This is a genomic window from Nocardioides sp. 616, assembly GCF_002930065.1.
In the GTDB taxonomy this organism is placed as follows: domain Bacteria; phylum Actinomycetota; class Actinomycetes; order Propionibacteriales; family Nocardioidaceae; genus Nocardioides; species Nocardioides houyundeii.
This window is the reverse complement of sequence record NZ_POAG01000019.1, coordinates 171,797-227,834: the sequence shown is the minus strand read 5'-3', so window position 1 is coordinate 227,834 and position 56,038 is coordinate 171,797. Positions and strand designations below refer to the sequence as shown.

Annotated in this window: 57 protein-coding genes (1 of these 57 only partly in view); 22 read left to right on the top strand and 35 right to left on the bottom strand. The window is 69.9% G+C overall.

All coding sequences use genetic code 11. The annotated features are described in order from the left end of the window. The 4 genes from C5H89_RS12335 to C5H89_RS12320 all read left to right on the top strand — a co-directional run. Positions 1–1,135, top strand: the 3' portion of a protein-coding gene (locus tag C5H89_RS12335) for a DEDD exonuclease domain-containing protein (protein ID WP_104107302.1). 647 nt of this gene lie to the left of the window's left edge; the window shows 1,135 of its 1,782 coding nt (coding positions 648–1,782); its start codon lies beyond the left edge, outside the window; its stop codon occupies positions 1,133–1,135. Positions 1,136–1,145: 10 nt separating this feature from the next. Continuing rightward, on the top strand, positions 1,146–1,424 hold the full coding sequence (locus tag C5H89_RS12330; protein ID WP_104107522.1) for an Lrp/AsnC ligand binding domain-containing protein: 279 nt from the start codon (positions 1,146–1,148) through the stop codon (positions 1,422–1,424). A gap of 82 nt (positions 1,425–1,506) precedes the next feature. After that, complete coding sequence (locus tag C5H89_RS12325) at positions 1,507–2,949, top strand: hypothetical protein (protein ID WP_162799355.1); 1,443 nt, start codon at positions 1,507–1,509, stop codon at positions 2,947–2,949. A 279-nt stretch (positions 2,950–3,228) separates the two neighbouring features. Then, a complete protein-coding gene (locus tag C5H89_RS12320) occupies positions 3,229–7,245 on the top strand; it encodes an Ig-like domain repeat protein (protein WP_162799354.1) in 4,017 nt (1,338 codons plus the stop codon). Between the two features lie 112 nt (positions 7,246–7,357). Here the strand turns inward: C5H89_RS12320 and trpD are convergent, their stop codons facing one another. Genes trpD through C5H89_RS12305 form a run of 3 tightly spaced genes read right to left on the bottom strand, consistent with a single transcriptional unit; the run spans position 7,358 to position 9,757 of the window. Continuing rightward, positions 7,358–8,389, bottom strand: a complete 1,032-nt coding sequence (gene trpD / locus C5H89_RS12315; RefSeq protein ID WP_104107299.1) for an anthranilate phosphoribosyltransferase — start codon at positions 8,387–8,389, stop codon at positions 7,358–7,360. Positions 8,390–8,397: 8 nt separating this feature from the next. Beyond that, on the bottom strand, positions 8,398–8,820 hold the full coding sequence (locus tag C5H89_RS12310; protein ID WP_101524114.1) for a response regulator transcription factor: 423 nt from the start codon (positions 8,818–8,820) through the stop codon (positions 8,398–8,400). 10 nt (positions 8,821–8,830) lie between these two features. Continuing rightward, positions 8,831–9,757, bottom strand: coding sequence for a cytochrome c oxidase assembly protein (locus tag C5H89_RS12305; RefSeq protein ID WP_104107298.1), 927 nt, complete (start codon positions 9,755–9,757; stop codon positions 8,831–8,833). A 123-nt stretch (positions 9,758–9,880) separates the two neighbouring features. Between C5H89_RS12305 and C5H89_RS12300 the strand changes: the two genes are divergently transcribed. From C5H89_RS12300 to C5H89_RS12285, 4 genes are all read left to right on the top strand, one after another. Beyond that, the gene (locus C5H89_RS12300; RefSeq protein ID WP_104107297.1) at positions 9,881–10,528 is read left to right on the top strand and encodes a heme-copper oxidase subunit III; all 648 of its coding nucleotides are present in this window, start codon (positions 9,881–9,883) and stop codon (positions 10,526–10,528) included. A gap of 106 nt (positions 10,529–10,634) precedes the next feature. Continuing rightward, positions 10,635–11,435 (top strand): c-type cytochrome, encoded by an 801-nt coding sequence (locus tag C5H89_RS12295; protein WP_104107296.1) that lies wholly within the window; start codon positions 10,635–10,637, stop codon positions 11,433–11,435. Beyond that, positions 11,432–12,499: a Rieske 2Fe-2S domain-containing protein gene (locus tag C5H89_RS12290; protein WP_104107295.1), complete on the top strand. Its 1,068-nt coding sequence runs from the start codon at positions 11,432–11,434 to the stop codon at positions 12,497–12,499. The genes C5H89_RS12295 and C5H89_RS12290 overlap by 4 nt, the downstream gene beginning before the upstream one ends. A gap of 68 nt (positions 12,500–12,567) precedes the next feature. After that, complete coding sequence (locus C5H89_RS12285) at positions 12,568–14,241, top strand: ubiquinol-cytochrome c reductase cytochrome b subunit (RefSeq protein WP_104107521.1); 1,674 nt, start codon at positions 12,568–12,570, stop codon at positions 14,239–14,241. 478 nt (positions 14,242–14,719) lie between these two features. On the opposite strand, the gene C5H89_RS12280 is transcribed toward C5H89_RS12285, so the two are convergent. The 6 genes from C5H89_RS12280 to coxB all read right to left on the bottom strand — a co-directional run bounded on the left by C5H89_RS12280 (position 14,720) and on the right by coxB (position 21,507). Next, positions 14,720–15,682 (bottom strand): glycosyltransferase family 87 protein, encoded by a 963-nt coding sequence (locus C5H89_RS12280; RefSeq protein ID WP_104107294.1) that lies wholly within the window; start codon positions 15,680–15,682, stop codon positions 14,720–14,722. A 119-nt stretch (positions 15,683–15,801) separates the two neighbouring features. Then, positions 15,802–16,869 carry a hypothetical protein gene (locus C5H89_RS12275; RefSeq protein ID WP_162799353.1) on the bottom strand — a complete coding sequence of 356 codons (1,068 nt, stop codon included), beginning with the start codon at positions 16,867–16,869 and terminating at the stop codon, positions 15,802–15,804. A gap of 722 nt (positions 16,870–17,591) precedes the next feature. Continuing rightward, the gene (locus C5H89_RS18945; RefSeq protein ID WP_162799352.1) at positions 17,592–17,945 is read right to left on the bottom strand and encodes a hypothetical protein; all 354 of its coding nucleotides are present in this window, start codon (positions 17,943–17,945) and stop codon (positions 17,592–17,594) included. 477 nt (positions 17,946–18,422) lie between these two features. Then, positions 18,423–18,821, bottom strand: coding sequence for a cytochrome c oxidase subunit 4 (locus C5H89_RS12265; RefSeq protein WP_101524110.1), 399 nt, complete (start codon positions 18,819–18,821; stop codon positions 18,423–18,425). Continuing rightward, the gene (ctaD, locus tag C5H89_RS12260; protein WP_104107520.1) at positions 18,818–20,515 is read right to left on the bottom strand and encodes a cytochrome c oxidase subunit I; all 1,698 of its coding nucleotides are present in this window, start codon (positions 20,513–20,515) and stop codon (positions 18,818–18,820) included. The genes C5H89_RS12265 and ctaD overlap by 4 nt, the downstream gene beginning before the upstream one ends. 74 nt (positions 20,516–20,589) lie before the next feature. Continuing rightward, positions 20,590–21,507 carry a cytochrome c oxidase subunit II gene (gene coxB, locus C5H89_RS12255; protein WP_240181833.1) on the bottom strand — a complete coding sequence of 306 codons (918 nt, stop codon included), beginning with the start codon at positions 21,505–21,507 and terminating at the stop codon, positions 20,590–20,592. A 118-nt stretch (positions 21,508–21,625) separates the two neighbouring features. Between coxB and C5H89_RS12250 the strand changes: the two genes are divergently transcribed. Both C5H89_RS12250 and C5H89_RS12245 read left to right on the top strand, forming a co-directional pair. Then, positions 21,626–22,759, top strand: coding sequence for an aminotransferase class V-fold PLP-dependent enzyme (locus C5H89_RS12250; RefSeq protein ID WP_205305001.1), 1,134 nt, complete (start codon positions 21,626–21,628; stop codon positions 22,757–22,759). Beyond that, a complete protein-coding gene (locus tag C5H89_RS12245; RefSeq protein WP_240181832.1) occupies positions 22,756–22,995 on the top strand; it encodes a sulfurtransferase TusA family protein in 240 nt (79 codons plus the stop codon). The genes C5H89_RS12250 and C5H89_RS12245 overlap by 4 nt, the downstream gene beginning before the upstream one ends. Before the next feature lie 22 nt (positions 22,996–23,017). On the opposite strand, the gene C5H89_RS12240 is transcribed toward C5H89_RS12245, so the two are convergent. Next, positions 23,018–24,004 carry a carbohydrate kinase family protein gene (locus tag C5H89_RS12240; protein ID WP_104107290.1) on the bottom strand — a complete coding sequence of 329 codons (987 nt, stop codon included), beginning with the start codon at positions 24,002–24,004 and terminating at the stop codon, positions 23,018–23,020. 63 nt (positions 24,005–24,067) lie between these two features. Between C5H89_RS12240 and C5H89_RS12235 the strand changes: the two genes are divergently transcribed. Continuing rightward, entirely contained in the window at positions 24,068–24,310 is a 243-nt protein-coding gene (locus tag C5H89_RS12235; RefSeq protein WP_104107289.1) for a hypothetical protein, read from the top strand. An 89-nt stretch (positions 24,311–24,399) separates the two neighbouring features. Here the strand turns inward: C5H89_RS12235 and erpA are convergent, their stop codons facing one another. Both erpA and C5H89_RS12225 read right to left on the bottom strand, forming a co-directional pair. Next, a complete protein-coding gene (erpA, locus tag C5H89_RS12230; RefSeq protein WP_101524106.1) occupies positions 24,400–24,762 on the bottom strand; it encodes an iron-sulfur cluster insertion protein ErpA in 363 nt (120 codons plus the stop codon). Between the two features lie 81 nt (positions 24,763–24,843). Beyond that, positions 24,844–25,929 carry a glycerate kinase gene (locus C5H89_RS12225; protein WP_104107288.1) on the bottom strand — a complete coding sequence of 362 codons (1,086 nt, stop codon included), beginning with the start codon at positions 25,927–25,929 and terminating at the stop codon, positions 24,844–24,846. Between the two features lie 49 nt (positions 25,930–25,978). Between C5H89_RS12225 and C5H89_RS12220 the strand changes: the two genes are divergently transcribed. Next, positions 25,979–26,887, top strand: a complete 909-nt coding sequence (locus tag C5H89_RS12220) for a GNAT family N-acetyltransferase (RefSeq protein ID WP_104107287.1) — start codon at positions 25,979–25,981, stop codon at positions 26,885–26,887. 52 nt (positions 26,888–26,939) lie between these two features. Beyond that, positions 26,940–27,539: a hypothetical protein gene (locus tag C5H89_RS12215; RefSeq protein WP_104107286.1), complete on the top strand. Its 600-nt coding sequence runs from the start codon at positions 26,940–26,942 to the stop codon at positions 27,537–27,539. Between the two features lie 38 nt (positions 27,540–27,577). Here the strand turns inward: C5H89_RS12215 and nadA are convergent, their stop codons facing one another. The 6 genes from nadA to C5H89_RS12185 are packed head-to-tail and all read right to left on the bottom strand — an operon-like array spanning position 27,578 to position 32,379. After that, the gene (gene nadA, locus C5H89_RS12210) at positions 27,578–28,762 is read right to left on the bottom strand and encodes a quinolinate synthase NadA (RefSeq protein WP_104107285.1); all 1,185 of its coding nucleotides are present in this window, start codon (positions 28,760–28,762) and stop codon (positions 27,578–27,580) included. A 9-nt stretch (positions 28,763–28,771) separates the two neighbouring features. Beyond that, complete coding sequence (locus tag C5H89_RS12205) at positions 28,772–29,848, bottom strand: HAMP domain-containing sensor histidine kinase (RefSeq protein ID WP_104107284.1); 1,077 nt, start codon at positions 29,846–29,848, stop codon at positions 28,772–28,774. Beyond that, positions 29,845–30,420, bottom strand: a complete 576-nt coding sequence (locus C5H89_RS12200; protein WP_104107283.1) for a hypothetical protein — start codon at positions 30,418–30,420, stop codon at positions 29,845–29,847. The genes C5H89_RS12205 and C5H89_RS12200 overlap by 4 nt, the downstream gene beginning before the upstream one ends. A gap of 3 nt (positions 30,421–30,423) precedes the next feature. Then, positions 30,424–31,329 carry a zinc metalloprotease HtpX gene (gene htpX, locus C5H89_RS12195; RefSeq protein ID WP_104107282.1) on the bottom strand — a complete coding sequence of 302 codons (906 nt, stop codon included), beginning with the start codon at positions 31,327–31,329 and terminating at the stop codon, positions 30,424–30,426. 1 nt (position 31,330) lies between these two features. Further along, positions 31,331–31,609 carry a hypothetical protein gene (locus C5H89_RS12190; protein WP_104107281.1) on the bottom strand — a complete coding sequence of 93 codons (279 nt, stop codon included), beginning with the start codon at positions 31,607–31,609 and terminating at the stop codon, positions 31,331–31,333. Further along, complete coding sequence (locus C5H89_RS12185; protein ID WP_205305000.1) at positions 31,609–32,379, bottom strand: PspA/IM30 family protein; 771 nt, start codon at positions 32,377–32,379, stop codon at positions 31,609–31,611. Before C5H89_RS12185 ends, C5H89_RS12190 begins: the two co-directional genes overlap by 1 nt. Positions 32,380–32,526: 147 nt before the next feature. On the opposite strand from C5H89_RS12185, the gene C5H89_RS12180 reads away from it, so the two are divergent. After that, positions 32,527–33,135, top strand: coding sequence for a DUF3043 domain-containing protein (locus C5H89_RS12180; protein ID WP_104107279.1), 609 nt, complete (start codon positions 32,527–32,529; stop codon positions 33,133–33,135). A 19-nt stretch (positions 33,136–33,154) separates the two neighbouring features. Next, positions 33,155–33,970: a hypothetical protein gene (locus tag C5H89_RS12175; protein ID WP_104107278.1), complete on the top strand. Its 816-nt coding sequence runs from the start codon at positions 33,155–33,157 to the stop codon at positions 33,968–33,970. Here C5H89_RS12175 and C5H89_RS12170 read toward each other — a convergent pair. From C5H89_RS12170 to paaA, 5 genes are read right to left on the bottom strand one after another with little or no spacing between them, the layout of a single operon-like run. After that, on the bottom strand, positions 33,926–35,005 hold the full coding sequence (locus C5H89_RS12170; protein WP_104107277.1) for a 2Fe-2S iron-sulfur cluster-binding protein: 1,080 nt from the start codon (positions 35,003–35,005) through the stop codon (positions 33,926–33,928). The two genes, C5H89_RS12175 and C5H89_RS12170, sit on opposite strands and share 45 nt — an antisense overlap. A 10-nt stretch (positions 35,006–35,015) precedes the next feature. Beyond that, on the bottom strand, positions 35,016–35,504 hold the full coding sequence (gene paaD / locus C5H89_RS12165) for a 1,2-phenylacetyl-CoA epoxidase subunit PaaD (protein WP_240181831.1): 489 nt from the start codon (positions 35,502–35,504) through the stop codon (positions 35,016–35,018). Continuing rightward, complete coding sequence (gene paaC / locus C5H89_RS12160) at positions 35,501–36,253, bottom strand: 1,2-phenylacetyl-CoA epoxidase subunit PaaC (protein ID WP_240181830.1); 753 nt, start codon at positions 36,251–36,253, stop codon at positions 35,501–35,503. Before paaC ends, paaD begins: the two co-directional genes overlap by 4 nt. Beyond that, entirely contained in the window at positions 36,250–36,537 is a 288-nt protein-coding gene (gene paaB, locus C5H89_RS12155; protein ID WP_101524093.1) for a 1,2-phenylacetyl-CoA epoxidase subunit PaaB, read from the bottom strand. The genes paaC and paaB overlap by 4 nt, the downstream gene beginning before the upstream one ends. Next, positions 36,534–37,493, bottom strand: coding sequence for a 1,2-phenylacetyl-CoA epoxidase subunit PaaA (paaA, locus tag C5H89_RS12150; protein ID WP_104107274.1), 960 nt, complete (start codon positions 37,491–37,493; stop codon positions 36,534–36,536). Before paaA ends, paaB begins: the two co-directional genes overlap by 4 nt. Before the next feature lie 82 nt (positions 37,494–37,575). Between paaA and C5H89_RS12145 the strand changes: the two genes are divergently transcribed. From C5H89_RS12145 to C5H89_RS12135, 3 genes are read left to right on the top strand one after another with little or no spacing between them, the layout of a single operon-like run. Continuing rightward, complete coding sequence (locus C5H89_RS12145; RefSeq protein WP_104107273.1) at positions 37,576–38,121, top strand: GNAT family N-acetyltransferase; 546 nt, start codon at positions 37,576–37,578, stop codon at positions 38,119–38,121. Then, a complete protein-coding gene (locus C5H89_RS12140; RefSeq protein WP_104107272.1) occupies positions 38,121–38,879 on the top strand; it encodes an AzlC family ABC transporter permease in 759 nt (252 codons plus the stop codon). The genes C5H89_RS12145 and C5H89_RS12140 overlap by 1 nt, the downstream gene beginning before the upstream one ends. Continuing rightward, positions 38,879–39,175 carry an AzlD domain-containing protein gene (locus C5H89_RS12135; RefSeq protein ID WP_104107271.1) on the top strand — a complete coding sequence of 99 codons (297 nt, stop codon included), beginning with the start codon at positions 38,879–38,881 and terminating at the stop codon, positions 39,173–39,175. Before C5H89_RS12140 ends, C5H89_RS12135 begins: the two co-directional genes overlap by 1 nt. Positions 39,176–39,184: 9 nt before the next feature. Here the strand turns inward: C5H89_RS12135 and dapB are convergent, their stop codons facing one another. Further along, entirely contained in the window at positions 39,185–39,955 is a 771-nt protein-coding gene (dapB, locus tag C5H89_RS12130) for a 4-hydroxy-tetrahydrodipicolinate reductase (protein WP_104107517.1), read from the bottom strand. An 82-nt stretch (positions 39,956–40,037) separates the two neighbouring features. On the opposite strand from dapB, the gene C5H89_RS12125 reads away from it, so the two are divergent. From C5H89_RS12125 to C5H89_RS12115, 3 genes are all read left to right on the top strand, one after another. Continuing rightward, positions 40,038–40,553, top strand: a complete 516-nt coding sequence (locus C5H89_RS12125) for a class I SAM-dependent methyltransferase (RefSeq protein WP_101524087.1) — start codon at positions 40,038–40,040, stop codon at positions 40,551–40,553. Positions 40,554–40,636: 83 nt separating this feature from the next. Further along, positions 40,637–41,233, top strand: a complete 597-nt coding sequence (locus tag C5H89_RS12120) for a transposase (protein ID WP_104107270.1) — start codon at positions 40,637–40,639, stop codon at positions 41,231–41,233. Continuing rightward, on the top strand, positions 41,230–41,763 hold the full coding sequence (locus C5H89_RS12115) for a hypothetical protein (protein ID WP_104107269.1): 534 nt from the start codon (positions 41,230–41,232) through the stop codon (positions 41,761–41,763). Before C5H89_RS12120 ends, C5H89_RS12115 begins: the two co-directional genes overlap by 4 nt. A gap of 5 nt (positions 41,764–41,768) precedes the next feature. Here the strand turns inward: C5H89_RS12115 and C5H89_RS12110 are convergent, their stop codons facing one another. The 4 genes from C5H89_RS12110 to C5H89_RS12095 all read right to left on the bottom strand — a co-directional run bounded on the left by C5H89_RS12110 (position 41,769) and on the right by C5H89_RS12095 (position 46,377). After that, positions 41,769–43,043, bottom strand: coding sequence for a pitrilysin family protein (locus tag C5H89_RS12110; protein ID WP_240181829.1), 1,275 nt, complete (start codon positions 43,041–43,043; stop codon positions 41,769–41,771). 98 nt (positions 43,044–43,141) lie between these two features. Next, positions 43,142–45,370: a polyribonucleotide nucleotidyltransferase gene (locus C5H89_RS12105; RefSeq protein ID WP_104107267.1), complete on the bottom strand. Its 2,229-nt coding sequence runs from the start codon at positions 45,368–45,370 to the stop codon at positions 43,142–43,144. Positions 45,371–45,643: 273 nt separating this feature from the next. After that, positions 45,644–45,919 carry a 30S ribosomal protein S15 gene (gene rpsO, locus C5H89_RS12100; protein WP_101524083.1) on the bottom strand — a complete coding sequence of 92 codons (276 nt, stop codon included), beginning with the start codon at positions 45,917–45,919 and terminating at the stop codon, positions 45,644–45,646. Positions 45,920–46,110: 191 nt separating this feature from the next. Next, positions 46,111–46,377 (bottom strand): DUF6458 family protein, encoded by a 267-nt coding sequence (locus C5H89_RS12095; protein ID WP_104107266.1) that lies wholly within the window; start codon positions 46,375–46,377, stop codon positions 46,111–46,113. A 145-nt stretch (positions 46,378–46,522) separates the two neighbouring features. Between C5H89_RS12095 and C5H89_RS12090 the strand changes: the two genes are divergently transcribed. Then, positions 46,523–48,643 carry a molybdopterin-dependent oxidoreductase gene (locus tag C5H89_RS12090; RefSeq protein WP_240181828.1) on the top strand — a complete coding sequence of 707 codons (2,121 nt, stop codon included), beginning with the start codon at positions 46,523–46,525 and terminating at the stop codon, positions 48,641–48,643. Positions 48,644–48,659: 16 nt separating this feature from the next. Here the strand turns inward: C5H89_RS12090 and C5H89_RS12085 are convergent, their stop codons facing one another. From C5H89_RS12085 to rimP, 7 genes are all read right to left on the bottom strand, one after another. Further along, positions 48,660–49,595 carry a bifunctional riboflavin kinase/FAD synthetase gene (locus C5H89_RS12085; RefSeq protein WP_104107264.1) on the bottom strand — a complete coding sequence of 312 codons (936 nt, stop codon included), beginning with the start codon at positions 49,593–49,595 and terminating at the stop codon, positions 48,660–48,662. A 25-nt stretch (positions 49,596–49,620) separates the two neighbouring features. Then, complete coding sequence (gene truB, locus C5H89_RS12080; RefSeq protein ID WP_205304999.1) at positions 49,621–50,487, bottom strand: tRNA pseudouridine(55) synthase TruB; 867 nt, start codon at positions 50,485–50,487, stop codon at positions 49,621–49,623. Then, positions 50,484–50,966: a 30S ribosome-binding factor RbfA gene (rbfA, locus tag C5H89_RS12075; protein ID WP_104107262.1), complete on the bottom strand. Its 483-nt coding sequence runs from the start codon at positions 50,964–50,966 to the stop codon at positions 50,484–50,486. Before rbfA ends, truB begins: the two co-directional genes overlap by 4 nt. Positions 50,967–51,036: 70 nt before the next feature. After that, entirely contained in the window at positions 51,037–53,907 is a 2,871-nt protein-coding gene (gene infB, locus C5H89_RS12070) for a translation initiation factor IF-2 (protein ID WP_104107261.1), read from the bottom strand. Between the two features lie 129 nt (positions 53,908–54,036). Continuing rightward, on the bottom strand, positions 54,037–54,297 hold the full coding sequence (locus C5H89_RS12065) for a YlxR family protein (RefSeq protein ID WP_275887117.1): 261 nt from the start codon (positions 54,295–54,297) through the stop codon (positions 54,037–54,039). 123 nt (positions 54,298–54,420) lie between these two features. Beyond that, positions 54,421–55,395 carry a transcription termination factor NusA gene (nusA, locus tag C5H89_RS12060; RefSeq protein WP_104107259.1) on the bottom strand — a complete coding sequence of 325 codons (975 nt, stop codon included), beginning with the start codon at positions 55,393–55,395 and terminating at the stop codon, positions 54,421–54,423. Continuing rightward, positions 55,395–55,949 (bottom strand): ribosome maturation factor RimP, encoded by a 555-nt coding sequence (gene rimP / locus C5H89_RS12055; RefSeq protein ID WP_104107258.1) that lies wholly within the window; start codon positions 55,947–55,949, stop codon positions 55,395–55,397. The genes nusA and rimP overlap by 1 nt, the downstream gene beginning before the upstream one ends. Between the last annotated feature and the right edge of the window lie 89 nt (positions 55,950–56,038).

Genomic DNA, 56,038 nt, shown 5'->3' with positions numbered 1-56,038 from the left:
CGCCCAACGCCGCAAACGACACCTCGCGGAGTCGCTGCCGCACGCGCCCGGTGTCTACCTGTTCGAGGACGACCGGTCCCGCGTCCTCTACATCGGCACCTCCCGAGACCTGCGGACCCGGGTCCGGACCTACTTCACCGCCTCCGAGACCCGCTCCAGGATGGGCGAGATGGTGGGTCTGGCCGCCTCGGTCACGGGCATCGAGTGCGCCACCTCCCTGGAGGCCGAGGTGCGGGAGCTTCGGTTGATCGCCGAGCACAAGCCCCGCTACAACCGGCGCAGCCGGTTTCCCGAGAAGGTGCACTTCATCAAGCTCACTCGCGAGATGTGGCCCAGGCTCTCCCTGGTCCGGCGGGTCCTGGACGACGACGCCGAGTACCTCGGCCCCTTCGGCTCCAGACGGGTCGCGGAGAAGTGCCTCGCGGCACTGCACGACACCTTCCCGGTGCGTCAGTGCTCCGGCCGGCTGCCCGCGGCGCCGTCCCGGTCGCCCTGCGTCCTGGCTGAGATGGGTCGCTGCCTCTCCCCCTGTGACGGATCGACCGACTCCTCCACGTACGCCGAGATGGTCGCCCGACTCGGGGACGCCCTGCGACGGCGCCCCGACGAGGTGGTGGACGCCGTGAACCGCCGGATGTCGGCGCTGGCGGCGGAGGAGCGGTTCGAGGAGGCAGGCGCCCATCGCGACCGGCTCTCGGCGTTCGTCCGCGCCGCCGCCCGTACCCAGCGCCTCTCCGCCCTCAGCGGCTGCCCCGAGGTGGTCGCCGGACGTCGTGAGGACGACGGCCGCTGGTCAGTCCACGTGGTGCGGTTCGGCCGCCTCGCGGCAGCCGGGGTGATCCCCGCGGGTGCCGATGCCCACCAGTTCGTCGCGGAGCTGCGCGCGACGGCCGAGACGGTGCTCCCCGCCCCGGGCCCGGTGCCCGCCGCCACGGCGGAGGAGAGCGAGAAGGTCCTGCGCTGGCTGGAGGCACCCGGGATCCGGCTGATCGACGTCGTGGGTCACTGGGTCTGTCCCGTGGCCGGCGCCGGCCGCCACTTGGCCCTGTACGACGCGGTCAGCCAGTCCCGGCTCAGCCTGGTGCCCTTCGACGAGCATCGTCTGCCCTCGCCCATCCACCAGCCGGCTCGATAGTGTGCCGACCATGATCACTGCCATCGTCTTCGTCAAGGCCGATGTGGCTCGTATCCCTGAGGTCGCGGAGTCGATCGCCGCCCTGGAGGGCATCAGCGAGGTCTACTCCGTCACGGGGCAGATCGACCTCATCGCCCTGGTCCGGGTGAGCAGGCACGAGGACATCGCCCGTGTCATCGCCGACCAGCTCAACAAGGTCCCCGGAGTCCTGGAGACCGAGACCCACATCGCCTTCCGCGCCTACTCGCGGCACGACCTCGAGGCCGCCTTCTCCCTGGGCCTGGACTGACCTCCGAGGGCCCCGACGCGATTCCGCCCCAACGTCGCGGAATCGCCTCGGCGACCCGGCGCACCATGGAAAAGTGTGCACCGTGAGCAACCAGCGCGCGGCCGCACGACGATCCCCCGTGCTGACGGCGGTCCCTCTGCTGATCGTGCTCGGCACCTTCCTGGCCATCGTGCGGCAGGTGGCCGCTCCGGTCACCAACACCGACACCTACTTCCACCTCCGCATGGGACGAGAGTTCCTGGACGGCTGGTCGGCCCGCTCCCCCGAGACGCTGTCCCGCTTCTCCACCGCAGATTGGGTCCCCACGCAGTGGCTCGGGCAGATCGGCTATGCCGCCTTCGAGCAGTGGTTCGGCCTCCCCGGTGTCGCCTGGCTCTCGGGGGCGCTGATCCTGGCGTTCGCCCTCACCGTGTTCCTGGTCGCGCATGCCCACAGCTCGCTACTGGTCGCCTCCCTGATCACGCCGCTGACCATCGGCAGCACCGCGCCGTTCCTCTCCTCACGACCTCAGGTCGCCAGCTACCTGTTCGTCGTGCTGACGGTGGGCGCCTGGCTGCGCTACCGCGAGACCGGGGCAGCGCCCTGGTGGCTGGTCCCCCTGACCTGGCTGTGGGCCATGGTCCACGGCATGTGGCCCGTGGGGCCGGCGCTGGGGGTGCTGTGCCTGCTGGGCCTGGCCCTGGACCGCGCACCGCAGGCCAGCACCCGGCGGACCTCGCGTCGCAAGGCGCTGCTGGTGCCCGTGCTGTCACTGCTCGCGGCAGGGCTGACGCCCGTCGGCCCGGCGCTGTACGGAGCCGTGCTCCGGGTCGGCAACATCTCTGAGTACTTCGCCGAGTGGGCGCCGACCGACTTCACCGAGCTTGCTCCCGCACTCACTGCCTCGACCCTGCTGCTGTGGCTCGTGCTGGCACTGCGTGCCGGGGGCGTGTCGTGGATCGAATTGGGGCTAGGTCTGACGGCTGCCGGGTGGCTCGTCTACTCCCACCGGACGGTGCCGCTGGGTGCAGCAATACTCGTCCCGCTGTTAGCCGGGAGGATGCAGGGCGTGCTCCCCCATCGCCCCAGCGCCGGCCGGCTTGAGGTGGGCGTGGCGACCGGGGGGTTTGTCGCGGCGCTCGCCGCCCTCGCCCTAGCGGTCCCGTTCACCAGCGACATGCCCGTGGAGATGCCCCACGCCCAGGACCGGCTCCTGCGGGCGCTGCCGCCTGAGACTGGTCTGCTGAACGAGTGGAATGAGGGCGGTCGCGACGTGTGGCGCTACCCGGAGCTGGAAGTGGTGATGCACGGCTACGGCGATATGTTCACTGAGGACGAGCTGGAGCGGAACGTCGGTCTGCTGGAGCTTGCTCCTGGCTGGGACGACAGCCTGCGCGAGCTAGAGGTGACTCACGCCCTGCTCTACACCGACGGCGCCCTCACCTACGCCCTGACCAACGACAAAGGCTGGCGAGTCATCGAGAAGGACAAGAAGATGTCCTATCTGGTGGCTCCCTCGGACTGGCTGGAGCGCTCAGGGAGCTGATGCTTCGGCGTAGCAGCGGGGCCCGGTCCCGCCTCCGAGTCGATCAACGAGCACGCTTTCGTCAAGACTCCACCGTTCGCCTGCGGAGGGCGGTAAGCACGACCTACGCTCACACGGTCAACAGTATTTCATGGGGGGACTGACCGAATGGGTCTGCAGCGCATCACGTACACGATGAATCGTGCTCGCCTGGGCGGCGCCACGGTCGCTACTGTCCTGGCCACGTCCTTGGCCCCGCTGGCACCGGTGTTCGCCGCGGTCCCTCCCGCCCCGGGAGGCTTGTCTACCGCACAGTCGAACTCCGTCACCACGGAGCTGAGCTGGTCGAAGATTCCCGGTGCAACTAAGTACGCCGTCATGGTGGACGACGACTCGTCCTTCGGGTCACCCGAGTTCAGCGAGACCACCACCAACACGAACAGTGTTCCCAAGTCGGTCCTGCGAGCCGGCCTGAACCACTGGCGCGTGCAGGCGATCTCCGCCTCGAACGAGGCCTCGGGCTGGAGCACTGCCACGTTCGAGAACGCGCAGGTCGGTGTTCCGGTTCTACGTTCACCCGCCGACAAGAGCACCCTGAACCAGCCGGCCGACCCGCCGCTGCTGCGGTGGTCCCCGGTGGACGGTGCGTCGAAGTACCTCATCGAGGTCGCCAACAACACAGCGTTCGTCGGCGCCTCCAACTATGAGACCGGGACGACGGGGCTCGTCGTACCAAACCCCCTCGGAGAGGGCGAGTGGTTCTGGCGGGTGAAGGCCTCCCGCGGTACCGGCTTGGTGTCCCTGCCTTCGGCCACCTACATGTTCCGGATCAAAGCGATCCCGGCGCCGGTTCTCACCTCGCCGGCGGACAACCCGGACCAGTCGGTTGAGGACGTCGTCCTCGACTGGGAGCCGGTGGACGGGGCAAGGTCCTACGAGGTGCAGGTCGCGAACAACGCCTCCTACACCACCCCGGTGGAAACCAAGACGGGGATCATGGGCACCCGCTACTCGCCGCCCGCAGGTTACAAGAACGACCAGTACTACTGGCGGGTGAGGGCCATCGACCTCGCCGGCACCCCTACGCCCTGGACCGAGTCACAGTTCAACTTCAAGCGTGAGTGGCCTGACCGCCCTTGGCCCGTTCACCCGGTCCAGGACGGGCTGCCGGCCGAGTCGGACAACCTCAGCCACAACCCGCTCGACCTGCCGTTGAAGACGATCACCGAGGCGGCACCGTACCTTCAGTGGACCCCGGTCCAGCACGCCACCTATTACCAGCTCGAACTCAGTGGCGACGCAAACTTCACCTCTGTGACCTCCTGCCGGGTTGCGGGCAACACGTACACGCCGTTCAACGGCGTCTTCCGTGACACCAGCTTCTCGCGTTCCCCGGACGAGAACTGCAGCTTCCAGGAGGGCATGCTCACGTACTGGCGGGTGCGCCCGATGGACGCGCCACACAACGGAGAAATTCAGGGCATCTACTCTCCGACCCAGCGATTCATCTGGGACCCGGAGATCTACACGAACCTGAGCCCGCGGGCCGGTGAGACCGTCGACATCCCGACTCTGCGCTGGACACCCGGGGTCGCCGCTGAGAAGTACGAGGTCGAGATCCTGGCCTCCGGGAGCTCGTCCCCCATGCACAAGGCTGCCACGGCCGGGACCTCTTACACACCGATTGGCACGGCGCTGCCCACCAGCGGAAACCCCTACCGTTGGCGCATCGTGGCCGTGGAGGCAGGCGGAAGACGTTCGGCGTTCTCGCCCTACCAGTCGTTCAACGTCTCCGGAAACGTCCCGGACACCGCGGCTCCTCCGTTGGCCGCCTTGACCGGCAAGGTGACCGACACCCCGACCGCCCGGGCGCCACAGCTGAGATGGGAGCCCATGCCGGGCGCCGACCACTACCGGGTCTACATGGGTGATGCGGGCACGCCGTTCTACTGGAACCCGGAAGCCGACGAGGCCCTGGTCAAGGACCTGTACTTCCCCGCGCTCACAGAGACCGGCAAGCGCATCCTGCGACCGGGGCAGTACGACTGGAGCGTAGAGGCCTTCGACGCGGACGGTGTCTTGCTCGGTAGATCGGCGGAGAACACGCTGCGGATCGCTGGCTTCGCAGAGGTGAAGAACCAGCGCATCGCGCTCGATGGCAAGACCCTTGCACTCGGTGGGGGCTGCCGCGACACCCTCGGCGACAACACCTGGTGCAAGGGCATGCCGGCGACGCCGGTGCTCGAGTGGGATGCCGTCCCAGACATCTCGTACTACGCGGTGTACCTCTCCGAGGACGCCAACTTCACCAACCTGACCGAGCTAAGCCGGATTCCTGCCACCTCCAACCGGCGCTACGCCTTCACGTATGCCAACCTCAACAAGGCTCTCCCGGACAACACCTCGGGAGTCCCGTACTACTGGCACATCCGTCCGTGCAAGGCGATCGGCGTGTGCGGCCCCGACCCGGTGTCCAACGCGACGAGCCTGGCCAAGAGCGCGTTCGAGAAGCTCTCGCCCGAGATCGTCCTCGAACAGCCCGGGCCGTCCCAGAAAGTCGACACCCATGAGGTGACCTTTGACTGGCAGGACTACTTCGAGACCAACCAGTCCGCCGGCGTCGACCTGGACAGTGACGGCGACCTTGACGAGATGTCACCGCAGGCCGCCAAGCAGTACAGGATCCAGGTGGACGACGAAGCGACCTTCACCGCACCTCACATCGACAACGTCGTGGTGGACCAGAGCACGTACACGGCCTTCTCCAAGCTCTACCCCGAGGGCCCTCTGTACTGGCGTGTGACTGCCATCGACGCCAACGACAACGAGCTGAACTGGTCGAAGGTCTCCGGGTTGACGACGTCCTCCGCGCCGAACGGCGCGTTCGAGAAGCGCAGCCGGCAGGTACTGACGACATCGCCGGTTGACGGCGAGGTGCACTCCGGCACCGTGCCCTTCCGCTGGGAGTCACAACCCTTCGCCAGCTCATACAGGCTCGAGGTCTACAAGAACGCCGACACGACCTACTCGCCTGCGAACCAGGTCTTCGTCCAGCCCACCCTGCGCACGGCGGCCTACGCGTGGAACTCGATACTCCCGGTCAGCGCCCAGGCCTACGTCTGGCGGGTCCGCCGCACCGATGCGTCTGGCAACCCCGGGCCGTGGTCGCAGCCCCAGACCTTCCGGGTGGAGGCCGGAGCTTCCGGCCTGCTCTCGCCCGGCGAAGGAAGCTCGCTGGCACCTGACGGCGCCGTCTTCCGTTGGGAGCCGGTGCAAGACGCCGTGCGCTACCAGGTCGACATCATCTCCAATTCCACCGGAAAGTCGGTCCACACCGCCCAGACCGTCGCCACGGCGTACGCAAGCACGCAGACGCTGACGACCGGTGGCTACACCTGGAAGGTGACGTCGTTCGACGGAGGCGGCAGCGTGCTGTCCTCCGGGCAGCGCACCTTCTCGGTGGACGGTGACCTGCGCGCACTGACGCAGCCGTGGATCTCGACTGTGGACGGCGCCAAGGTCGGCACCGAGTTGCTCCTCAACGCTCCGAGCTGGAGCCAGCCCAACGTGACCATGAGCTACAGCTGGCTGCGCAACGGCAAGGGCATCTCCGGCGCCACCTCCTCGTCGTACCTGGTCCAGGCGGCGGACTACGCGACGGAGATCACGGTCCAGGTGACAGGGTCCTTGCCCTCGTACGCCAGCGCCACCGTCACCTCGGCACCTGTGCTCGCAGCCGCCGGCGCCGCGCTCGTCGCGACCACCCCACCGGTGGTCACGGGAGCGCGCACCGTGGGCAGCATCCTTACGACCACGACCGGGACCTGGCCCAAGGGGACCACCCACTCCTTCCAGTGGCTGCGCGACGGGGCCACGATCACGGACGCCACGCGCTCCACGTACACGCTGACCCCCGCCGACGCGGCGCGACCGCTGTCGGTCGTGGTGACGGGCGTGCTCAAGGGCAACTCCGACGGCAGTGCCGTATCCGCACCCGTGCAGGTGGAGAAGATGAAGTCCACCTCCTTCGCGAAGCTCTCGGCCAAAAAGGTGAAGAGGCAGGGCAGGAAGACTGCAAAGGTCACGATGTCTATCACCGTGAGCGTGGACGGGATAGCCGGTCCGACGGGCACGGTCCTGGTCAAGGACCGCCGGAAGAAGGTCAAGAAGATCACCCTCAAGCCCAACCAGAAGGGCACCATCACCGTCCGCTTACCCCTCTTCAAGAAGGGCAAGCACCTGCTTACGGCCTACTACAGCGGAACCCTTGTCATCAAGGGCTCCAAGTCTCGCTCCGCCAAGCTGGTCGTCAAGTGACCAGCGCGGACTAGGGCCCCTCCCCGTGGCCTGACTCGGCCAACCGGGCTGTCCATCCCGGCTGTGGCGGCAGGCGACACTTGGGCACCAGTGCTGGAGCTCCAAGGGCACCTCAGCCGGCTGAGGCGGCGACCCAGCGCTCCAGGGTCGCCTGCGCGCTGCCCGAGTCGATCGCCTCGCTGGCCTTCGCCACGCCCGCGGCCAGCTGGTCCAGGCGCTCCGACCCGGTCGCGTCGTACACGGCCAGGGCCGCTCCCGCGTTCAGCAGCACGGCGTCCCGCACCGCGCCCGGCTCACCGGCGAGGGTGCGCCGCACGACCTCGGCGTTGTAGGCCACGTCTCCCCCCCTCAACGCCTCCACGGGGTTGACTGCGAGCCCCACGTCCTCGGGTCCGACGCTCCACTGCTCCACCTGGCCGTCGTTGACGCTCCACACCGACGACGTACCCGTCACCGTCAGCTCGTCCAAGCCGTCGTCGCCGCGGAAGACCCACGCGTCGACTCCGCGCCGCGCGAACACCTCCGCCATCACCGGTGCCATCCGGAGGTCGGCACAGCCGATCGCCTGGGCGTGCGGCCGTGCCGGGTTCGACAGCGGGCCGAGGAAGTTGAAGGTGGTCGCGATCCCCAGCTCGCGACGGGGCACGGCGGCGTGACGCATCGCGGGGTGGAAGGCCGCGGCGAAGCAGAACGTGATGCCCACCTCCGCGGCGAGCGCGGCCACCCTCGGCACGGGCAGATCGAGCCGGATCCCGAGGGCCTCCAGCACGTCGGCGGAGCCGGACTGCGACGAGGCCGACCTGCTGCCGTGCTTCACGACCCTGGCCCCGGCCCCGGCGGCCACGATCGCGGCCATGGTGGAGATGTTCACCGACATGGAGCGGTCACCGCCGGTACCCACGATGTCGAGGAGACGACCCGGCACGCTCAGGGTGTTGCCCGCCGCGAGCATGGCGTCGGAGAGACCGAGCACCTCCTCCACCGTCTCGCCCTTGGAGCGCAGCGCGACGGCGAAGCCGGCGATCTGGGCCGGGCTGGCGTCACCGGCGAGCACCTGAGCCATGACCCACCCGGCCTGGTCCGAGCTGAGGTCCGTGCCCTGGACCAGTGTGGAGAGGACCTCGGGCCAGGTGGTCGAACTCATCGGCGACGTCAGGCCGTGGCAGGCACGCGCGACCTGAGCAGCGTCACCGCGGACTCAGCCAGCTGGATGGGGTCGAGGGGGTGAGGCACCGCGGCCTCGGCCCGCGACCACGTCGCCAGCCACGCGTCCTGCGGACGACCGGTCAGCACCATCACCGGGGGGCACTCGAAGATCTCGTCCTTGAGCTGCTTGGCGATCCCCATCCCTCCCGCGGGCACTGCCTCGCCGTCGAGGATGGCCAGGGCGATGCCGCCCGCGTCCATGTTCTGCAGCACGACGGGCAGGGTGGCCACCTCCACGTACTCCACTTCCGGGAGATCGGGGTGCGGCCGACGCCCGAGCGCGAGGATGACCTGCTGGCGGGTGTCGATGTCGTCGGAGTAGACGAGCACCTTCAGCGGAGCGGGCTTCGAAGCAGTCGTGTCGGTCACGTCCGCGATGCTACCCGTCCCGCTGCGCCACCCGTTCGCGTGCCTCGATCCGGTCCAGCCTTCGGTCCTCGCGCACCGCCTCGCGCATCGAGGAGCGGACCCACTGGGCGAACAGGACGCCGAAGAACACCAGGCCGATCAGGTCACCGGTCGCCCACAGGATCCCGCCAGCGCGGTGCTGGTCCTCCATCGCGTCCGGCAGCCACGACCCCATGGGCCCCTCGCGTAGCGCCAGGTACCAGTCCCCGGCGATCAGGGTGGACTGACCCATGATCGTGACTCCCAGGAACGCGTGGAACGGCAGCGTCATCACGGTCAGCAGGAGCCTGAAGGGCCAGGACACCCGTCCAGGGACCGGGTCGACCCCCATCAGGGGCCAGAAGAAGAGCGCCCCGATCAGCACCAGGTGGATGTGCATCATCTCGTGCACGTACGCCGACCGGAGGCTGGCGTCGTACCAGTCGGTGAAGTACAGCGCCCAGGGCGAGAGCACGTACAGAGCGAAGGCCAGAGGGGCGAACGAGAGCACCTTCGCCACCCGCGAGTGCAGGACCGCCAGCAGCACGCGACGCAGCGAGGCGGGGAGGGTGCGCAGGGCCAGGGTTACCGGGGCGCCCAGCGCCAGCGAGAGCGGGACGACCATCGACAGGATCATGTGCTGGACCATGTGCGCCGAGAGCAGCGTCGTGTCGTAGCGGGCGAGTCCCGAGGCCGTGGCGAAGAGGAACGACCCCATGCCGAGACCGACGAAGGCGAGCGTCCGACCCAGCGGCCAGGAGTCGCCGCGGCGCCGCAGCGCGTGCACACCCCACAGGTAGAGGCCGGCGATCCACACCGTCAGCACGAAGGGGATCGGGTCCAGCCCCCAGTCTGTGAAGACGCGTCCGAGAGTGAACTCGGGCAGCTGCGGAACGCTCTGCAGAAGGACCGGATGCACGCACCCAGCGTAGATGCCGCCCGTAGCCCGGAGCCTTGCGGCCCTCACCCGACGCGGGGGCCACGAGCCGGAACGTTCATTGTCGGGGGGCCCGGGGTGCTTCCCCGGTGGACTAGAGCCATAATGGCTCTCGTGGCGACAGCAACGACGATTCCAGCATCTCGACTTCACGGGCACCACGACCGACCGAGCATGGTCAGCGTGGGCACGATCATCTGGCTCGCAAGCGAGCTGATGTTCTTCGCGGCACTGTTCGCGGCCTACTTCACCATCCGGGCGGTGAGCCCGGACCTGTGGGCCCAGGAGACGGAGCTGCTCAACGTCCCCTTCGCCACCGGGAACACGCTCATCCTCGTGCTCTCCTCGTTCGCCTGCCAGCTCGGCGTGTTCGCGGCCGAGCGCGGGCAGGTGGGACGCACCGGGTCCCTCCTCGCCGTCAAGGCGTGGGGCCTGCGCGAGTGGTTCATCCTGACCTACGTCATGGGTGCGATCTTCATCGGCGGACAGGCACTGGAGTACGCCGAGCTGATCCACGAGGGGATGACGATCCAGGACTCTGCCTACGGCACGATGTTCTACCTGACCACCGGCTTCCACGGGCTCCACGTCGCCGGCGGCCTGCTCGCCTTCCTGCTCGTCCTCGGGCGCACCTACCTCGCCCGACGCTTCACCCACGAGCAGGCGGTCAGCGCCATCGTCGTGTCCTACTACTGGCACTTCGTCGACGTCGTGTGGATCGCCCTGTTCGCCACGATCTACCTCATCCAGTAAGTCCCGGATCCGGATCTGAAGAGGATTTAGTCAATTGCGTTTCCTGAATCGAACAGCCGGACGGCTCTCGCGTCATCGTCGAGGACCGCTCGCGGGACTCGTCGTGATGCTCCTAGGGCTGCTGATGACCGGCGGGGTCTACGCCGTGCTCGCGCCCGCGACCGCCCAAGAGACCAAGGCCGACCAGGAGTTGATCGACCAGGGTCGTGAGCTCTTCCTGGTGGGCTGCTCCTCGTGCCACGGCACGAACGGCGAGGGCGTCGCCACCAACCGCACGGGCTACCAGTTCGGGCCTCCCCTGGTGGGTGTCGGTGCTGCCGCCGTGGACTTCCAGGTCGGCACCGGCCGGATGCCGATGGCCCGGCCCGCCCAGCAGGCTCCCCGCAAGGACAGGGTCTACAACGACCAGGAGACCGAGGCCCTCGCCGCGTTCGTCGCGGACCTGGGCCCCGGCCCGGCCATCCCCGACGCCGCCGACTACAGCCTGGACGGGCTGAGCGAGGCTGAGCGCGAGGAGGCCATCGTCCGCGGTGGCCAGATCTTCCTGACCAACTGCACCGCCTGCCACAACTACAACGGCTCCGGCGGAGCCATGCCCCGCGGTGGCTACGCCCCCTCCCTCAAGGGCGTGGACGAGAAGCACATCTACGAGGCGATGCTGACCGGGCCGCAGGCCATGGACGTCTTCTCCAACGGCAACCTCTCGCCCGAGGAGAAGCGCGACGTCATCGCCTACATCAAGTCCATCGAGAACACTCCCGAATACGGCGGCTTCGGCCTCGGCGGGCTCGGTCCGGTCTCCGAGGGCCTGTTCGCCTGGCTCGTCGGCCTGGGCAGCCTGGTGGGCTTCGCGATCTGGATCGCAGCCCACACGACTCGCTCGCAGAAGAACAAGGTGGAAGCGTGAGCCACAACGACGACAACCTGCCCGCTGAGGTCCAGCCGGACCCCATCGCGGACCCGGGCCTGCACCCGCACACGTGGCGTCCCACCGACGTCGACGAGCGCAAGGCCAAGCGGGCCGAGCGACAGGTCGCGACGCTCTTCGGCCTGTCGGTGGTCTGCGCGATCCTCTTCGTGGTCGCGTACTTCACGCTGCAGATCGGTGACAACTTCGACACCTTCCTCGGCTTCGGTGCCTCCACGGTCGCGCTGGGGGTCACCCTCGGTGGCGCCCTGCTGCTGATCGGCGTGGGCATCATCCAGTGGGCTCGCAAGCTCATGGCCGACCAGGAGCTCGTCGAGTACCGCCACCCGGCGGCCTCCACCGAGGAGGACCGGGAGGCCGCAGTGGCCGCCCTCAACCTCGGGGTCGCCGAGTCCGGCATCGGACGTCGGCCCCTGGTCCGCAACTCCCTCCTGGGCGCGGTCGCCGCCCTGGGGCTGCCCGCGGTCGTGCTGCTGCGCGACCTCGGACCCACTCCGTCGCAGACAGTCGACGAGGAGAACGGCGGCGGCCTGGAGCACACGCTGTGGAAGAAGGGCATGCGCGTGGTCCGCGACGTGGTCGGCACTCCGATCAAGGTCTCCGACCTGGAGGTCGGCGACCTGGTGAACTGCCAGCCCGCGGCGATCTTCGAGGTGGACGAACAGGGACACCACGTGATCGAGGGTGTGGAGCTGCAGGTCGCAAAGTCCAAGGCATCGGTGATCATGCTCCGGATGGAGCCCGACGACATCATCCCGGGACGCGGTCGCGAGAACTGGTCCGTCGAGGGCATCGTGGCCTACTCCAAGATCTGCACGCACGTGGGTTGCCCGATCTCGCTGAACGAGCGCACCACGCACCACCTGCTCTGCCCGTGCCACCAGTCCACGTTCGACATGGCTGACAGCGCCCGCGTGATCTTCGGTCCTGCTGCCCGTCCACTCCCCCAGCTTCCGCTGGCCGTGGACAGCGAGGGCTACCTCGTCGCCCAGCGCGACTTCACTGAACCTGTCGGAGCTAGCTACTGGGAGCGTGACTCGTGAGCATCGACACCAGCAAGGTGGCCGCGAGCAACCGCACCACTGCCGCCGTCGCACAGAAGCCGTCCAAGATGGGCGGTGTCGCCACCTGGGCCGACGAGCGTCTCGGCATCGCCGGGGCGATGAAGAAGAACCTTCGCAAGGTCTTCCCCGACCACTGGTCCTTCATGCTGGGCGAGATCGCCCTGTGGAGCTTCGTGGTGCTGCTGCTCACGGGGGTCTTCCTGACCCTCTGGTTCACCCCGAGCATGTCCGAGATCCAGTACCAGGGCTCCTACGACCAGCTCCGCGGCATCTACATGTCCGAGGCCATGGCCTCCACGCTGGACATCTCGTTCGACGTGCGCGGTGGACTGCTCATGCGGCAGATGCACCACTGGGCCGCGATGATCTTCATCGGCTCGATGATGATCCACCTGATGCGCGTCTACTTCACCGGTGCGTTCCGCAAGCCGCGTGAGCTCAACTGGGTCATCGGCATGCTGCTGCTCCTGCTGGGCACGCTCGAGGGCTTCACCGGCTACTCCCTCCCCGACGACCTGCTGTCGGGCACCGGCGTGAGGGCGGCGGACGGATTCATGAAGTCCGCGCCGGTCATCGGCACCTACATGTCGTTCTTCCTCTTCGGCGGCGAGTTCCCCGGGGACTCCATCATCCCGCGGCTCTACATCATCCACGTGCTGCTGATCCCGGGGCTGCTCCTGGCCCTGATCGCCGCCCACATGATGCTGCTCGTGTACCACAAGCACACGCAGTGGCCCGGCCCCGGACGCACCGAGGAGAACGTCGTCGGCTACCCGATGCTCCCGGTGTACGCCGCCAAGGCCGGCGGGTTCTTCTTCATCGTCTTCGGTGTCATCGCCCTGATGGGTGGCCTGATGACGATCAACCCGGTCTGGAAGTACGGGCCGTACGACCCGTCCAAGGTCACCGCCGGGTCCCAGCCGGACTGGTACATGGGCTGGCCGGACGGGGCGCTGCGCATCATGCCGGGCCTGGAGTCCCACATCGGGGGCTTCACGCTCGCCTGGAGCGTGTTCCTGCCCATCCTGGTGCTGCCGCTGCTCCTCTTCGGCGTGGTCCTGGCCCTGCCGTTCCTGGAAGCCTGGATCACCGGCGACAAGCGGGAGCACCACCTGCTGCAGCGTCCGCGCAACGCTCCCACGCGCACCGCGCTGATGGTCGCCCTGATGACCTTCTACGGTCTGATGTGGGCAGCCGGCGGCAACGACCTGATCGCCATCAAGCTCGACCTCAGCATCAACCAGATCACCTACTTCATGCGGGTGGCTGTATTCGTCGGGCCGGTGATCGCGTTCTGGATCGCCCGTCGCTGGTGCATCTCGTTGCAGCGTCACGACAACGAGAAGATCCTGCACGGCTACGAGACCGGCATCATCATGCGGTCCCCGGAGGGCGCCTACAGCGAGCGTCACCTCCCCATCAGCGCGGACGAGGCCTACACCCTCACCGCGCGTGACCGGGACGAGGTCTACACCCCCGAGGCTGACGTGGACGAGAACGGTGTCCCCGCCGCTGGCACCAGGTCGAGCAGGCTGCGCGCCCGGCTCTCCCGCTGGTGGTTCAGCCACAACGTGCAGAAGCCCACCCGGGCGGAGCTCGAGGCAGGTCACCACCACAGCGAGAACGAGCACGAGCTGCAGTCGGGGCTCGACCACTCAGCCGACGGACACCAGTTCGACGGAAAGCACCCGGTCGACGGTGAGGAGCTCCGCTCCCACTGACCGGTCCTGCATCGCCCAAAAGCCCGACCACCTGATTGGTGGTCGGGCTTTTGCGTGCCACATGGTCAGCCGCCCGAGCTGGCGGCGGCCGCGGAAGGTCCGGTTGGACCAGGGCAGAGACCCCCCGCCAACCCTCCGGTCCACAGCACCAGCGTTCACAAGGAGACCCACTCCCGACGTACGGCGAACCAGAGGACGCCGACCAGCCCGATCCAGGTCGCCAGGAACACGGGCCATGGGAGCCATGCCACGGGTCCGATGGCCAGCAGGAACAGTGGCGAGTACAGGTAGGCGTCGCCGGCCCCGGGCGGCGCGTCGTCGGGGGTTGTCCGCCCGAGCCGCGGACCAGTAGGCGTGGGGCATCCATGCCGACGGCACCGTTGCTGACCAGTGCCATCGCCACGTTCAGGCGAGCATGCCGGCCATGGCCCAGGCGCCCACCACCACGCCCCAGGCCAGCGCCTGCGAAGGGCGCCGTTCAGAGGTGGGAGGTGTCGATGTGACCACGCGACTCGCTCCCCCCGTCGGGGACGGCAGCGCTGGCACGCCTGGTGAGCCGGGGGGTCGCGGCGAGGACCGCTGCGTCCTTGTTCTTGAACTCGAAGTGGGGCGTGGCCAGGAGCAGGCCGATGGGCAGCACCCACCTCTTGTCCCGCCGGCCCCCCGTGTAGACCACCAACAGGCCGAGGCTCAGGCGCAGGACGCGCGAGACCTGGCTTCGTGAGTCCGCATTGCCCTGGAGGAACTCGAACCAGTGGACCCAGAGCTCAGGCTGGACGAGGGCCGACACGCCGGCCACGAGTGCCGTCCAACCGAGGACCTGTCCGACGGAGACCCACTCTCGACGCGCCAGGAACCACACCAGGCCGACGAGACCGATGGTGATCTTGGTCAGGAAGGCGAAGGCCCAGAAGCCCGGGCGGCGGAAGCCCAGGCAGACCATGACCCCGAGCAGACCGTAGATGTTGCCGAACAGGATCTCCGGTGCGCACAACAGCAGCACCGAAACCCGCCAGCGCAGCGCCAGCGGCCAGGTGAGCCACACCAGGCACGCGATCTCCAGGCCCATCCACAGGATCAGGAACCCGCCCCAGGGCAGCGCTGCGATGGGGGCGATGAGCTGCAGGAAGAACGGCGAGTAGAGGTAGGCATCCCTCTCCCCGGGTGCCCACCGTACGGGTTCTCCAGGCGTGCGGCCTGCCAGTAGGCGTGGGCGTCGTAGCCGAGGCCGTCGGGCACGTAGGCACGGACGGCGGCCAAGGCCCAGAGCGCCGAGACCACCAACAGCACCAGGGGAACCACTGCTGCTACAGCCGCGCGCAGCCTCGGTGACGCTTCGCGGTCGAGGAGCAGCGGCAGGTTCCTCACGGCCACATTCTGCCCGTGAAGAGCTCGCGCGGTCCGCGGTTCGACACACGAAGATCCAAGTTTCGGCCTTCATCGTGCGTCACCGTCCGTGTCGTCCGCGATGTCCTAGCCGAGGCGGTCCTCGAGCATCTGCTTGCGTCCCTCCACGTCCGGGGTCAGCTACTCCCTCTTGGGGCTTGGGACGACGTGTGGCTACCTAGTGCGCCTGAGCTGCTTCAGCGCAGGTGCCAGCGTCATGGTGAGGAGCACCAGCAGCGCCAGCCGCTGAAGGTCTTGAACCGCGAAGGTGAGCCGCCCGAAATCGTTCACGACAAATCCAGTCACCGTCGCCCAGCCGACCAGCGCACCAGCCAGGCGCCACCACAGCGGGACGCCCTGCGCTGACACTACTGACGCAGCGGCGACCACCAGCGTGGTCATCAGCTGGGACAGGCCCAACACAGCGCAGAGCATGGTGGCGACGATCACCGTCACACACATGACCGCGAGCTGGATTCCCGCCTCAGCTGACGCGTCGCCCTTGTGGATGAACCGGCCTGCGGCGGGCAGCGCCCCCGACGTCGGGCCACACTGTCGGCTCTGCGGGTTCTCGTGCGCTGGATGATCGAGGTTCGAGCAAGGGGGTTCGTGCACGACGACGTTCTGAAGTGTGTGCAGCGACTGCTGGAGTTGATCGGCAATTCGGGCCGCGTCGTCCGCAGTGGCTGAGAAACCGGTCGTCGAAGCCGGAGTGGCGCAGATGAGCACGTGCACTTGTCGCCGCAGATAGTGCCGCCTGATGTGCGCGGCGACTTCAACGCCGACGCGTGCTGGATCCGCGGCGATCATCACCAGTCGCACGTTGAGGTCCAACGCCTCCCACTCGCTGAGAAACCGCGAGTTCTCGGCGCGTTTCGCCGGGTCGCACGCGTGGACCGCGACGACGGTCGACGCGAGCCCAGAGGCCAGGTCGATCGCGCCGCGCGCTTCCTCATCCGCCCGCGAGAGGAGCACGAGAGCAACCGATGCCGTGGCCCGGGCGCCACATGCGTCGGCGAGGTCCGCGAGTGAGACGGTTGGTGCGAGTGTGTCGCTGTACTGAGTTGCGCGGGTAGCAGCGTGCCCGTCGTCCAGCGCGCGATGCTCAGGTGCAGCGTATGCCCCGGTGGCGCTGGACGACGTGGCATGGAGTGACGCCTTCGACAGTCGCGGCCGCTTGTCGATCCTCCGTGCCCACCACGGCTCGCGGCTGTGGTGAGAGGTGGTGCTGTGGTTCGTCACCGCTTCACGGTAGGCACCGAACTGGGCGGAAGCGCCGTGCTTGACAGAGCCTTGACGGACCTTGACGCGTCTTTGTCGCCGCCTGGCGGAAGAGCCGCATGCTCTTCCCCGATGTCGACACCCGATGCTCTGTCGGTTGACAGAACCGCTTGGTGGTGAAGACACCGAGCGCAAGTGATGGGTCGCCGAGGCAAAGGACTCTGGGTCGATCTGGACAGCCTCGACCCCGATCTCCGCGAGCATCGCTCGCATCGCTGGCAGACCCATGGTGAGGTGCGGGTGTGCTTCGCCCATCACTCGACGAAGTGAGGTCAACGAGGTGAAGGCGACACCGGTACGGGCGCCATCAGGTCTACGGCACACGATTGGACAGGGCACGCCGGCGCGGCCGACGCGGACAGGGACGACGACGGTCTCGCGGCGCTCAGAATCTTGCATGCCGCTCAACATGCCCCCGCGGCAACGAGCCGGGTAGGGGGCAGCCCGTCAAGAATTGCAAGATCGCGTCAAATGATCCGTTGCTATGGCCCGTCACACCCCCCTTCGCAGGCTGGACTCGGTGGCCCGCTGAATCTCCTCGTTCTGCCGTTGCCCGACCAGGGTCGCGTCCACGGTCAGAATGTTCTGCAGGGGTACACGTAGGCCCTCGAGCATCGTGAGAAGCGCCCGCCCAGCCCGCTGGAGGCGGGCCAGCTCGCGCGAGAGCGCAACGGCGGAGGGATTCACCAGGTCCGGGCTGCACGGCGGCTCACAGCGAGAACTGCTCCTGCCACCTCGGAACAGAGCAGCTGGACCTCCGCGCCCGCGACTGAAAGGTCCCGTCCCATGGTGAGGTCCTGGACCGCGGTCAACAGGTGTTCTCCGCACTGTCGGTAGTCCTTGTCCATCGCCGGGCCGGGTGCCCCGTCCGCCAGGCAGCGCAGACGCTGCCCACCCGCGTGCCGTAGCAGCTCCAGATCGCAACGATCAGCAGCAGACAGTCCGCGGACCCCGTCGCGAGCCACGAGGGCAGCCAACGAGTCCAGGAGCTCATTGAGCAAGACGAGCTCCTCCAGGAACTGCAGGTGCTCGATCACCCGCCTCGGGTTGAGGCTATCGACAGCTCGGTGCGCGCCCCCATGGCGGATCGAGTCCTGAATTGCGCGCACCGCTCGGCGCCGGGCCGGGTCTCGGCCCTGTCGGCGGGCTGACCGTCGGTCGTCGTCGAGGGCGATACGGATGGTCCGGTCGAGGGCGCATCCGGTGAGACGAAGCAAGTCGCTGACCTCGCGCGCAGGTGGGAGGCCCGCAGGTGCAAGTCGTACAGTCATGGACTCATCGTGGCGGGCGGGGACAGGGCCAGGGAGCGAGTCACGGAACCCTGTCGCAACGCTGACGCAACCTTAACGTCGATGGTGCGGCAGCCAGCACGAGCAGCACCCAGCGTCGGTCCTGACGCGCCCCCGGGTAGACCACGCTCAGGCCGTCCCGAAATGCCGGATGCCCGGGCCCACGCAATCTCTGCGTGGACCCGGGCATCCGGGACGATCCAGGCCAGCAGCGCTGGCGCTCGATCAGTGCGCGTGCTCTCCGCGGTAGTACTCGAAGACGAATCCGCACAGCGCGATCATGCCGAGCCCGGCAGCGATGATCAGCAGCCACCACGCACCCAGGGCGATCGCGTACATCGCCAGGGCGAGCGGCAGGGCGCACCACAGCGGCCACCAGGAGTAGGGCGGGAAGAAGCCCAGCTCGCCGGCACCGTCGGCGATCTCGCCGTCCTTGCGGTCCTCAGGACGCGGGTCCATCCGACGGGCGTGGAAGCCCAGGTAGAACGAGATCATCAGCGCCAGCAGGGCAGTCATGGTCAGCGCCGAGGTGCCGGTCCAGTCGTGCGTGATCACCCAGTAGGCAGGCGCCACCAGCGTGAAGAAGACTGCCGTGATCGCGAAGATCCAAGTTTCGGCCTTCATCGAGCGTCACCATCCTTGTCGTCCGCGATGTTCTCGCCGATCCGCTCTTCGAGCATCTCCTTGCGCCCCTCCACGTCGGGGGCGTCAGCGACGCCGCCCTGACGCTCGGCGTCGTTCTCCTCCAGCTCCATCGCCGCGATCTCCGGGTGGTGGAGATCGAACGCCGGCGACTCGGACCGGATCCGGGGAACGCTGGTGAAGTTGTGCCGCGGCGGGGGCGACGAGGTCGCCCACTCCAGGGACCGTCCCCAGCCCCACGGGTCGTCCACGTTCACCAGCGGCGAGTTGCGTGCCTGGTAGACGTTGTAGAGGAACGGCAGCGTGGAGGAGGCCAGCAGGAAGGCACCTACGGTCGAGATCTGGTTGAGCGTGGTGAAGCCGTCCTGGGGCAGGTAGTCGGCGTACCGGCGCGGCATGCCCTCCACACCCAGCCAGTGCTGGACCAGGAACGTGGTGTGGAAACCGATGAAGGTCAGCCAGAAGTGCAGCTTGCCCAGGCGCTCGTCGAGCATCCGCCCGGTCATCTTGGGCCACCAGAAGTAGAAGCCCGCGAACATCGCGAACACCACGGTGCCGAAGACCACGTAGTGGAAGTGCGCGACCACGAAGTAGGAGTCCGAGACGTGGAAGTCCAGCGGAGGGCTGGCCAGGATGACCCCGGTCAGACCGCCGAACAGGAACGTCGTCAGGAAGCCGATCGTCCACAGCATCGGGGTGTCGAACGAGACGGACCCGCCCCACATCGTGCCGATCCAGTTGAAGAACTTCACTCCGGTTGGCACCGCGATCAAGAACGTCATCCCGGAGAAGAACGGCAGGTCCACCGCACCGGTGACGAACATGTGGTGCGCCCAGACGGCGACCGACAGGACCGCGATGGCGAGCGTGGCGCCGACCAGGCCGACGTAGCCGAAGATCGGCTTGCGGCTGAACACCGGGATGACCTCGGAGACGATCCCGAAGAACGGCAGCGCGATGATGTAGACCTCAGGGTGCCCGAAGAACCAGAACAGGTGCTGCCACAGGATCGGCCCCCCGTGCGCGGGGTCGAACACGTGGGCGCCGAGCATCCGGTCAGCCTCGAGCGAGAGCAGCGCACCAGCCAGGATCGGGAACGCCATCAGCACGAGCATGCTGGTGATCAGGGTGTTCCAGACGAAGATCGGCATCCGGAACATGGTCATGCCGGGCGCCCGCATGCAGATGATCGTGGTGATGAAGTTGACCGCACCGAGGATCGTGCCGAGACCGGCCAGGTAGAGACCCATGACCCACAGGTCACCACCGGCGCCGGGCGAGCGCACCGAGTCCGAGAGCGGGACGTAGGCGAACCAGCCGAAGTCAGCGGCACCCGAGGGGGTCAGGAACCCCGAGGCTGCGATCAGGCCGCCGAAGAGGAACAGCCAGTAGCTGAACATGTTCAGCCGCGGGAAGGCCACGTCGGGCGCGCCGATCTGGATGGGCATGATCATGTTGGCGAAGCCGAAGAACAGCGGCGTCGCGAACAGCAGCAGCATGATCGTGCCGTGCATCGTGAACAGCTGGTTGTACAGCTCGTCGTTCACGACCTGCTGCCCCGGGAACGCCAGCTCCGAGCGGATCACCATGGCCATCAGGCCACCGAGGATGAACCACACGAACGAGGTGACGAGGTACATCTTGCCGATCAGCTTGTGATCGGTGGTGGTGAGCATGCGAACGACCTGCTGGCCGAGCTGGTGCTGCTTGCCGGCCGGAGCTTGGATCTCCGGTCGAGCCTGGGTGGCAGTCACTCCTGGCCTCCTTCTTCGTCGTCGTCCTCAGCCGGGAAGCCCTCTTCCACGTCGTCCTGCCCGCTGTCGAGCCCGGCCTGGGTGTATGCGTCGGAGCCGCCGAGCAGCGGCTCGTCGGCCACGTCGTCCCGCGCGGCCAGCTCGGCAAGGTGCGCCTGGTAGTCGGCCTCGCTCACGATCTTGACGTTGAACAGCATCCTCGAGTGCGAGACGCCGCAGTACTCGAAGCACTTGCCGGCGTACGTGCCGAGCTCGGAGGGGGTGACCTGGAACTTGTTGACCCGACCGGGGATGACGTCGAGCTTCATGAGGAAGGCCGGGACGCCGAACGAGTGGTTCACGTCGGGCGAGTGCAGGTTGAACTGCACCGTCTGGTCGACGGGGAGCACCATCAGCGGGCGCTCACCGACCGTGCCGATCGTGTACGGCGTCCTGCCGTCCTCACCCTCCTCGGTGTAGTTGAACGTCCAGGACCACTGCTGGCCCACGACGTCGATCACCACGTCGGGATCGCTCTTGACCTCGGTGACCTCGTTCTGGACGTTGACGGTCCAGTAGAAGAAGACGACCACCATCATGATCGGGGCGATCGTGTAGAAGATCTCCAGCGGCAGGTTGTAGCGCGTCTGCACGGGGACGTCGTCCTGGTGCCGACGGCGGAACCGCCAGATCACGAAGAAGATCAGACCCCAGACGATGACGCCGGTAGCCAGCGCAGCCACCCATGCCCACCTCCAGAGATCGAAGATGTGCGGCCCCTGCTCGGTCACAGGGGACGGCATCGCCAGGTTCTTCCACTCTTGCTGTTCCTCAGCGGAGCAGGCGCCCAGCATGAGCAGGGCGATACCCAGCAGCACGGCCGTCGCGACCCGCTTGCCGGGTGCAGCCGCGCGTGAGGGGATGTTCAGACCCACGGACGAGCCTCTCTCTAGGGCATTCACGTATGAGCCCCACACTACTGGCAGCGGGCCGCCGGTCACGTGGTGGGTCATGCCGGTTCCGCCCGCCCGGGTCTGGGCTAAGTTCTGAGCCGTGAGTGCCGAAGCGCGTACCGGGCTGGACGCCGCGTCCTCGGAGCCCCTGCACCCGGCCGCCCGTGACGTCCTGCTGGCGGCGCTCGACCAGGGGTACGCCGACCCCCGCCGGTTGCACCACGACGGGCGACGCGCTCGACTGCTCCTGGACAACGCCCGCGAGGTCGTCGCCCAGTCCCTGCAGGTGCGTCCTGACGAGGTCACGTTCACCTCCTCCGGCACCGAGGCCGTGCATCGGGGGCTGCTCGGCCTGCACCGCGCCCGGGCCCGCCACGGGTCGATGGTGCTGCACTCCGCGGTCGAGCACTCGGCCGTGCACCACGCCCTGCGCTGGGCGGGCGCCCCGACCGCGGAGGTCCCCGTTACCGCCACCGGGCTGGTGACCCGTGGTGCGGTGCGCACCGCGCTGGCGGCATCGGCCGTCCCCGTGGCCGTGGCCGCGGTCCAGCACGCCAACCACGAGGTCGGCACCGTGCACGCAGTGCCCGAGATCGCCGAGGAGCTCGGGGAGGTGCCGCTCTTCGTGGACGCCTGCGCCAGCGTCGGCCGACTGCCGCTGCCCGACGGCTGGGCCGCGGCGGCGGCCTCGGCCCACAAGTGGGGTGGCCCGGCGGGAGTGGGTCTGCTGCTGGTGCGCAAGGGGGCGCGCTGGCGCAACCCGTTCCCCGAGGACGACCGGGTGGACCCGCGGTCCAGCGGCTTCGAGAACATCCCGGCCGCGCTGGCCGCGGCTGCCGCGCTGCAGGCCATGGTCTCGGAGCAGCAGGCGCTGGGAGCGCGGCAGTCCGCACTCGTCGAGCGGGTGCGGTCGGCCGTGGCGGCCCTGCCGGACGTCGAGGTGGTCGGTGAGCCGTCGCAGCGACTCCCCCACCTGGTGACCTTCTCCTGCCTCTACGTCGGGGGCGAGAGGCTGGTGACCGAGCTGGACCGTCTCGGCTTCGGGGTGGCCAGCGGGTCGGCGTGCACGGCCTCCACGCTGGCCCCCTCCCACGTGCTGGCGGCCATGGGTGCGCTGACCCATGGCAACGTGCGGCTCTCGCTGGGCCGCTCCGCGGACAGCCGGGCCGTGGGGTCCCTGCTCTCGGCGCTCCCCGGGGTGCTGGAGCGACTGCGGACCGAGGTGGGACTGTGACCGTCTCCCCGGACCTGGAGCTCGACTGCCGCGACCTGCTCTGCCCGATGCCCGTGATCGAGCTGGCTCGCCACCTGGACCAGGTGCGGGTCGGTCAGGTGGTGGCCGTGGTGGCGCGCGACCCCGCGGCACGGGTCGACGTACCCGCCTGGTGCCGGATGCGGGGCCAGGAGTACCTGGGCAGCGACCTCACCGACCAGCAGGTGCCGCGCTACCTGGTGCGACGTACCGGTTGAGGCTGGTACGCCCGGGGTGCCCTCAGGGATGCAGGGTGCGCAGGTGCGGGGCGATGTCCGCGGCGGCCTCGACGCCGTAGGCCTTCTCGCAGCGTGCCAGGAAGGCCTCGCCGGACAGGACGTACTCCTGGGTGCCGACCCGCTCCACCACGTGCACGGCGAGCAGGCAGCCCAGCTGCGCGGCCCGCTCGTGGCCCAGCCCCCAGGTGAGGGCGGCGAGGAACCCGGCACGGAACGCGTCGCCGACACCGGTCGGCTCGAGCGGCACCACGTCCGGCACGGCGCTGACGGTGATGGTCTCGACGCCTTCGGCCTGCACGCGCACCCCGCGGGCACCCAGGGTCACGATCCAGGTCCCGACCCGGGACAGCACCTCCGCCTCGCTCCACCCCGTCTTCTGCATGATGAGCGAGGCCTCGTACTCGTTGGAGAACAGGATGTGCGCGCCCTCGATCAGCTGCCGGATCAGGACGCCGTCCCCGAAGGCCAGCTGCTGGGAGGGGTCGGCGACGAAACGGTAGCCGCGCTGCCGGCACTCGTCGGTGTGGCGCAGCATCCCGTCGGGGTCGTCCGGCCCGACCAGCACGTAGTCCGGCTCCCCCACCCGGTCCACGATCGGCTTGAGCTCGATCTCCCGGGACTCGCTCATCGCGCCGGGGTAGAACGAGGCGATCTGCGCCATCGAGCTGTCGTTGGTGCACACGAAGCGGGCGGTGTGGCGGGTCTGGGACACCCGGACGGAGTCACAGTCCACCCGGTGCCGCTCCAGCCAGGCGCGGTACTCGGCGAAGTCCTCACCCACCGCGCCGACCAGCACCGGGGTCAACCCCAGGTTCCCCAGCCCGAAGCAGATGTTGGCCGCGACTCCCCCGCGCCGCACCTCCAGGTCATCGACCAGGAAGGAGACCGACAGCTTGTCGAGCTGGTCCACCACCAAGGAGTCGGAGAAGTGCCCCCGGAAGGACATCAGGTGGTCAGTGGCGACGGATCCCGCGATGAGCAGCGACATGTCTGGGCACACTACTAGCGAGTTCGGGTACAAGTACCAATCGGTAACCCTTAGCGTCGGGCCATGACCGCTTCCAGACCAGGTTCACACCTTCCCTACGACGAGCTCTCGACACCCACCGAGATGAGTGCCGACGCGCGCCGGGTGGTGTCCTCCCTCCGCCTGGAAGGAGTGGCCAGGGCAGCAGTCCGGCCGGCACCGAGCATCCACTTCGCGGACTATCCCCGCGAGGTGCCCAAGAGGGAGATCCAGGTCAGCGCGGCAGCGGCCCGGATCGCCAACGCGATGCACCTGCACCTGGACTGACCCCGTGTCCGTACGCCGGACATGAAGAAGCCCCCGCCTGCTCGGCGGGGGCTTCTGTCACGTCACGGGTGACTCGGTGGAACGCCGACTCAGTGGAACGAGTCGCCGCACGCGCAGGAGCCGGTCGCGTTGGGGTTGTCGATCGTGAAGCCCTGCTTCTCGATGGAGTCGACGAAGTCGATCATCGCGCCGTTGAGGTAGGGCACGCTCATCCGGTCGACGACGACGGTGACGTCATCGAAGTCGGTGGTCACGTCGCCGTCCAGGGTGCGCTCGTCGAAGAAGAGCTGGTACCTCAGACCGGAGCAGCCGCCGGGCTGCACCGAGATCCGCAGCGCCAGGTCCGTGCGACCCTCCTGCTCGAGGAGACTCTTGACCTTGGCGGCGGCAACGGGGCTCAGGTTGATCTGGTCGGTGCGTCGCTCTTCGGTGGTCTCGACCTGCTCGGTCATGTGATCTCCCGTGGGGATAGGTCGCGGTTGTTACCGACCCCAATGCTCTCACAGACCCGGTTATTCCACAGGGCCGCCAGCTCAGGACGACCAGGTGCGGGCCACGCGCTCGGCCAGCTCCGCGAGGGCCTCGCCCGGAGCGCCGAACGCCCTGTCCTCCCCGATCAGGTCGACGACCGAGTACGCCGACTCGATCCCGAGCGCGCGCATCTCCCGGGCCCCGACGAGCACCTGACCCGCCAGTGCCACACACGGGCGCAGCGCCTGCGCGGCGATCTCGGCCACCCCGTAGGGCACCTTCCCGGCCCTGCTGGAGAAGTCGAAGGCGCCCTCGCCCGTCAGCACCAGGTCCGCGCGCCGGGCGCGTCCTGGGAGGTCGACCGCCCGGGCGACCAACGAGATGCCCGGCTCGCGGCTGCCGCCCAGCAGCAGCAGGGCGTAGCCGAGCCCTCCCGCGGCACCGGCTCCGGGCTCCAGCGAGAGCCGCCGGTCGCACACCTCGGCGTACCGCTCCAGGGCCGCGTCCAGGGCCGGCATCCGGTCCTCGGCGACGCCCTTCTGGGGCCCGTAGGTCTTGACCGCCCCGAACAGCCCGGTGAGCGGGTTGTCCACGTCGCTGGCCAGCACCAGCTCCACCCCATCCAGCGCCTCCCGGGGCCGGCTCAGGTCGACTCGGGTGATGCCGGTCAGACCTCGGGGTCCCTGGTCCAGCGGTCGATCCGCGGTGGCGCCCAGCGCCGCGAGGAGCCCCGCCCCGCCGTCCGTCGTGCCCGACCCGCCCAGGCCCACCACGATCCGGCGCGCCCCGGCCTCGAGCGCCGCGACCACCAGCTCACCGACCCCGAGGGTCGAGGCCACCTCGGGATCCCCGCCGCCGACCAGGTGCAGCCCGCACGCCTGCGCCGACTCGAGGTGGGCGACACCGTCGACGAGCAGGATCGAGGCCGGGACCTGCTCGCCGAAGGGCCCCGAGACCGAGGCTGCCAGCAGCTCGCCGCCGAGGGAGGCGTGAAGGACGTCCACGAACCCCGGACCTCCGTCGGCCATCGGCGCCAGGTCCAGCTCGTCACCCGGCGCGTGCCGCGCCCAGCCCGCGGCGATCGCCTCGGCCGCCTGCACCGCGGTCAGGGTTCCGGCGAACTTGTCAGGGGCGATCAGCACTCGCATGGGCACATCCTGCCCCCTCCACGTCCCAGCACCCATACGATGCGTGCCCATGGGCCTCCCCCGCACGACCCCACCGTTGGACGTCGTGGTGCGACCGATGCGCCCCGACGACGTGCCCGTGGCGGAGCGTCTCTTCGCCCACACCCTGGTCGAGCTGGAGGGCTCGCTGGCCACGTTGGACTCCCCCGCCCCCCGGCTGCGCTCGCCGCAGCGTGCCCGTCTCTGGGTGCAGCGCACCCTGCGGTTCGTCGAGGACGACCCGGCCGGCTGCTGGGTCGCGGAGGAGAACCACGCGATGGCCGGGTTCGCGACGTCCTTCCGACGCGAGAGCACGTGGTTCCTGGCCTCCTACGCCGTGGCCAGCGACCGCCAGGGACGAGGCATCGGCAAGGCCCTGCTGGAGGCTGCGCTGACGCACTCCCGCGGGTGCCTCAGGGGGATGCTCTCAGCCTCGGTGGATCCGCGCGCCGCGCGACGCTACAAGGCGGCCGGCTTCGACCTGCATCCCCAGATGACGCTCAGCGGATCCCTCGACCTCAGCCAGGCCCCGGAGATCAGCCACGTGCGAGGCGGCACCTCTGGAGACCAGGAGTGGATGGACTCCCTGGACCGGTCCGCACGGGGCGCCGCGCACGGACGCGATCACGAGTTCCTGCGCGAGACCCACCACCTCCAGGTGCTCGACCGCAGCAGCGGGCGGGGCTACGTCTACACCGACGAGGCGGGGCAGGTGGCCGTGCTCGCCGCCTCCAGCCGCCGTACCGCCACCAGGCTGCTCTGGCACACCTTCCTGTCCTGCCCGACGCCGGAGACGACCCTCTCGCACGTCACCGCCGCCAACCAGTGGGCGGTGGACGTGGGCATGGCGGCCGGGCTGTCCCTGAGCACCCGGGGCTACCTCGGCCTTCGAGGCCTGAAGCCCCCGACGCCGTACCTGCACCACGGCGCCCTGCTCTGAGCGGGACGAGGCCACTGCCTGCGCCCCGCCGGGCGCACGTTAGATTCGTGGGGTGAACGACGTTCCCTGGATCGAGGCCCGCACGCTCGACACAGAGACCGTCCGCGAGACCTGGGCGCTCGCTGCCCGGCACGTGCTCGCAGACGTGGCTCGGGAGTACCACGCGGTGATCGGCGTCGCCGAGCTCGGCGAAGCCGTGCAGCAGCGGACCCGGATCAGGAACCGCCAGCCGGCGAGCCAGTGGGTCGGCGACGTGCTCTACCGCGTCGCCAAGGACTGCGTGCGTCGACGCGAGCCGCTGCTCGGGTCGCTGTGCGTCGGGCCCGACGGCCGGATGAGCGACTGGTACGCCGACACGGTCGCCGCCGTCCGGGGCGACGTGGTCACCGACGTGGAGCAGCACGCGGCCCAGGAGCGGCTCGAGTGCTATCGCACCCACGGGGCCGAGCTGCCGCCCGATGGGGGCCAGCCGGCTCTCCCGCCCCAGCGGCCGGCGACCGCTCGCGCCAGCCGGACCAGCTCGTCGCCGCGCGCCGCGAAGACGTCGCCGGCCCGCCCCGCCGCCCGCAAGCCCGAGCCGGTGGCCGCGCCGGTCTGCCCCAGGTGCTTCATGGTGCTGCCCTCGACGGGGATCTGCGACAACTGCGACTGAGAGCCGGCCCGCCCCGGCACCCTGCTGGCTCGGCCCCCTCAGTCGCGGTGCGATCTCCCCGGCAGATCCAGCATCCGCTGCAGCGCGACGCGAGCCCACTCCTCGGTCTCGTCGTCGACGTCGATCTGGTTGACGACGTCGCCGGCCACCAGTGACTCCAGCGCCCAGACCAGGTGGGGCAGGTCGATCCGGTTCATCGTGGAGCAGAAGCACACGTTGCGATCGAGGAAGACGATGTTCTTGTCCGGGTGGGCGTCGGCAAGGCGCTTGACCAGGTTCAGCTCCGTGCCGATGGCCCAGGTGGAGCCGGGCGCCGCCGCCTCGATGGTCTTGATGATGAACTCGGTGGAGCCCACCAGGTCGGCCTTCAGCACGACCTCGTGGCGGCACTCCGGGTGCACCAGCACGTTGATGCCGGGGTGCTTGGCGCGCAGCTCGTCGACGACCTCCTCGGTGAACCGCCCGTGCACCGAGCAGTGACCACGCCACAGGATGACGCGCGCGTCGCGCAGCTGGTCCGGCGTGAGCCCTCCGCCCGGCAGGAGCGGGTCCCACACCACGCAGTCCCCCAGCGAGAACCCCATCTTCAGCACGGCGGTGTTGCGACCCAGGTGCTGATCGGGGAGGAACAGCACCTTGGCGCTGCCGGGAGCATCTGGCCGCTGGTCGAACGCCCACTCGAGCGCGACGTCGGCGTTGGAGGAGGTGCACACGACCCCGCCGTTGCGTCCGCAGAACGCCTTGATGTCGGCGGAGGAGTTCATGTAGGTCACCGGCACGACGCTGTCCTGGATGCCGGCGTCGGCCATCGCGTCCCAGGCATCCTCGACCTGGGCGAGCCGCGCCATGTCCGCCATGGAGCAGCCGGCGGCGAGGTCGGGGAGGATCACCTTCTGGGAGTCGGAGGTGAGGATGTCGGCGGACTCGGCCATGAAGTGGACGCCGCAGAAGACGATGAACTCGGCTGCGGGTCGGGCGGCCGCGTCCCGGGCCAGCTTGAAGCTGTCGCCGGTGACGTCAGCGAACGCGATCACCTCGTCGCGCTGGTAGTGGTGGCCCAGCACGAAGACCCGGTCCCCCAGAGCCGCCTTGGCTGCGGCCGCGCGGGCCACCAGGTCCGGGTCCGAGGCCGCCGGCAGGTCGCCGGGGCACTCGACCCCGCGCTCAGCTCCGAGGTCGCGCCCCTTGCCCAGCGGAAGGAGGGGGAGGTCGATCGTCGTCATACCTGGATCCTAGTCCGCGACGATCACGGTCCCCGCGGGTCGCCCGGCTGCTGGCAAGGTGAACCAGACCTCGCTGCCTCCGCCGGGACGCGGCGCTGCCCCCATCCGGCCCCCTGCCGCCGTCACGATGCGCAGGGCGGTGGAGAGGCCCAGCCCGAGCCCGGGGACCTTCTTGTCCAGGCGCACCATCGGGTCGAAGATCCGCTCGCACTCATCGGCCGGGATGCCACGAGCGTTGTCGAGGACGCTGATCCGCCACTGGCCGCCCAGGTCCTCGGCCGAGATCTCCACCTCGGGCTCGACGCCGTCGTGGGTGAACTTGCGAGCGTTCTCGATCAGGGACACCAGCACCACCCGGAGGCCCCCGGGGTCTCCCACGACCGTCGGCAGGGTTCCCGAGACCCGCACCTGACCGGCCAGCACGTCCTCGAGATCACCGAGCGTCCGCTCCACCTCAGCTTGGAGGTCGGTCACCCCTGCCACCGGCTCCTGGGCGTAGGAGAGCAGGTCTGCGGTCATCCGCTTCATCCGCAGCGCGCTGCTGCCGGCGCGGTCCAGCAGCGAGGCCAGGAGTGCCTGGGAGCCCTCGTCCACCTGGTCGCGGGCGATCTCCAGCGACATCGCCACGGCCGCCAGCGGGTTGTTGAGGTCGTGGGCGACCTTGCCCAGCACCTGCGTGAGCTGCTCCTGCGACCGTGCCGCCGCCTCCCGTGCCTCGAAGGCCTGGTGGGCGAGCGCCTCGGACTCCAGGGCGCCCACCACGCCGTCGGCCAGCACGGAGAGGTCGTGGACCACGCCCTCGTCGATCTCTCGGGGCGCCGCGTCGAGCACGCGGAGGACCCCCAGCTGCGCACCGTCCGAGACCAGCGGAAGCTCCGCGACCACGTGCATGCCGGGCCGCTGGTCCTGGGGCGGCCCGGACAGGGTGGCCCAGCCCTGGGCCGAGGCGACGTCGACGGCGACGGCTCGCACGCCCGCGAGACGGGCCGCCAGGCCGGTGAGCGCGTCGAGCCGAGGTCGTGGCGCCGGGGTCAGGGCGCCGGCGGTCTCGAGGTCATGGAGCCGGGCATCGGTGGGGCTGGTCACAGTCCCGGAGCATCCCACACGGCGAGCCACCTCTGGAGGTCTTTCTCCATCGGCAGCTCGCCCGCGAGCTGGTCGCGCAGCTGGATCTCGAGGAGGTTGTCCCGGCGGTGCTCACCCGGCACGGGGGCGAAGGGGTAGAACGTGCCCTGCTTGTAGAGGTAGACCAGCCCGACGCTTCGGCCCGTGGCGTCCGCGAACGGCACCATGGTGCACAGCAAGCCGCCGCCGAAGCCCTGGGCCTCCAGGCTGGAGTTGACCGCGTGCAGTCCGGTGCACAGCCCTGCCAGGTCGTCCGGCTGGCCGTCCACGACCAGCCAGGTGTAGCCGTAGGAGTCCTGGGTGGTGCGGACCGCCGGGGCCTGGGGGTCGGCCTCCAGCAGCTCGACGACCTCGCGCTGAGTCTGGGCGAAGGCTGCCCCCGCGGTGGCGCGGTAGCACACCGATCCGGTGCCGGTGGGCTCGAACCCGGCGGCTGTCTGGAGCGTCATGGAGGCGCTGGGCACCAGGAACAGCGCGTCGAGGTCCGGGGCCTTCGGTCTGGTCCGGCCCAGCACCGCATCCCACAGTCCCACGGCTCAGCCCATCGGGCGGCCGAGCTCGGCCTGGATCCGGGCGAGCTGCTCGAGACGCTGCTCCAACGACGGGTGGGTCGCGGTGAGAGTCTTGAGGGAGGCACCGCTGACGGCGGGGGCGATGAAGAAGGCGTTCATCGCCTGGGCGCCCCGGAGGTCGCGCTGCGGGATCGCCGACATCTCCCCGGTGATCTTCTGCAGCGCCGAGGCGAGCGCCGCCGGCTTCATGGTCAGGTAGGCCCCCGCGCGGTCCGCCGCCATCTCGCGATAGCGCGAGAGCAGCCTCATCAGCAGGAAGCTGACCGCGTAGACGACCAGGCTGACGACCAGGGCGATGGCGAAGCCAGCGGCCGCTCCCCCGTTGTTGCGGTTGCGGGTCAGGCCGCCGAACTGGGCGCCCCTGGTCATCATGCCCGCCACGATGCCGGCCGACGAGGCGACGGTCATGACCAGCACGTCACGGTGCGCGACGTGGGAGAGCTCGTGGGCCAGCACCCCTTCGAGCTCCTCGGCGTTCAGCTTGCCCAGGATCCCGGTGGTCACGCAGACCACCGACCGCTGGGGTGAGCGTCCCGTGGCGAAGGCGTTCGGGATGTCCAGGTCGGCGATCCCGACCCGAGGCTTGGGCATGTCCGCCATGGCGCACAGTCGGTCGATCATCCCGTGCAGCTCGGGCGCCTGCTCCGGGGTGACCTCGCGGGCCCTCATGGCGCGCATCGCCACCTTGTCCGAGCTCCACCACTGGTAGAACGCGATGCCGATGCCGCCGAGAGCGATGAGCACCGCGAAGTTCGGGAACAGGTAGATCAGCACGACCACGAGGCCCACCAGCAGCGCGCCCAGCAGGAACATGACCAGGCCCATGCGAGCGACCAGCCCGTTGTCCTTGATGAAGCGCGAGTGGGCCATGTCAGCCTGGGATGAGTCCGTCGTCGCTGAGCATGCCCTTGACCTCGTCCAGCGTCGCGTCATCCATGGGCAGGATCAGGTCTGACTCGTCAAGGCTGTCAGCCGGGTGCAGGACGCCGACCTCCCGCACACCGGCCAGCAGCGCCTGGAGCGTCTGGGCGAAGGCGACCTCGTCGAGCGCCTCTACGGCGGTCTCCAGGGCGGAGTCGAGCTGGTTGAGCTGCTCCAGGTGCTCGTCCGCCACGTCGTACTGCCCCTCACCGAGGATGCGAACGATCATCAGGCCTGTCCCTCCGTGGTGGTGCGGCGCGGCTCCTGGCCCAGGATGTCGCCGGACTCGATCGCCTCGGGGCTCTTGCCCGCCTTGAGGCGGGCCAGCTCGGTCTCCACGTCGGACTGCGAGCTCATCGCGTCCAGCTCGCGGCTGATGTCGTCGCTACCGCCGACCTGCGAGACGTCGTCGAGGGCGCCGGAGCTGATCAGCTCGTCGATGGCGCCGGCCCGGGCCTGCAGCTGGGCAGTCTTGTCCTCGGCCCGCTGGATGGCCAGGCCGACGTCGCCCATCTCCTCGCCGATGCCCGACATCGCCTCGCCGATGCGGGTCTGCGCCTCCGCCGCGGTGTAGGTGGCCTTGATGGTCTCCTTGCGGGTGCGGAACGACTCGACCTTGGCCTGCAGCCGCTGCTGCGCGAGGGTGAGCTTCTCCTCCTCGCCCTGGAGGTTGGCGTGCTGGGTCTTGAGGTCGTTGATCTGGGTCGCGAGCCCGGACTTGCGGGTGAGGGCCTCGCGAGCAAGGTCCTCACGACCCATCTCGATGGCCTTCTGGGCCTGCGCGGTCAGCTTGTTGGCCTGCTGCTCGAGCTGGTTGACCTGGAGCTCCACGCGCTTGCGGCTCGTGGCCACGTCAGCCACGCCGCGGCGCACCTTGGAGAGCAGCTCGAGCTGGCGCTGGTAGCTGTAGTCGAGCGTCTGTCGGGGGTCCTCCGCCCGGTCCAGCGCCGAGTTCGCCTTCGAGTGGAAGATCAGGCTGATGCGCTTCATGAGACTCATCGGGGCGGGCCCCTCCCTTGTGTGCTGGTCGTGTGCTGTGCAACTCACCCTATGACCAAACCCCAAGCGGGGCGAGACAAGAGTCGACCTGCCCGGAGAAGGTAGGCTTTGCGCGTTCACCCGCCGCTTCGTCCGAAGGCCCCCGCGTTGTTCCGTCGCAGCAAGTCCGACTCCCCGTCCACCACCTCGGAGCCGGTCCCGCAGACCACTGCGGCAGCCGAGAGGCCCGGTGCCAAGGGTCGCCCCACGCCCACCCGCAAGGAGGCCGAGGCGGCCGCCCGGGCCAGGGCCAAGGTGCCGCGCACCCGCAAGGAGCTGGCTGCGGCCCAGCGCGCGGCTCGCGCCGAGTCCAGCCAGAACGTGCGCACCGCGATGAAGTCCGGCGACGACCGTCACCTCCCGGCCCGCGACCGGGGCCCGATGCGGCGCTTCATCCGCGACTTCGTGGACGCCCGCTTCTCGTTCATGGAGCTGATGCTGCCGGTGATGCTGGTGACCTTGATCCTCGGCTGGTCCGGCCGCCCGTACCTGGTCAGCATCGGCAACACCCTCCTCTTCGGGGCCTTGATGCTGATCGTGCTCGACGCCGTCTTCCTGCGCTTCAGGCTGCGCCGAGAGCTGGCGGCCCGCTTCCCCGGCGAGCCGACCAAGGGGACGACGTACTACGCGATCATGCGGGCCCTGCAGATCCGGTTCATGCGGCTGCCCAAGACCCAGGTCAAGATCGGCCAGGCGCTGCCCGAGCGCTACCGCTGATCGCGACGTGGATCCGCTGATGACGTGGGGGCTGGTCGCCGGGGTGCTGGCTGCAGCCCTCTTCGGCGTCTCCGCCGTCGTCCAGGCCCACGCCGTACGGCGGGGCACCACGGCCGCCGACGGACTCGGCGCCTTCGTCAGCGCGGGGATCCGCGACCCGCTGCTGCTGGCCGTGGTCGTGGCCTACCTCCTCGGCTTCGTCCTGCACGCGGTCTCCATCTGGCTGCTCCCCCTCTACCTCGCGCAGGCGACGATCTCGCTGTCGCTCCCGGTGACGGCGCTCGCCTCGCGCCGGCTCTCCGAGGGCCTGGGGCGGCGGGCCTGGGCGGGCGTGGCGGCCATCACCGCAGGCCTGCTGCTGCTGGCCTACTCCTCCGGCCCGCCCGGGGACGTGGTCACCAACTGGTGGTTCTCCGGCATCCTGGCACTGGCCACGTGCCTGCTGGTGCTGTCGGGCCGGCTGGGGGGCAGCGGCAGCGGCAGCGGCGCGATGCTGGGCTGGCTGGCAGGCCTGGGGTACGCCGGCTCGGCCATCGCCGTGCGCGGCGTCGGGTGGCCGATCGAGCCGCCCATGGTGCTCGCCGCCGTGCTGGTCCCCGCGCTGGGCCTGCTGGCCTTCTGGTTGTACTCCGCGGCCATGGAGCGCGGTGCGGTGTCCGCCGCGACCGCACCCCTGATCACCGCCCAGACGTTCGTCCCGGCACTGGTCGGGCTGGCCCTGCTGGGCGACGGCGTGCGGCCGGGGTGGTGGCCCGGCATCGTCGTGGGGCTGCTGCTGGCGGTCGGCGGGTCAGGCGTCGTAGTCCAGGACCACGCGGGGAGCCGTCGGGTGTGACTGGCAGGTCAGCACGTAGCCGTCCGCGACCTCCTCGGGCTCCAGGGCGTAGTTGAGGTCCATCGCGACCGTCCCCTGGACCACCTTGGCGCGGCAGGTGCCGCACACCCCGCCCTTGCACGCGAAGGGCAGGTCGCCGCGCACGGTCGCCATCGCGTCCAGGACAGAGGCACCGTCGGGGCGCAGGTCGACCTCGCTGGCGCGCCCGTCGAGGTGCGCCACCACCCGCGCCGACCCGTCCGGGGTGGCGACCTGGGTCAGGCTCCTCTCAGGCACCGACTCGCCGTCCCGGGGCGCGGTGGCATGGAAGAGCTCCACGTGCACCCGTCCCGTGCCGCGGGCCACCAGCAGGGCGCGCAGCTCGGTCATCATCGGCTGCGGGCCGCACAGGAACCAGTCGTCGACCTCGGCGGAGTCGACGAACGCCGAGAGCAGCTGCGCGAGCCTGGCCGCATCGAGCCGGCCCGACAGCAGCGTGGCGTCCCGGGCCTCCCGGGAGAGCACGTGCAGCACCTGGAACCGGGTGGGGTGGGCGTCCTTGAGGTCGTGGACCTCGTCGAGGAACATCGCCGACGCCGCGGTCCGGTTCGCGTACAGCAGGGTCACGGTGGAGCCGGGCTCCCCCTCCAGCAGCGCGGTCACGATGGAGAGCACCGGGGTGATGCCCGAGCCTGCGGCGATCGCGACGTACGAGGCGCGCCGCGCGGGGTCCGGGGCTGCCACGAAGCGCCCCTCGGGCGTCATCACCTCGAGCACGTCACCGGGACGCAAGGTGCTGACCACCTTGTCGCTGAAGGCACCACCGGGCAGGCGCTTGACGCCGATCCGCAGCATCCCGCTGGACGGTGCGGCGCACAGCGAGAAGGAGCGACGCACCTCGTCGGGGCCGAGGACCGTCAGGTGCTGTCCTGCGGAGAAGGTGTAGTCGTCCACCAGGTCGTCAGGCACCTCGAAGGTGATCGCCACAGCCTCGTCGGTGAGGGGGTCGACCCGGGCCACGGTCAGCGGGTGCGCGGTCGCGTGCGGACGAGCCATCACAGAGCCTTCACAGGGCCTTGAAGTGGTCGAACGGCTCGCCGCAGGAGACGCACACCCACAGGGACTTGCACGCCGTGGACCCGAACCGGCTGGACTCCCGGGTCTCCAGGCTCCCGCAGACGGGGCAGCGCACCGACACCGGGACGAGGACCGGCCCCCGCGGGGCCGGCGGGGCTATGCCGTGCTCGGCGAGCTTGCGGCGCCCCTCGTCGGTCATCCAGTCGGTGGTCCAGGCGGGCGCCAGCACGAGCTCCACGCAGATCCGGCGGTAGCCGGAGCGGCTCAGCACCTCGATCAGGTCCTCGCGGATGGACTCCATCGCCGGGCAGCCGGAGTAGGTCGGGGTGATCTGGACGTGGACCCGCCCCTGGTCGTCCTCGGTGACGTCGCGCAGGATGCCCAGGTCCTCGATGGTCACCACGGGCAGCTCGGGATCCTCCACCGTCGAGGCCAGCGCCCAGGCCCGCGAGCCTCGTCCCGTGGCCGGGCCGCTCACCACGTCGCCCCCGGGTGGGAGCGGGCGAGGTGCTGCATCTCGGCGAGGAGGAAGCCCATCTGCTCGGTGTGCAGGCCGTGGCGGCCCCGGGAGACCGCGTCGGGGTCCGTGGGCAGCGTCAGGGTCGCCGTGTCGACCACGGCTTCGATCTCGGCACTGACCTGCTCGCGCAGGGTGGAGGGGGCCAGCACCGTCCCTGTCGCGGCCAGCCCGGGGTCCAGCCAGGAGTCGTCGAAGAGCTCGTGCACCCAGGGCCACTCGGCCGCGAGCGCCGCCTGCATGCGCCGGTGGGACTCCGCGGTCCCATCGCCCAGCCGCACCACCCAGTGCTGCGCGTGGTCCCGGTGGTAGGCGACCTCCTTGACGGCCTTGGCCGCGATGGCGGCGAGCATGTGGTCGGATCCTCGCGCCAGCTCGGCGTAGAGCACGTGCTGCCAGGTGGAGAGGCACAACAGGCGGACCATCGTCACCCCGAAGTCCGTCTGAGCACGCTCCACCAGGCAGACGTTGCGGAACTCGCGCTCCTCCCGCAGGTAGGCCAGCTCGTCCTCTCCCCCCGCTCGGCCGGTGAGCCCTGCGGCGTACGACAGCAGGGAGCGTGCCTGTCCGAGCTGGTCCAGGGCGATGTTGGCCAGGGCGACGTCCTCCTCCAGCTGGGGGGCGCGGCTGAGCCACCAGGCCAGGCGCTGGCTGGAGACCAGCGCGTCATCGGCCAGGCCCAGCACGTAGCGCGCCAACGCTGGGTTCACAGGTGCTCGACCCCCTCCGGCACGTCGTAGAAGGTCGGGTGCCGGTAGACCTTGTCCGCGGCGGGGTCGAAGAAGGAGTCCTTCTCCTGCGGGCTGCTCGCGGTGATGGCCGCGGACGGGACCACCCAGACCGACACCCCCTCCTGGCGACGGGTGTAGACGTCGCGGGCGTTGCGCAGCGCCATCTCGGCGTCCGGGGCGTGCAGGGACCCGGCATGCACGTGGGACAGCCCGCGCCGGGAGCGCACGAAGACCTCCCACAGCGGCTCGGTCCAGGCGCTCATGCGGCACCGGGATCCCGCGCCGCCTGCTTCGCCGCGTACGCCGCGGCCCCCGCCCGCACCCAGGCGCCGTCCTCGTGGGCGCGCACCCGGTGCTCCAGGCGCTGTGCGTTGCAGGGTCCCCGCCCGGCGATCACCTCGCGGAGCTCGGTGAAGTCGACGGGAGAGAAGTCGAAGTGCCCCCGCTCCTCGTTCCACCTCAGCGCCTGGTCGGGCAGCGTGAGTCCCAGCGCCTGCGCCTGCGGGACGGTCATGTCGACGAAGCGCTGGCGCAGCTCGTCGTTGGAGAAGCGCTTGATCCCCCACGCCGACGACTGGGCGGAGTGCTGCGAGGCGTCGTCGGGCGGTCCGAACATCATCAGGCTGGGATGCCAGTAGCGGTCCACGGCGTCCTGGGCCATGTCCCGCTGAGCCGGGGTGCCCCGACTGAGGGTGTGCAGGATCTCGAAGCCCTGCCGCTGGTGGAAGGACTCCTCCTTGCAGACGCGGACCATGGCGCGGGCATACGGGCCGTAGGAGCAGCGGCACAGCGGCACCTGGTTGACGATGGCGGCGCCATCGACCAACCAGCCGATGGCACCGACGTCGGCCCAGGTCAGGGTCGGATAGTTGAAGATGGAGGAGTACTTCTGCGCACCCCGGTGCAGCTTGTCGAGCAGCTCGTCGCGGGAGACCCCGAGCGTCTCGGCCGCGGCGTAGAGGTAGAGACCGTGTCCGGCCTCGTCCTGCACCTTCGCGATGAGCACCGCCTTGCGGCGCAGGCTGGGTGCCCGGCTGATCCAGTTGGCCTCGGGCTGCATGCCGATGATCTCGGAGTGCGCGTGCTGGGCGATCTGGCGCACCAGGGTGTCGCGATAGCCCTGCGGCATCGCGTCCCGCGGCTCGATCCGCCCGTCCTCGGCCAGCAGCCGGTCGAACTCGTCGTCCGGCACCCGGGTGACCGCCTGCCTGTGATCCACATCACGACACTAACACCGGTATGACACTCGCATGCAACTCAAACGTGTCCCTGTAATGGACAGGACAAGGCAGGATGGCCCCATGAACAGCCCCACCGCAGACGTCTCCGTCCGGATCGCCTGGGTCGACGACGCCGCCGCCATCGCCGAGCTGCAGGTCGTCGCCTGGCCCGCCCTGTACGACGGTCTCGTGCCGCCCGACGCGCTCCCCCAGGACGCCGAGGCACTCGCGCCGGTGTGGCGCCAGGCGCTGAGCCGTCCCGCGGACGCGCGCAACCGGGTCCTGGTCGCGCTCGAGCGCAACCGCATCGTCGGCTTCGCCCTCACCTCCCCCGCGGCCGACCCCGACTGCGACCCCATCGCCGACGGCGAGATCGCCGAGATCACCCTCCACCCGGAGGAACGCCGCAAGGGCCACGGGTCACGGCTGCTGCAGGCCGCGGTCGACACCCTGGTGGCCGACCGGTTCACCCGTGCGGTGACGTGGGTATCGGCAGGGGACGACGCACTGCGGAGCTTCCTCGTCGAGGCCGGCTGGGCCCCCGACGGGGCACACCGGGAGCTCGCCCTCGACGGCGCCGAGACCTCCGGCCTCAAGCAGGTCCGCCTGCACACCGCCATCGACTGATGGGCTCGGAGCCGGTCCCGGCGCCCGGTCCGGAGCCCGGGCTCCCGGACGCCGAGCGGCGCGGGATCGTGCGTGACTCGCTGGCCGTGGGAGCCGCCACCGGCCTGTACGGCGTCTCGTTCGGGGCCATCTCGGTCTCCAGCGGGCTGAGTGTGGCCCAGACCGTGGCCCTGTCGCTGCTGATGTTCACCGGGGCGTCGCAGTTCGCCCTGGTCGGGGTCGTGGCTGCGGGCGCCTCCGGCTGGTCCGGCGCGCTCACCGCCCTGCTCCTGGGCACCCGCAACACGCTGTACGGACTGCGACTGGCCCCGCTGCTCCAGCTCGGGCCCGCGACCCGCTTCGCCGCCGCCCACGTGGTGATCGACGAGTCCAGCGCGATGTCGGTGACCCGGTCGTCCCGGGAGGCGGCGCGGCTGGGCTTCTGGACCACCGGCGTCTCGGTGCTGGTGCTGTGGAACCTGGCGACCCTGGTGGGGGCGGTCGCCGGCAACGCACTGGGCGACCCGCGGCGCTACGGGCTGGACGCAGCCGTGGGAGCGGCCTTCCTGGCGCTGCTGTGGCCGCGCCTGGCCGCGCGTCGCCACCAGGTGGTGGCACTCCTGGCGGCCGCGGTGGCACTGGGCCTGGTGCCCGTGACCCCTGCGGGGGTCCCGGTGCTGGCGGCGGGCGGCGTCGCCCTGCTGGTCGGACTGCTGGGGCGCGGCACCGAGGGCGATGCCGGGGACGCGGTCCGTCCCGCGGGCGAAGGGCGAGACTGATGTGGACCGCGGTGCTGGTGGCCAGCCTCGGCTGCTACCTGCTGAAGCTGGCGGGCCTCTCGGTGCCGGCGGCGGTGCTCGAGCGGCCGGCGGTACGGCGGGTCGCCGACCTGATCCCCGTGGCTCTGCTCGCCGCCCTGGTGGCGGTGCAGGTGGCCGCGTCGGACTCCACGCTGGTCCTGGACGCGCGGACCGGCGGGCTGGCCTTCGCGGTCCTCGCCCTGGTGCTGCGCGCGCCGTTCCTCGTGGTGGTGTTCGGAGCGGCGCTCACCGCCGCCCTGATCCGCATGGTCTGACCCGGCGGGCTATTCCAGGCTGGGCAGGTCCAGGAGGTGCTCCAGCCCGACCGTCAGGCCGGGACGCCCACCGATCGCCCGCAGTCCCACGAGCACACCCGGGGTGAAGGAGGCGCGGTCCAGGGAGTCGTGCCGGATGGTGAGCGTCTCCCCCAGCTGTCCCAGCACCACCTCCTGGTGGGCGACCAGCCCTCGGATGCGTAGTGCGTGCACCGGCACCCCGTCGACGTCGGCGCCGCGCGCACCGGGCAGCGCGGTCGAGGTGGCGTCGGGCATGGGGTCGGACCCGGCGGCCCGGCGCGCGGCGGCGATCAGCTCCGCGGTACGGCGGGCCGTGCCCGAGGGCGCATCGGCCTTGTCGGGGTGGTGGAGCTCGACGATCTCCACGGAGTCGAAGAACGGGGCCGCGAGCGCCGAGAAGCGCATCATCAGGATCGCGCCGATGGAGAAGTTGGGGGCGATGAGGACTCCGGTGCCCGGGGAGTCCGCGAGCCAGTCACGCAGCGTGCCCAGCCTGTCGTCGTCGAAGCCGGTGGTCCCGACCACGGCATGGATGCCGTGCTCGACGCAGAACCCGAGGTTGTCCATCACCACGTCGGGGTGGGTGAAGTCCACGACGGCCTGCGCGCCGGTCCGGACCAGCTCCTCGATCGGGTCGTCGGCGTCGAGAGAGGCCACCAGGCTCAGGTCGGTGGCCTGCTCGACGGCACGGCACACCTCCCGCCCGACCTTGCCTCTGGCTCCCAGGACTGCGACACGGAGTGCTTCGACGTCGTTGATCACGGCTCATAATCTAGCCGCGCGAGGCTGGAACGGGTGCCGGTGGCTGACTCCCGGACCGCGTAGTGGCAGGCTGTCCACCATGGCTCTGCAGACGATTCCGCCGCGGCTTCGCTGGGCGGTGGACATGATGGACGTCCAGCCCAGCGACCAGGTCCTGGAGATCGGGTGCGGCCCAGGAGCCGGCGCCGAGCTGATCTGCGGCAAGCTCGAGTCTGGAAAGCTCTTCGCCATCGACCGCTCAGAGTCCGGCGTCGACCGCACCAAGCGGCGCAATGCCAAGCACGTGGAGTCGGGTCGGCTCACGGTCCGCCAGATCGACCTGGCCACGTTGAGGGTCCCGGTCAAGCGCCTCAACAAGGTCTTCGCCTTCAACGTGAACCTCTTCTGGGTGCGCGACTGCCCCGACGAGATCGCCCTGCTCCACGAGCGGGTGGTCCCCGGCGGCGCGGTGTTCCTGTTCTACGACGCCAACCGGCCCGAGCTGGTGCCCACCATCGCGGAGCGGGCCTCCCGGGCGCTGGCCGCCGGCGGGTTCCGCGTCTCGATCATCGAGCAGAAGGCTCCGCCGGTGATCGGCGTGATCGGCCGTCGTTAGGCCAGAGCCTCATACCTTGCTCATATTAGGTTTGCACCTAATAATGACACCTCATCAGATACTTTCCTTCTGAGGAGGTAGCCATGCGGGCCATCGTGCTCACCGCCGACCAGCGCTCCAGCAGGTCGTCGGCCGACGCCGTTCCCGACGTGCTGGCCACGTTGGCACGACGGCCCACCTTCCGAGCCTTCCAACGCACTGCGGGGGACGAGATCCAGGGGGTCCTGACCGCCCCCGAGTCGCTGGCACCGGTGCTGGAGGACCTGATGCGCGACGGCCGCTGGCACGTCGGGCTGGGACTCGGCCAGGTCGAGACGCCCCTGCCGACCTCGACCCGGGAAGGCCGTGGTCCGGCGTTCGTGGCCGCCCGCGAGGCCGTCACCACGGCCCGCACCGCCCCGTGGCACCTGCGGGTGGCCGGTGCCGACGTCGTCTCCCGTCACCTCGAGTCGACCCTGTGGCTGTGGGCCGCGGTGCTCGACCGCCGTACCGAGAAGGGGTGGCAAGTGGTCGACCTCGTCGACCAGGGCCTCTCCTACGAGGGGGCGGGGGAACGGCTCGGGGTCAGCCAGTCGGCCGTCAGCCAGCGCGCAGCCGCCGCAGGACTGGTCGAAGGTCGCCGGGCCCGCGAGCTGGTCGCCGCGTGGGCCGGGCAGTGGCTCGCCGGAGGGGACGCGTGAGCGCCGCGACCGCCACTGTCGCGGGGCTGCTGACCGCCGCGCTGGCGCTCTCGGCCGTGGGCTGGCAGGTGCGCCGACGTCGGCTGGTGGCGGCGCTCACCCTCGTCCTCCTCGCGACCGCGGCCCTGCTCGCCGCGCTGTGGACCGGCGAGGCCCCGAGCGCACGCTGGAGCGTCGCCCTGGTGGTGCTCACCGGGGCGCTGGCCGTGGCCGGCGGGGGCCCGGTGACCACGGCCGTCTTCACCCTGGTCGACGGCCGCGACCTCGACGACACCGGCTCGGTACGCCGTGCCGCCGAGGTGCTGCGCGGTGGGGCCTGGATCGGCGCCCTGGAGCGGGCGGCCATCTTCGTCTCGATCGCCGCCGGCTGGCCGGAGGGGATCGCCATCACCTTGGCGCTCAAGGGCCTGGGGCGATACCCGGAGCTCCGTCACCAGGAGCGGCCGGGTATCGCCGAGAGGTTCCTGATCGGCACCTTCGTCAGCGTCCTCTGGGCGGCGTCGTGCGCAGGCGTGATGCTGCTGACCTGAGCCGATCAGGGACCGACGACCGCCAGCAGCTCCGGCTGGGTGAAGAGCTCGGCGGCAAGGTCCCTGACCTCGGCCAGCGTCACGGCATCGATCCGGGCCAGGATCTCGTCGATGCTGAGGAGCTCGTCGTAGACCAGCTCCGCCTTTCCGAGCCTGGACATCCGCGCACCGCTGTCCTCGAGACCGAGGACGAGACCGGCGCGCATCTGCCCCTTGCCGCGTACCAGCTCCTCCTCGGTGATCCCCTCTGCCGCCACCTTGGCGAGCTCGCCCCGCACGGTCTCCAGCACGTCGTCCACCTTGGCGGGCAGGCACCCCACCGCGACGCCGACGACCCCCGCATCGTCGTGGTGGCTGGCGAAGGAGTACACCGAGTAGGCCAGCCCCTTGTGCTCGCGCACCTCCTGGAAGAGCCGCGAGGAGGTGCTGCCACCCAGGGCGGTGTTGAGCACTCCCAGCACGAAGCGCCGCGGGTCGTTGCGGGTGATGCCCCTGACGCCCAGCACCAAGTTGACCTGCTCGAAGGGGCGCCGCAGGTGCGACTCCCCCGCCGACACCCTCCGCGCCTCGGTCCCGACGCGGGGCCGCACCGGAGGCTCGTCCCCCACCAGGAAGTTGTTGCGCCCGAAGGCCCGCCGCACCGTGCGGACCGCCGACGCGTGGTCCACGTTTCCCGCGACCGTCACGACCATGTTGGCCGGACGGTAGTGACGCTTGTAGAAGCGCAGCACCTGCGCCCGGGTCAGGGCGGTGATGGAGGCCTGGGTGCCCGCGATCGGGCGGCCCAGCGGAGAGTCCCCCCACGCCTGCTGGGCGAACAGGTTGTGCACCGCGTCGTCGGGGTCGTCGTCGTGCATCGCGATCTCGTCCAGGATCACCTCACGCTCGGCCTCGACGTCGTCCTCGGCGAGGGTGGAGCTGGTGATCATGTCGCCGATGACGTCCACGGCCAACGGCAGGTCCTCGTCCAGCACCCGCGCGTGGAAGCACGTGTACTCCTTGGCCGTGAAGGCGTTGAACTCGCCCCCCACCGCGTCTAGTGCCACTGAGATGTCCAGCGCGGAACGCTCGCGCGTGCCCTTGAAGAGCAGGTGCTCAAGGAAGTGCGAGCAGCCGTGCAGCGTGGGCGACTCGTCCCGGGAGCCCACCGACACCCAGACGCCGACGCTCGCCGAGCGCACGCCTGCCATCTGCTCGGTGACCACGCGCAGGCCACCGGGGAGCAGGGTACGACGCACCCGGGAGGTGACCTGTCCGTCCTCGTCCTTGACGGTCTGCAACGTGCGGGTCGACCCGACCGGCTGGGTCGGCGCAGCAGGGGTAAAGGCCGACCGGCCAGCAGAATTCTGCTGGCCGGTCGTCCTCTGACTTCTGGAGGTCACTCGGAGTCGGACCCCTCGGGGGCGTCGGCGTCCGACCCAGCAGCCTCGTCCTCGACCACGGGGACCAGCGAGAGCTTGCCGCGGTCGTCGATCTCGGCGATCTGCACCTGGACCTTCTGGCCCACCGACAGGATGTCCTCGACGCTGTCGACGCGCTTGCCGCCGGCCAGGTCGCGCAGCTTGCTGATGTGCAGCAGGCCGTCCTTGCCGGGCATGAGCGAGACGAACGCACCGAAGTTGGTCGTCTTCACGACCGTCCCCAGGTAACGCTCACCGATCTCCGGCATCGTCGGGTTGGCGATGGCGTTGACCGCGGCCTTGGCAGCCTCGGCGGCAGCGCCGCTCGTCGCACCGATGTAGACCGTGCCGTCGTCCTCGATGGAGAGCGTCGCGCCGGTGTCGTCCTGGATCTGGTTGATCACCTTGCCCTTCGGGCCGATGACCTCGCCGATCTTGTCGACCGGCACCCGGACCGTGATGATCCTGGGCGCGTGGATCGACATCTCCTCCGGAGCGTCGATGGCCTCGGCCATGACGTCCAGGATCGCGTGGCGGGCGTCGCGCGCCTGCTTCAGTGCCGCGCCGAGCACCTCGGCGGGGATGCCGTCGAGCTTGGTGTCGAGCTGCAGCGCCGTGACGAACTCACGGGTGCCGGCGACCTTGAAGTCCATGTCACCCATGGCGTCCTCGGCTCCGAGGATGTCGGTCAGCGCGACGTACTCGGTCTTGCCGTCGACCTCTCCGGAGATGAGGCCCATCGCGATGCCGGCGACGGAGGCCTTCAGCGGCACACCGGCCTGCAGCAGCGACAGGGTCGAGGCGCAGACCGAGCCCATCGAGGTGGAGCCGTTGGAGCCCATGGCCTCGGAGAGCTGGCGGATCGCGTAGGGGAACTCCTCGCGGGTGGGCAGCACCGGCAGCAGTGCCCGGCGCGCCAGGGCGCCGTGCCCGACCTCGCGACGCTTCGGGGAGCCGACGCGGCCGGTCTCACCGGTGGAGAAGGGCGGGAAGACGTACTTGTGCATGTAGCGGCGGTGCTTCTCCGGGGAGAGCGTGTCCAGCTGCTGCTCCATCTTGAGCATGTCGAGAGTGGTGACACCCATGATCTGGGTCTCTCCGCGCTCGAACAGCGACGAGCCGTGGACGCGAGGGATCAGGCCGACCTCGGCGTGCAGCGGGCGGATGTCGGCCAGGCCGCGTCCGTCCATCCGCACCTTGTCGCGCAGCACCCGCTCGCGCATGAGCGACTTGCTCAGCGATCGGAAGGCAGCGCCGATCTCCTTCTCGCGGCCCTCGAAGTCGCCAGCGACCTTCTCGAGCAGGGAGGCCTTGATCGCGTCCAGGCGCTCCTCGCGCTCCTGCTTGCCCGCGATGAGGAGCGCCTCGGAGGTCTCGTTCTTCACCGCGGCCTCGACGGCGGCGTACACGTCGTCCTCGTAGTCGAGGAAGACCGGGAAGTCCTGGACCGGCTTGGCGGCTTCCTTGGCGAGCTCGGCCTGGGCCTCGCACAGCTGCTTGATGAACGGCTTGGCCGCGTCGAGACCCTCGGCGACGACCTCCTCGGTCGGCGCCTGCGCGCCACCGGAGACCAGGGAGAGGACCTCCTCGGTGGCCTCGGCCTCGACCATCATGATGGCGACGTCACCGGTGTCGGTGACGCGACCGGCCACGACCATGTCGAAGACAGCGTTCTCGAGCTGGCTGTGGCTCGGGAAGGCCACCCACTGGCCCTCGATCAGCGCGACGCGCACGCCGCCGACCGGGCCGGAGAACGGCAGGCCGGAGAGCTGGGTGGAGAGGGACGCGGCGTTGATCGCCAGCACGTCGTAGGGCATGTCGGGGTCGAGCGCCAGCACGGTGATGACGACCTGGACCTCGTTGCGCAGACCCTTCTTGAAGGTCGGGCGCAGCGGCCGGTCGATCAGGCGGCAGGTGAGGATGGCGTCCTCACCCGGACGACCCTCGCTGCGGAAGAACGAGCCGGGGATCTGGCCCACGGCGTACATCCGCTCCTCGACGTCGATCGTGAGGGGGAAGAAGTCGAAGTGGTCCTTCGGCTGCTTGGAGGCGGTGGTGGCCGAGAGCAGCATGGTCTCGTCGTCCAGGTAGGCGGTCACCGAACCGGCGGCCTGGCGGGCCAGGAGGCCCGTCTCGAACTTGACGGTGCGCTTGCCGAACTTGCCGTTGTCGAGAACGGTCTCGACTGCAGAAATAATGGGTTCCACGGAGTATGTGGTCCCTTTCTCTTCGCGGAGCGACCACGCGGTTGACCTGCCCCCAACGGGGGTGGGCCGGTCTTCGATCGAGGCTCGCAGGCCAAGAACGTCTCGCTCTCGCGAGCTCTTTCCTGAGGGCCACTACCGAGGACCGAGCCGGATCGGCGGGTCGCTCCTGATGGGTTTTGGTGTTCAGTTGTGCGTGCGGGCCACGCCCACGGTTGAAATGTTAGCGAAAAATGCGTGGGAGGGCCCACCCGCACGGGTGGACCCTCCGCAACATCAGCGTCGCAGGCCGAGGCGCTCGACGATCGAGCGGTAGCGCTCGATCTCGGTCTTCTGCAGGTAGTTCAGCAGACGACGGCGCTGGCCGACGAGCAGCAGCAGACCACGACGGCTGTGGTGGTCGTGCTTGTGCTGCTTGAGGTGCTCGGTGAGGTGCGAGATGCGGTGGCTGAGCAGTGCGATCTGCACCTCGGGCGAACCGGTGTCGCCCTCGGTGGTGCCGTACTCAGCGATGATCTTCTTCTTGGTCTCCGCGTCGGTACCGATTGACATGCGAAGGCTCCTTCCGGCCCACCTGGGGCTCACTCGTTGCGCGGCGCGCCGGGGCCTGTTCACCCGGGCACTCTGGATCCGCGGCCGTTGGACGGCACGTGGCCCCGCATGACACGGGGACACCGGATCAGATTAACAGCGCACGACAGCGGGCTCCCAATCGAGAGCCCGCTGGCGGTGGTGCAGCTGGCTCAGGCCACCGGCGGGGCCGGCGGGTCGGTCTCCATGTGACGCTCGGTGGTGACCTGTCGACCCTGGGCATCGGTGGTGGTGGCCACCGCGCTGGTGCGCCGGCGCGCGTTCTGCTGGGCGATGCTCAGCACCAGCAGCGCCACGCCCGCGATCGCGAGGATCCACCCGATCGTGCCGAGGTTGACCGGGCCCACCTGCTCCTTGTTGACCGCCAGGGACAGGATGAGTCCCACCACGATCAGTCCGACTGCGCCTCCGTAGCCCATCTGCGGTCTCCGTCCATGTCGAGTAAGGCCGCCGTGTGCGGCGCCCCGCTCAGGCATACCCACCTCGGCGGTTGTTCATGCTAGGGCGAGCCATCCAAAATTCTTCGTCGCCGGCAACGAGCGACCGCGTGGCAGGATGCGCCGTGTGACGACCATCACTCGCACCTCGACCTGCAACCTGTGCGAAGCCATCTGCGGACTGCGTCTGGAGCTCACCGATGGTGCCGTGACAGCGGTTCGCGGCGATCCCGAGGATCCCCTCTCCCGCGGTCACATCTGTCCCAAGGGCGTGGCGATCGCCGACGTGCTCGTCGACCCGGACCGGCTGCGCGCGCCCGTGCGCCGTCGGGGCCCGGTCGAGGACCCCACCTGGGAGGAGATCGGCTGGGACGAGGCCCTCGACCTGACCGCCGACCGGCTCTCGGGCATCGTGAACGAGCACGGCGCGGACGCTGTCGGCGTGTACCTCGGCAACCCCAACGTGCACAGCCTCGGCTCCATGACCCACGGCGCGGCCCTGGCCAAGGCGATCCCCACCCGCAACCGCTTCAGTGCCACCTCGGTCGACCAGCTCCCCCATCAGCTGCTGGCCCACCTGATGTACGGCCACCAGCTGCTCCTCCCGATCCCCGACCTGGACCGCACCGAGCTCTTCCTGGCCTTCGGCTACAACCCGATGGCCTCCAACGGCTCCCTGATGACCGTCCCGGACTTCCCAGCGCGTCTGCGCGAGCTCAAGGCACGGGGCGGCCGGATGGTGGTGGTGGACCCCCGCCGGACCGAGACAGCGCGCGTCGCGGACGAGCACCTGTTCATCCGCCCCGGCTCCGACGTCCACGTGCTGCTGGCCATGGCGCGGGTGCTGATCACCGAGGACCTGGCCCGCCCCGCGGCGTACGTCGACGGGCTGGACCGGGTGGCGGCCGCCCTGGCCGACCGGACGCCGGAGCGGGCCGAGCGCGCCAGCGGCATACCCGCGGACCGGATCAGGGCCCTGGCCCGGGAGCTCGCCACCGCAGGGCGGGCCGTGGTGCACGGGCGCATCGGCGTCTCCACCACCGAGTTCGGCACGCTGGCCCAGTGGGGGGTGCAGCTGCTCAACCTGCTCACCGGCAACACCGACCGCGTCGGGGGCGCGATGTTCACCACGCCGGCCATCGACGTCGTGGGCCGCGGCCTCGTCGGCCGCGGGCATCGTGGCGTGTGGCACAGCCGGGTCCGGGGACTGCCGGAGACCAGCGGGGAGCTGCCGGTGGCCGTCCTGAGCGAGGAGATCGAGACCCCCGGGCCGGGACAGGTCCGGGCCCTGCTCACCATGAGCGGGAACCCGGTGCTCTCCACCCCCGACGGCGCCCGGCTCGACCGGGCTCTGGGCGGGCTGGACTTCATGGCAGCCGTCGACTTCTACATCAACGAGACCACCCGGCACGCCGACGTCATCCTGCCGCCCACCTCACACCTGGAGCGAGACCACTACGACCTGGTCTTCAACGCTCTCGCGGTCCGGAACACCGCGCGCTTCTCCCCCGCGGTCTTCGCCAAGAGCGCCGACCAGCGTCACGACTGGCAGATCTACGCCGGACTGGTACGCCGCCTGGGGCAGCGGCTGGAGCGGAGGTCGTCGGTGCGCAAGCGCCTGGTCACCCGCGCGCGGCTCGCGGTCTCCCCCACCAGGACGGTCGCCCTGCTGCTGCGGACCGGCTCCTCGAAGGTCACCCTGCGGGCGCTGCGACGCGCTCCGTCCGGGATCGACCTGGGTCCCCTCCGGGAGGGCCGGCTGCCCGACCGGCTGCACACCCGGGACGGCCGGATCGACGCAGCCCCCGACCTGGTGCTCGACGACCTGTCGCGGCTGGACGCCGCGGTCGCCCCACCCGCGGGCTCGCTGCAACTCATCGGTCGCCGGCACCAGCGCGACAACAACTCCTGGATGCATAACGCCGAGCGGCTCACCCGGGGCCGGGCCCGGCACCAGCTCTTGATGCACCCCCAGGACCTGGCGTCGCGGAGCATCGCCGACGGCAGCCGGGTGCGCGTGGCCTCCGCGGTGGGCAGCGTGGTGGTCGAGGTCCAGGCGAGCGAGGACATGATGCCCGGCGTCGTGTCACTGCCCCACGGCTACGGGCACGGGCGCCCGGGCAGCCGCATGCACCGCGCCGCGAGCGTCGAGGGCGTCTCGATCAACGACCTCACCGACACCGAGATCCTCGATGTCTCCGGCAACGCCGGGCTGAGCGGGGTGGTCGTCACCGTCACCGCCGAGTGAGTCCGCACTCGGCCGATCAGCCGAGGGCGAGCCTGGTCCGGCGTACGTCGTCGTGCATAGTCTCGATGAGGGAGTCGACTCCCTCGAACCGCACCATGCCGCGCAACCGCTCGACGAAGGAGACCTCGACCTCCACGCCGTAGAGCTCCAGGTCGTCGCGGTCCAGCACGTAGGACTCCACGCGACGCTCGCGCTCCCCCGCGAACGTGGGGTTGGTCCCCACGGAGATCGCCGCCGGGTAGCGCGCCCCGGTGTCGAGCCTGGTGAGCCACCCGGCGTACACGCCGTCGCTGGGAGCCGCGGCCATGGCGGCGGTGGGCACGTTGGCGGTGGGGAAGCCGAGTCCCCGTCCGCGCTGGTCCCCCTGCACCACGACGCCGCGGACGGTGAACGGGCGTCCCAGCGCCTCCGCGGCCCCCGCCACGTCACCGGCGGCCAGGCAGTTGCGCACATAGGTGGAGGACCAGACCTGCGGACCCCCGTCCAGGGCGACGCCCTCGACGGCGAAGCCGCGGACCGCCCCGACCTCGCGCAGCAGGGCGAGGTCACCGGCCGCACGCTTGCCGAAGCGGAAGTTCGCACCCACCACCACCGCCCGGGCATCGAGCGCCTCGACCAGGATGCGGTCGATGAACTCCTCCGGGCTCCAGCCCGCGATGTCCCGGTCGAACGGGATGACGAGCACGTCGTCGACCCCGGCGTCCCCGAGCAGTCGCACCCGGGTCTGGATCGAGGTCATGATCGGCGGGGCGTGCTCGGGCCGCAGCACCGCGATGGGGTGAGGGTCGAAGGTCACCACCACCACCCGCGCGACACCCAGGTCGTCGGCGACCTCCCGGGCGCGTCGCAGCACGTGCTGGTGTCCCAGGTGGACCCCGTCGAAGTTGCCGATGGTGACGACCGTCGGGCCCACGTCCGCGGGCACCTCGGTCAGCGAACGCCAGATCTGCACGTAATCAGCCTGCCACACGGCCTGGTCACACGAAGACGGCGACCGGTCGCGCGCCGTCCGGGGTGGGTTCGTACAGCGCGAGGAACTGCCCGTCGGGGGCGAAGAGCGCGGTCAGCGCGTCCAGGTCGAGGGCGAGCGCCCGGCCCACCCGAGCCGAGGCGGCCTGGTCCTCGTCGAGCTCGCGGCAGGCGAAGCTGCGCCGGGCGGCCTCCGCGATGGGGAGCACGGCGAAGTGCTCCTCCAGCTCCTCCAGCTCGCGGGCGGTGCCCAGGTCGAAGCTCCCCACCGCGGTACGCCGCAGGGCACTCAGGTGGCCGCCCACGCCCAGTGCCGCGCCCAGGTCGCGAGCGATGGCGCGGATGTAGGTGCCGCTGGAGCAGCGCACGCTGATGTCCACCTCGAGCGTCTCCCCGGCAGGCTCGATCCTCGACACCGTGATCTCGTGGACCGTCACGGGGCGGGCGGGGAGCACCACCTCCTCGCCCTCGCGCACGCGCTGGTAGGCCCGCTTGCCGTCGACCTTGATCGCCGAGACCGAGGTGGGCACCTGCTCGATGTCCCCGAGGAACGCCTCCAGCGCCGTGCGCACCGCTGCCGGGTCCACCCCCGAGGCGTCCGTACGAGCCGTGGGCTCGCCCTCGGCGTCGTCGGTGTCGGTGGCAACTCCCAGCACCACGGTGGCGTCGTAGGCCTTCTCCGTGAGCATGAGGTGTCCCAGCAGCCGCGTGGCGCGGTCCACCCCGAGCACGAGCACCCCGGTCGCCATCGGGTCCAGGGTGCCGGCGTGGCCGACCTTGCGGGTTCCGGCCAGACGACGTACCCGGGCCACCACTCCGTGCGAGGTGATCCCGGCGGGCTTGTCGACGACGACGAGCCCGGGCTCCACACTCACTCCCGCTCGTCGTCCTCGTCGTCCCCGACCTCGGCCTCGGGGCTGTCGGACTCCTCAACCACCTCGCGGGGCTTGCGGTACGGGTCCTCCTCGCTGGCGTACGTGGCGCCGGCGCGCTGGGCCGCCACCGCCTCGTCGCTCGCCCTGGCCGCCGCGAGCACCTCGTCGAGGTGGCGGGCGGTCTCCGGCAGGGCGTCTCGGACGAACTCCAGCGTCGGGGAGAGACGCATGCCGAGCTGCTTGGCCACCTCCGAGCGGAGCAGCCCCTTGGCCGACTCCAGGGCGGCGGCTGATGCCTCGACCTCGGTCTCCTCACCGAGCACGGTGTAGAAGATCGTGGCGTGCTGGTTGTCGCCGGTGACGCGAACCTCGGTCACCGTGACGAACCCGAGCCTGGGGTCCTTGATCCGCCGCTCCAGCATCTCGGCCACGATGACCTGGATCCTGTCGGCGATCTTGCGCGACCGTGCGTTGCCCATGTTCCTACCTTCGTGAAAATGCCGAGTCGGCGCCAGCCTTGCGGCCAGCGCCGACTCGACGGGGGTTACATCAGGAGCGCGGGATCTCGCGCATCTCGAAGGACTCCACGACATCGCCGATCTTGATGTCCTGGAAGTTCTTGAGCACCAGACCACACTCGAAGCCCTCGCGGACCTCGGAGGCGTCGTCCTTCTCCCGCTTGAGCGAGGCCAGGTCGAGGTTGTCGGCCACGGTCTTGCCGTCGCGCAGGATGCGCACCTTGGCGTTGCGGCGCACGGTCCCCGAGGTGACCATGCAGCCGGCGATGTTGCCCGCCTTGGAGGAGCGGAAGATCTCGCGGATCTCCGCCTGACCCAGGACGGCCTCTTCGTACTCCGGCTTGAGCAGGCCCTTGAGCGCCGCCTCGATCTCCTCGATCGCCTGGTAGATGACCGAGTAGTAGCGAATCTCGACACCTTCCTTGTCGGCCATCTGAGCCGCCTTGCCCTGGGGCCGGACGTTGAAGCCGATGATGATGGCGTCGGACGCAGCCGCCAGGTCGACGTTGGTCTCGGTGATCGCACCGACACCGCGGTCGATGACCCGCAGCGTGACCTCGTCGCCGACGTCGATCTGGGCCAGCGAGTCCTCGAGGGCCTCGACCGAGCCGGACACGTCACCCTTGAGGATGAGGTTGAGCTCCTGGCTCTCGCCCTTCTCCATGGAGGCCATGAAGTCCTCGAGGGTACGACGGACGCGACGCTTGGCCTGCATGGCCGCACGCTCGCGCGCCTCGCGCTTCTCGGCGATCTGGCGAGCCATGCGGTCGTCGTCGACCACGATGAAGTTCTGACCCGCACCCGGCACGGCACTGAGGCCGAGGACCATCGCCGGACGTGCCGGGTCTGCCTCGGTGATCTCGTTGCCGAACTCGTCGAGCATGGCCCGCACCCGGCCGTGTGCCGGACCGGCCACGATCGAGTCGCCGACCCGCAGGGTGCCTCGCTGGACCAGCACCGTGGCGACCGGGCCGCGACCGCGGTCCAGGTGCGCCTCGACCACGAGGCCCTGGGCGTCCTGGGTGGGGTTGGCCCGCAGGTCCAGGGACGCGTCGGCGGTCAGCACGACCGCCTCCAGGAGCTTGTCCAGGTTGAGCCCGGACTTGGCCGAGACGTCGACGAACATCGAGTCGCCGCCGTACTCCTCGGGGATGAGGCCGTACTCGGTCAGCTGGCCACGGACCTTGGTCGGGTCTGCCTCCGGCTTGTCGATCTTGTTGACCGCGACGACGACCGGCACTCCGGCGGCCTTGGCGTGGTTGAGCGCCTCGACCGTCTGGGGCATCACGCCGTCGTCCGCCGCGACCACGAGGATCGCGATGTCGGTGGCCTGCGCACCACGGGCACGCATGGCGGTGAACGCCTCGTGACCGGGGGTGTCGATGAAGGTGATCCGGCGGTCGACGCCGTCGACCTCGGTGTGGACCTGGTAGGCACCGATGTGCTGGGTGATGCCACCGGCCTCCTTGGCGACGACGTTGGCGTTGCGCAGCGCGTCGAGGAGCTTGGTCTTTCCGTGGTCGACGTGACCCATGACGGTGACGACCGGCGGTCGGATGACCAGGTCGGACTCGTCGCCCTCGTCGGAGCCGAACTCCAGGTCGAAGGACTCCAGGAGCTCGCGGTCCTCGTCCTCGGGGGAGACGATCTGGACGACGTAGTTGAGCTCCTCGCCGATCAGCTCGAAGGTCTCGTCACCCACGGACTGGGTGGCGGTGACCATCTCGCCCAGCGAGAAGAGCATCTGCACCAGGGCTGCTGCGTCGACGTTGATGCGCTCGGCGAAGTCGGTCAGCGAGGCGCCGCGGGGGAGACGGACGGTCTCCCCGTTGCCCTTGCGGACGCGCACGCCGCCGATGGTCGGGGCCTCCATGGCCTCGAACTCCTGGCGACGGGCGCGCTTGGACTTGCGGCCGCGACGTGACGGACCACCGGGACGCCCGAAGGCACCCTGGGTCTGGCCACGCTGGCCCGGGCGCTGGCCCGGGCGACCGCTGGCCGGCGGACCGAAGCCACCGGGACGGCCGCCTGCAGGCGCACCGGCACCGGGACGGCCCGGGGCTCCACCACGGGACGGGGCGCCGGGACGCCCGGGGGCGCCACCGCGTCCGCCCGGTCCACCAGGACCGCCGCCGGGGCCACCGGGGCCACGACCGAAGGAGGAGGGGGACTTGGGCATCATCGCCGGGTTGGGTCGCGGCATCCCGGGACGGGCCGCGGCGGCACCGCCCTCGCGGGAGGCCGGGGGCCTCGGGGGACGCTGCTCGTCACCGGGCGCCGCGGGCGCGGCAGGAGCAGCCGGACGGCGGCCCATGCCCTGGCTCGGGGCGAACGGGTTGTTGCCGGGGCGGGGCGCACCGGGCTTGCCCACGGGCCGCGGAGCGGGCGTGGGGGCCTTCGGCGCTGCCGGGGACGCGGCCTTCGGCGCTGCCGCGGCGGGCGCCTCGGCGGTCGGGGCCTGGGCCGCGGGTGCGACAGGAGCCTCCGGCTCCGGCTCCGGGGTCGGCTTGGCCTTGGGTCCGGGCTTGGGGCCCGGGCGGGCGGGGGCCGGGGACGGCGCCTCAGCGGCGGCGGGCGCAGCTGCGGGAGCGGCCGCTGGAGCGGCTGCCTCGACGACGGGCGCGACGTCCTGGACGACCGGTGCGGTCTCCGCGGGACGCGGCGCGGGCTTGGGGCCGGGCTTGGCGGCAGGTGCCGCCGCGGACTGCTCCGCTGCCGGGGCTGAGGACGCGGAGCTCTTCAGCTCGGCGCCGTACTGCTTCTTGAAGCGCATCTCGACAGGGGGCTCGACGGTCGACGATGCCGACTTGACGAACTCCCCCATCTCCTTCAGCTTCTCGAGAACGAACTTGCTCTCGACTCCGAACTCCTTGGCGAGTTCGTGGACTCGGGTCTTGGCCACGTTAGAACGCTGCTCCTTCTGGCCCGAGCCCCGAAGGGATGTTTTTCGGACCGTTAGTTGTGGTGCTGGCTCATCGGAAAGTACTCATCGAGTGCTCATGAGCTGCCTGCTCCAGTTTCTGGTCGGTGATCACGGTGTCGATCTTGGTGGGTGAGCGGTGAGGTACTCCCCCAGCGGTGTGACGGCGAGCCCTTCGCGGACCCTGAGGGCCCGGGTGAAAGCTCGGCGTCGCACCGCGAGTTCGTAGCACTCGGACGTGGGGTGCAGGTGCGCCCCGCGACCTGGTGACGTGGCGGTGGGATCAGGGACGACGGCCGGAAGGCCGTCTGGCCCCTTGCCTGCCACCACGCGCAACAACTCGCTCTTCGTGGCCCGCTCCCGGCATCCCACGCAGGTCCTGATGGGGCTGAGGACTGGGGATACCGTTGCACGTGCCACTGACTCAACCTTAGCGGGTGCCGCCAGGTAATTCCGAACCGGGAGCACACCGCGGGCGCGCAGCCGGGACCAGGCTCAGTCCTCGTCGGGCTCGTCGGAGCGGATGTCGATGCGCCAGCCGGTCAGCCGAGCCGCCAGGCGGGCGTTCTGCCCCTCCTTGCCGATGGCCAGCGAGAGCTGGAAGTCCGGGACCACGACACGGCAGGAACGGGCAGCGGCGTCCAGCACCTCCACCGAGGTCACCCGCGCCGGGGAGAGCGCGTGGGCCACGAACTCCGCAGGCTCCTCGGACCAGTCCACGATGTCGATCTTCTCGCCGTGCAGCTCCGCCATGACGTTGCGCACCCGCTGGCCCATCGGCCCGATGCAGGCACCCTTGGCGTTCACGCCCGCCACCGTGGAGTGCACCGCGATCTTGGACCGGTGCCCCGCCTCGCGCGCTATTGCCGCGATCTCGACCGTGCCGTCGGCGATCTCGGGGACCTCGAGGGCGAACAGCTTCTTCACCAGGCTCGGGTGCGTCCGGGACAGGGTGATCTGAGGACCCCGCATGCCCTTGCGCACCGAGACCACCAGGCACTTGATGCGAGTGCCGTGCGCGTAGACCTCGCCCGGGACGCGTTCGCTCACCGGCAGGACGGCCTCGAGCTTGCCGAGGTCGACCATCACGTCGTCGGGGTTGTGTCCCTGCTGGATGACGCCGGAGACGATGTCGCCCTCACGTCCGGCGAACTCGCCGAATCGCAGGTCGTCCTCCGCGTCCCGGAGCCGCTGCAGCATGATCTGCTTCGCCGTGGTCGCGGCGATGCGGCCGAAGCCGTCCGGGGTGTCCTCGTACTCCGCCACCACGTTGCCCTCGGCATCGAGCTCGGCGGCCAGCACCGAGACGTGCCCGTTCTTGCGGTCCAGGGTCACCCTGGCGCGCTCCTGGGCACCGGGGGTCTTGTGGTAGGCGGTGAGAAGCGCCTGCTCGATCGCCTCGACGAGCACGTCGAAGGAGATCTCCTTCTCGCGTTCCAGCATCCTCAGGATGCTCAGGTCGATGTCCATCAGTCGTCCTCGTCCTCGTTCTCGTCCCCGTGCATGTCCTCGTGCAGATCCTCGTGCACGTCAGGGTCCTGGCCCTCGTCCTGCTTCCTGCGGTTGAACTCCACCTGCACCAGCGCCTTGACAATCTCGGCGTAGGCGATCCGCACGGTGGCTCCCTCGACCTCGAGGGACACGGACTCGTCGTCGTGCTGCTGGATGCGCCCGGTGACGGGCTCCCCCTCCACCAGGGTGACGCGCACCAGGCGGTCCTGGTTGCGTCTCCAGTGCCGCGGCAGCGTCAGCGGCCGGTCCACCCCCCGGGAGGTCACCTCGAGGAGGAAGGGCATCTCCCCCATCACGTCGGAGTCGTCGAGGACCCCGGAGATCTCGCGGGTCGCCTCGGTCACGTCGTCGAGGTTCACCCCGCCGTCCTTGTCCACGGCGATGCGGAGCACGCGGCGCTTGCCTGCCGGCGTGAGCTCGACCGCCTCGACGTCGAGACCGAGCGCACTCAGGGGGCCGGCGATCTCCGCTTCGATGCGGCTCCGAGTGGCGTCGTTCCTGGCCTGGCTCATGTGTCGACCTCCGTGTGCTGTTGTCGGCGCCCACCATAGCCCCGAGCGACCCCCGAGGCAGAGTCCGGGCGCTGGCGCGTGGAGCGTCC

What these genes read in the sequence shown, in the direction of transcription:
- C5H89_RS12330 (WP_104107522.1), top strand. Translation starts at nt 1,146, where the DNA reads ATGATCACTGCCATCGTCTTCGTCAAGGCCGATGTGGCTCGTATCCCT.
- trpD (WP_104107299.1), bottom strand. Translation starts at nt 8,389, where the DNA reads ATGAGTTCGACCACCTGGCCCGAGGTCCTCTCCACACTGGTCCAGGGC.
- C5H89_RS12300 (WP_104107297.1), top strand. Translation starts at nt 9,881, where the DNA reads ATGGCTCTCGTGGCGACAGCAACGACGATTCCAGCATCTCGACTTCAC.
- C5H89_RS12295 (WP_104107296.1), top strand. Translation starts at nt 10,635, where the DNA reads ATGCTCCTAGGGCTGCTGATGACCGGCGGGGTCTACGCCGTGCTCGCG.
- C5H89_RS12285 (WP_104107521.1), top strand. Translation starts at nt 12,568, where the DNA reads ATGGGCGGTGTCGCCACCTGGGCCGACGAGCGTCTCGGCATCGCCGGG.
- C5H89_RS12280 (WP_104107294.1), bottom strand. Translation starts at nt 15,682, where the DNA reads ATGAAGGCCGAAACTTGGATCTTCGTGTGTCGAACCGCGGACCGCGCG.
- C5H89_RS12265 (WP_101524110.1), bottom strand. Translation starts at nt 18,821, where the DNA reads ATGAAGGCCGAAACTTGGATCTTCGCGATCACGGCAGTCTTCTTCACG.
- ctaD (WP_104107520.1), bottom strand. Translation starts at nt 20,515, where the DNA reads ATGCTCACCACCACCGATCACAAGCTGATCGGCAAGATGTACCTCGTC.
- C5H89_RS12240 (WP_104107290.1), bottom strand. Translation starts at nt 24,004, where the DNA reads ATGTCGCTGCTCATCGCGGGATCCGTCGCCACTGACCACCTGATGTCC.
- C5H89_RS12235 (WP_104107289.1), top strand. Translation starts at nt 24,068, where the DNA reads ATGACCGCTTCCAGACCAGGTTCACACCTTCCCTACGACGAGCTCTCG.
- erpA (WP_101524106.1), bottom strand. Translation starts at nt 24,762, where the DNA reads ATGACCGAGCAGGTCGAGACCACCGAAGAGCGACGCACCGACCAGATC.
- C5H89_RS12225 (WP_104107288.1), bottom strand. Translation starts at nt 25,929, where the DNA reads ATGCGAGTGCTGATCGCCCCTGACAAGTTCGCCGGAACCCTGACCGCG.
- C5H89_RS12220 (WP_104107287.1), top strand. Translation starts at nt 25,979, where the DNA reads ATGGGCCTCCCCCGCACGACCCCACCGTTGGACGTCGTGGTGCGACCG.
- nadA (WP_104107285.1), bottom strand. Translation starts at nt 28,762, where the DNA reads ATGACGACGATCGACCTCCCCCTCCTTCCGCTGGGCAAGGGGCGCGAC.
- htpX (WP_104107282.1), bottom strand. Translation starts at nt 31,329, where the DNA reads ATGGCCCACTCGCGCTTCATCAAGGACAACGGGCTGGTCGCTCGCATG.
- C5H89_RS12190 (WP_104107281.1), bottom strand. Translation starts at nt 31,609, where the DNA reads ATGATCGTTCGCATCCTCGGTGAGGGGCAGTACGACGTGGCGGACGAG.
- C5H89_RS12185 (WP_205305000.1), bottom strand. Translation starts at nt 32,379, where the DNA reads ATGAGTCTCATGAAGCGCATCAGCCTGATCTTCCACTCGAAGGCGAAC.
- C5H89_RS12175 (WP_104107278.1), top strand. Translation starts at nt 33,155, where the DNA reads ATGACGTGGGGGCTGGTCGCCGGGGTGCTGGCTGCAGCCCTCTTCGGC.
- C5H89_RS12170 (WP_104107277.1), bottom strand. Translation starts at nt 35,005, where the DNA reads ATGGCTCGTCCGCACGCGACCGCGCACCCGCTGACCGTGGCCCGGGTC.
- paaB (WP_101524093.1), bottom strand. Translation starts at nt 36,537, where the DNA reads ATGAGCGCCTGGACCGAGCCGCTGTGGGAGGTCTTCGTGCGCTCCCGG.
- C5H89_RS12145 (WP_104107273.1), top strand. Translation starts at nt 37,576, where the DNA reads ATGAACAGCCCCACCGCAGACGTCTCCGTCCGGATCGCCTGGGTCGAC.
- C5H89_RS12140 (WP_104107272.1), top strand. Translation starts at nt 38,121, where the DNA reads ATGGGCTCGGAGCCGGTCCCGGCGCCCGGTCCGGAGCCCGGGCTCCCG.
- C5H89_RS12135 (WP_104107271.1), top strand. Translation starts at nt 38,879, where the DNA reads ATGTGGACCGCGGTGCTGGTGGCCAGCCTCGGCTGCTACCTGCTGAAG.
- C5H89_RS12125 (WP_101524087.1), top strand. Translation starts at nt 40,038, where the DNA reads ATGGCTCTGCAGACGATTCCGCCGCGGCTTCGCTGGGCGGTGGACATG.
- C5H89_RS12120 (WP_104107270.1), top strand. Translation starts at nt 40,637, where the DNA reads ATGCGGGCCATCGTGCTCACCGCCGACCAGCGCTCCAGCAGGTCGTCG.
- rpsO (WP_101524083.1), bottom strand. Translation starts at nt 45,919, where the DNA reads ATGTCAATCGGTACCGACGCGGAGACCAAGAAGAAGATCATCGCTGAG.
- C5H89_RS12095 (WP_104107266.1), bottom strand. Translation starts at nt 46,377, where the DNA reads ATGGGCTACGGAGGCGCAGTCGGACTGATCGTGGTGGGACTCATCCTG.
- rbfA (WP_104107262.1), bottom strand. Translation starts at nt 50,966, where the DNA reads ATGGGCAACGCACGGTCGCGCAAGATCGCCGACAGGATCCAGGTCATC.
- nusA (WP_104107259.1), bottom strand. Translation starts at nt 55,395, where the DNA reads ATGGACATCGACCTGAGCATCCTGAGGATGCTGGAACGCGAGAAGGAG.
- rimP (WP_104107258.1), bottom strand. Translation starts at nt 55,949, where the DNA reads ATGAGCCAGGCCAGGAACGACGCCACTCGGAGCCGCATCGAAGCGGAG.